The 56,851-nt window shown below is 73.7% G+C and carries 47 protein-coding genes and 1 pseudogene (2 of these 48 only partly in view); 23 read left to right on the forward strand and 25 right to left on the reverse strand.

Annotation, left to right across the window (positions count from 1 at the left end):
* Both NLX94_RS00250 and NLX94_RS00255 read left to right on the forward strand, forming a co-directional pair.
* A protein-coding gene (locus NLX94_RS00250) for a GNAT family N-acetyltransferase (protein WP_254380434.1) crosses the window boundary here: on the forward strand, positions 1–274 show its 3' portion. Its footprint begins 392 nt before the window's first position; 274 of the gene's 666 nt are visible here — the last part of the coding sequence; its start codon lies beyond the left edge, outside the window; it ends in the stop codon at positions 272–274.
* 39 nt (positions 275–313) lie between these two features.
* Positions 314–1,546 (forward strand): hypothetical protein, encoded by a 1,233-nt coding sequence (locus NLX94_RS00255; protein WP_254380435.1) that lies wholly within the window; start codon positions 314–316, stop codon positions 1,544–1,546.
* On the opposite strand, the gene NLX94_RS00260 is transcribed toward NLX94_RS00255, so the two are convergent.
* Positions 1,534–3,687 (reverse strand): AMP-binding protein, encoded by a 2,154-nt coding sequence (locus NLX94_RS00260; protein WP_254380437.1) that lies wholly within the window; start codon positions 3,685–3,687, stop codon positions 1,534–1,536. The genes NLX94_RS00255 and NLX94_RS00260 overlap by 13 nt on opposite strands.
* Positions 3,688–3,853: 166 nt before the next feature.
* Between NLX94_RS00260 and NLX94_RS00265 the strand changes: the two genes are divergently transcribed.
* From NLX94_RS00265 to NLX94_RS00280, 4 genes are all read left to right on the forward strand, one after another.
* Positions 3,854–4,240: a VOC family protein gene (locus tag NLX94_RS00265; protein WP_254380438.1), complete on the forward strand. Its 387-nt coding sequence runs from the start codon at positions 3,854–3,856 to the stop codon at positions 4,238–4,240.
* A gap of 130 nt (positions 4,241–4,370) precedes the next feature.
* Positions 4,371–6,299 (forward strand): ABC transporter ATP-binding protein, encoded by a 1,929-nt coding sequence (locus NLX94_RS00270; RefSeq protein ID WP_254380439.1) that lies wholly within the window; start codon positions 4,371–4,373, stop codon positions 6,297–6,299.
* A 96-nt stretch (positions 6,300–6,395) separates the two neighbouring features.
* A complete protein-coding gene (locus NLX94_RS00275; protein ID WP_254380440.1) occupies positions 6,396–6,776 on the forward strand; it encodes a VOC family protein in 381 nt (126 codons plus the stop codon).
* A gap of 120 nt (positions 6,777–6,896) precedes the next feature.
* Positions 6,897–7,922: a phytase gene (locus NLX94_RS00280; RefSeq protein WP_254380441.1), complete on the forward strand. Its 1,026-nt coding sequence runs from the start codon at positions 6,897–6,899 to the stop codon at positions 7,920–7,922.
* On the opposite strand, the gene NLX94_RS00285 is transcribed toward NLX94_RS00280, so the two are convergent.
* The 3 genes from NLX94_RS00285 to NLX94_RS00295 form a co-directional block, all read right to left on the reverse strand.
* On the reverse strand, positions 7,903–9,981 hold the full coding sequence (locus NLX94_RS00285) for an NB-ARC domain-containing protein (protein WP_254380442.1): 2,079 nt from the start codon (positions 9,979–9,981) through the stop codon (positions 7,903–7,905). The genes NLX94_RS00280 and NLX94_RS00285 overlap by 20 nt on opposite strands.
* A 31-nt stretch (positions 9,982–10,012) precedes the next feature.
* Positions 10,013–10,243: a hypothetical protein gene (locus NLX94_RS00290; RefSeq protein ID WP_254380443.1), complete on the reverse strand. Its 231-nt coding sequence runs from the start codon at positions 10,241–10,243 to the stop codon at positions 10,013–10,015.
* Between the two features lie 373 nt (positions 10,244–10,616).
* Entirely contained in the window at positions 10,617–11,204 is a 588-nt protein-coding gene (locus NLX94_RS00295) for a hypothetical protein (RefSeq protein ID WP_254380444.1), read from the reverse strand.
* Positions 11,205–11,414: 210 nt separating this feature from the next.
* Here NLX94_RS00295 and NLX94_RS00300 point away from each other — a divergent pair, with 210 nt between their 5' ends.
* Positions 11,415–11,834: a lipocalin/fatty-acid binding family protein gene (locus NLX94_RS00300; RefSeq protein WP_254380445.1), complete on the forward strand. Its 420-nt coding sequence runs from the start codon at positions 11,415–11,417 to the stop codon at positions 11,832–11,834.
* A 959-nt stretch (positions 11,835–12,793) separates the two neighbouring features.
* Here NLX94_RS00300 and NLX94_RS00310 read toward each other — a convergent pair.
* Positions 12,794–13,570: an NAD(P)H-dependent oxidoreductase gene (locus tag NLX94_RS00310; RefSeq protein ID WP_254380446.1), complete on the reverse strand. Its 777-nt coding sequence runs from the start codon at positions 13,568–13,570 to the stop codon at positions 12,794–12,796.
* A 154-nt stretch (positions 13,571–13,724) separates the two neighbouring features.
* Between NLX94_RS00310 and NLX94_RS00315 the strand changes: the two genes are divergently transcribed.
* A complete protein-coding gene (locus NLX94_RS00315) occupies positions 13,725–14,606 on the forward strand; it encodes a helix-turn-helix transcriptional regulator (protein ID WP_254380448.1) in 882 nt (293 codons plus the stop codon).
* A 29-nt stretch (positions 14,607–14,635) separates the two neighbouring features.
* Here the strand turns inward: NLX94_RS00315 and NLX94_RS00320 are convergent, their stop codons facing one another.
* On the reverse strand, positions 14,636–15,373 hold the full coding sequence (locus tag NLX94_RS00320; protein WP_254380449.1) for a FadR/GntR family transcriptional regulator: 738 nt from the start codon (positions 15,371–15,373) through the stop codon (positions 14,636–14,638).
* Between the two features lie 150 nt (positions 15,374–15,523).
* On the opposite strand from NLX94_RS00320, the gene NLX94_RS00325 reads away from it, so the two are divergent.
* Positions 15,524–16,090, forward strand: a complete 567-nt coding sequence (locus tag NLX94_RS00325; RefSeq protein WP_254380451.1) for a gluconokinase — start codon at positions 15,524–15,526, stop codon at positions 16,088–16,090.
* 62 nt (positions 16,091–16,152) lie between these two features.
* On the forward strand, positions 16,153–17,553 hold the full coding sequence (locus NLX94_RS00330; protein ID WP_254380452.1) for a gluconate:H+ symporter: 1,401 nt from the start codon (positions 16,153–16,155) through the stop codon (positions 17,551–17,553).
* 50 nt (positions 17,554–17,603) lie between these two features.
* Here the strand turns inward: NLX94_RS00330 and NLX94_RS00335 are convergent, their stop codons facing one another.
* The 7 genes from NLX94_RS00335 to NLX94_RS00365 form a co-directional block, all read right to left on the reverse strand.
* The gene (locus NLX94_RS00335; RefSeq protein ID WP_254380453.1) at positions 17,604–17,894 is read right to left on the reverse strand and encodes a hypothetical protein; all 291 of its coding nucleotides are present in this window, start codon (positions 17,892–17,894) and stop codon (positions 17,604–17,606) included.
* Positions 17,891–19,111, reverse strand: coding sequence for a hypothetical protein (locus NLX94_RS00340; protein WP_254380454.1), 1,221 nt, complete (start codon positions 19,109–19,111; stop codon positions 17,891–17,893). The genes NLX94_RS00335 and NLX94_RS00340 overlap by 4 nt, the downstream gene beginning before the upstream one ends.
* Positions 19,112–19,228: 117 nt before the next feature.
* The gene (locus NLX94_RS00345; RefSeq protein WP_254380455.1) at positions 19,229–20,464 is read right to left on the reverse strand and encodes a cytochrome P450; all 1,236 of its coding nucleotides are present in this window, start codon (positions 20,462–20,464) and stop codon (positions 19,229–19,231) included.
* Positions 20,465–20,676: 212 nt separating this feature from the next.
* Positions 20,677–21,192, reverse strand: a complete 516-nt coding sequence (locus tag NLX94_RS00350) for a protein phosphatase (protein ID WP_254380456.1) — start codon at positions 21,190–21,192, stop codon at positions 20,677–20,679.
* A 40-nt stretch (positions 21,193–21,232) separates the two neighbouring features.
* Positions 21,233–22,012, reverse strand: coding sequence for a hypothetical protein (locus NLX94_RS00355; RefSeq protein WP_254380457.1), 780 nt, complete (start codon positions 22,010–22,012; stop codon positions 21,233–21,235).
* A 91-nt stretch (positions 22,013–22,103) separates the two neighbouring features.
* Entirely contained in the window at positions 22,104–23,015 is a 912-nt protein-coding gene (locus NLX94_RS00360; RefSeq protein WP_254380458.1) for a DUF4436 family protein, read from the reverse strand.
* Positions 23,012–24,178: an agmatine deiminase family protein gene (locus NLX94_RS00365; protein ID WP_254380459.1), complete on the reverse strand. Its 1,167-nt coding sequence runs from the start codon at positions 24,176–24,178 to the stop codon at positions 23,012–23,014. The genes NLX94_RS00360 and NLX94_RS00365 overlap by 4 nt, the downstream gene beginning before the upstream one ends.
* A gap of 254 nt (positions 24,179–24,432) precedes the next feature.
* Between NLX94_RS00365 and NLX94_RS00370 the strand changes: the two genes are divergently transcribed.
* A complete protein-coding gene (locus NLX94_RS00370) occupies positions 24,433–26,277 on the forward strand; it encodes a serine/threonine-protein kinase (RefSeq protein WP_254380460.1) in 1,845 nt (614 codons plus the stop codon).
* A 64-nt stretch (positions 26,278–26,341) separates the two neighbouring features.
* Here the strand turns inward: NLX94_RS00370 and NLX94_RS00375 are convergent, their stop codons facing one another.
* Positions 26,342–29,935 (reverse strand): S8 family serine peptidase, encoded by a 3,594-nt coding sequence (locus tag NLX94_RS00375; protein ID WP_254380461.1) that lies wholly within the window; start codon positions 29,933–29,935, stop codon positions 26,342–26,344.
* A 162-nt stretch (positions 29,936–30,097) separates the two neighbouring features.
* On the opposite strand from NLX94_RS00375, the gene NLX94_RS00380 reads away from it, so the two are divergent.
* On the forward strand, positions 30,098–31,585 hold the full coding sequence (locus NLX94_RS00380) for an MFS transporter (RefSeq protein ID WP_254380463.1): 1,488 nt from the start codon (positions 30,098–30,100) through the stop codon (positions 31,583–31,585).
* Between the two features lie 11 nt (positions 31,586–31,596).
* On the opposite strand, the gene NLX94_RS00385 is transcribed toward NLX94_RS00380, so the two are convergent.
* A complete protein-coding gene (locus tag NLX94_RS00385) occupies positions 31,597–33,663 on the reverse strand; it encodes a glycosyl hydrolase family 28-related protein (protein WP_254380465.1) in 2,067 nt (688 codons plus the stop codon).
* Positions 33,664–33,800: 137 nt separating this feature from the next.
* Here NLX94_RS00385 and NLX94_RS00390 point away from each other — a divergent pair, with 137 nt between their 5' ends.
* Positions 33,801–34,457: a DUF6629 family protein gene (locus NLX94_RS00390; RefSeq protein WP_254380467.1), complete on the forward strand. Its 657-nt coding sequence runs from the start codon at positions 33,801–33,803 to the stop codon at positions 34,455–34,457.
* Between the two features lie 450 nt (positions 34,458–34,907).
* On the forward strand, positions 34,908–36,563 hold the full coding sequence (locus tag NLX94_RS00395; protein WP_254380468.1) for a GMC oxidoreductase: 1,656 nt from the start codon (positions 34,908–34,910) through the stop codon (positions 36,561–36,563).
* An 82-nt stretch (positions 36,564–36,645) separates the two neighbouring features.
* Here the strand turns inward: NLX94_RS00395 and NLX94_RS00400 are convergent, their stop codons facing one another.
* From NLX94_RS00400 to NLX94_RS00420, 5 genes are all read right to left on the reverse strand, one after another.
* Complete coding sequence (locus tag NLX94_RS00400; RefSeq protein ID WP_254380470.1) at positions 36,646–37,125, reverse strand: carboxymuconolactone decarboxylase family protein; 480 nt, start codon at positions 37,123–37,125, stop codon at positions 36,646–36,648.
* Positions 37,122–38,204 (reverse strand): dihydrodipicolinate reductase, encoded by a 1,083-nt coding sequence (locus NLX94_RS00405; RefSeq protein ID WP_254380472.1) that lies wholly within the window; start codon positions 38,202–38,204, stop codon positions 37,122–37,124. Before NLX94_RS00405 ends, NLX94_RS00400 begins: the two co-directional genes overlap by 4 nt.
* 93 nt (positions 38,205–38,297) lie before the next feature.
* Entirely contained in the window at positions 38,298–38,435 is a 138-nt protein-coding gene (locus NLX94_RS00410) for a DUF6126 family protein (RefSeq protein ID WP_254380474.1), read from the reverse strand.
* A gap of 17 nt (positions 38,436–38,452) precedes the next feature.
* The gene (locus NLX94_RS00415) at positions 38,453–39,130 is read right to left on the reverse strand and encodes a helix-turn-helix domain-containing protein (RefSeq protein ID WP_254380475.1); all 678 of its coding nucleotides are present in this window, start codon (positions 39,128–39,130) and stop codon (positions 38,453–38,455) included.
* 62 nt (positions 39,131–39,192) lie between these two features.
* The gene (locus tag NLX94_RS00420) at positions 39,193–40,731 is read right to left on the reverse strand and encodes an ATP-dependent DNA ligase (RefSeq protein WP_254380476.1); all 1,539 of its coding nucleotides are present in this window, start codon (positions 40,729–40,731) and stop codon (positions 39,193–39,195) included.
* A gap of 350 nt (positions 40,732–41,081) precedes the next feature.
* Between NLX94_RS00420 and NLX94_RS00425 the strand changes: the two genes are divergently transcribed.
* The 3 genes from NLX94_RS00425 (at position 41,082) to NLX94_RS00435 (ending at position 45,739) form a co-directional block, all read left to right on the forward strand.
* Entirely contained in the window at positions 41,082–43,799 is a 2,718-nt protein-coding gene (locus NLX94_RS00425; RefSeq protein ID WP_254380477.1) for an alpha/beta fold hydrolase, read from the forward strand.
* On the forward strand, positions 43,796–44,728 hold the full coding sequence (locus tag NLX94_RS00430) for an ABC transporter permease (protein WP_254380478.1): 933 nt from the start codon (positions 43,796–43,798) through the stop codon (positions 44,726–44,728). The genes NLX94_RS00425 and NLX94_RS00430 overlap by 4 nt, the downstream gene beginning before the upstream one ends.
* A gap of 165 nt (positions 44,729–44,893) precedes the next feature.
* Positions 44,894–45,739 (forward strand): carbonic anhydrase, encoded by an 846-nt coding sequence (locus tag NLX94_RS00435; RefSeq protein ID WP_254380479.1) that lies wholly within the window; start codon positions 44,894–44,896, stop codon positions 45,737–45,739.
* A 14-nt stretch (positions 45,740–45,753) separates the two neighbouring features.
* Here the strand turns inward: NLX94_RS00435 and NLX94_RS00440 are convergent, their stop codons facing one another.
* The 3 genes and pseudogenes from NLX94_RS00440 to NLX94_RS39555 form a co-directional block, all read right to left on the reverse strand.
* A complete protein-coding gene (locus NLX94_RS00440) occupies positions 45,754–46,704 on the reverse strand; it encodes an aldo/keto reductase (RefSeq protein WP_254380480.1) in 951 nt (316 codons plus the stop codon).
* A gap of 91 nt (positions 46,705–46,795) precedes the next feature.
* A complete protein-coding gene (gene merB, locus NLX94_RS00445) occupies positions 46,796–47,245 on the reverse strand; it encodes an organomercurial lyase (RefSeq protein WP_374683893.1) in 450 nt (149 codons plus the stop codon).
* A pseudogene (locus tag NLX94_RS39555) lies at positions 47,139–47,411 on the reverse strand (beta-galactosidase); the annotation flags it as partial. The pseudogene NLX94_RS39555 and the gene merB, both read right to left, overlap by 107 nt.
* Here NLX94_RS39555 and NLX94_RS00455 point away from each other — a divergent pair.
* Complete coding sequence (locus NLX94_RS00455; protein WP_254380482.1) at positions 47,345–48,523, forward strand: substrate-binding domain-containing protein; 1,179 nt, start codon at positions 47,345–47,347, stop codon at positions 48,521–48,523. The pseudogene NLX94_RS39555 and the gene NLX94_RS00455 overlap by 67 nt on opposite strands.
* A 296-nt stretch (positions 48,524–48,819) precedes the next feature.
* Positions 48,820–49,812 carry a hydroxyacid dehydrogenase gene (locus NLX94_RS00460; RefSeq protein ID WP_254380484.1) on the forward strand — a complete coding sequence of 331 codons (993 nt, stop codon included), beginning with the start codon at positions 48,820–48,822 and terminating at the stop codon, positions 49,810–49,812.
* On the opposite strand, the gene NLX94_RS00465 is transcribed toward NLX94_RS00460, so the two are convergent.
* Together NLX94_RS00465 and NLX94_RS00470 are read right to left on the reverse strand one after the other, a co-directional pair.
* Entirely contained in the window at positions 49,800–50,600 is an 801-nt protein-coding gene (locus tag NLX94_RS00465) for a sugar phosphate isomerase/epimerase family protein (protein WP_254380486.1), read from the reverse strand. The two genes, NLX94_RS00460 and NLX94_RS00465, sit on opposite strands and share 13 nt — an antisense overlap.
* Entirely contained in the window at positions 50,597–51,694 is a 1,098-nt protein-coding gene (locus NLX94_RS00470) for a LacI family DNA-binding transcriptional regulator (RefSeq protein ID WP_254380487.1), read from the reverse strand. Before NLX94_RS00470 ends, NLX94_RS00465 begins: the two co-directional genes overlap by 4 nt.
* A 218-nt stretch (positions 51,695–51,912) precedes the next feature.
* Here NLX94_RS00470 and NLX94_RS00475 point away from each other — a divergent pair, with 218 nt between their 5' ends.
* From NLX94_RS00475 to NLX94_RS00490, 4 genes are all read left to right on the forward strand, one after another.
* Positions 51,913–53,037 carry a Gfo/Idh/MocA family protein gene (locus NLX94_RS00475; protein ID WP_302168663.1) on the forward strand — a complete coding sequence of 375 codons (1,125 nt, stop codon included), beginning with the start codon at positions 51,913–51,915 and terminating at the stop codon, positions 53,035–53,037.
* Complete coding sequence (locus NLX94_RS00480; RefSeq protein ID WP_254380490.1) at positions 53,034–54,191, forward strand: dihydrodipicolinate synthase family protein; 1,158 nt, start codon at positions 53,034–53,036, stop codon at positions 54,189–54,191. Before NLX94_RS00475 ends, NLX94_RS00480 begins: the two co-directional genes overlap by 4 nt.
* The gene (locus NLX94_RS00485; protein ID WP_254380491.1) at positions 54,188–55,039 is read left to right on the forward strand and encodes a sugar phosphate isomerase/epimerase; all 852 of its coding nucleotides are present in this window, start codon (positions 54,188–54,190) and stop codon (positions 55,037–55,039) included. The genes NLX94_RS00480 and NLX94_RS00485 overlap by 4 nt, the downstream gene beginning before the upstream one ends.
* Positions 55,040–55,147: 108 nt before the next feature.
* A protein-coding gene (locus NLX94_RS00490; protein WP_254380492.1) for a polysaccharide lyase 8 family protein crosses the window boundary here: on the forward strand, positions 55,148–56,851 show its 5' portion. 690 nt of this gene lie beyond the right edge of the window; the window shows 1,704 of its 2,394 coding nt (coding positions 1–1,704); its start codon is at positions 55,148–55,150; the stop codon falls past the right edge of the window.

Here is a 56,851-nt window from a genome sequence, read left to right on the forward strand (position 1 = left end):
GGTGCAGGGACCCGGGCCGGAGTCCGGCGCGGAGGCCTCCGGCGGGCTGGTGCCCTTCGAGGTGGCGCCCGTTCCCCTGGCCGGCTGGGCGCGGGCCTGGACGGGCGGCGGGGCGGCCGTGCACATCGGCAACGTCGCCGAGTACAACGCGCAGTTCGCGGACGCCTCCCTGGACCGGGAGCAGCGGGCCGCCCACCACTACGCCTGCCTGGCCGCCTTCTACAGTCCGCGGCCGGCCGCGCTGGTGCTGCCGCGCCCGGTGCCGGCCGACTGAGTCTCCCTGCTCGGCCGCCAGCTGGACTGGCCCGCCGGGGTGGAGGTCTACGACGGACTCTCGGAGCGGGATCCGGGCCTGTCGGACGCCGTACGGGCCCGGCCGGCGCTGGCCGCGCGGCTGACCGGGACCGGGACCCGGACCGGAAGCGGGGCGCCCCTCGTGCCGTGGGGCCCGACCGAGCCCTTCGCGCGGCTGGCGCGGCGGCCCTGGCGGCCGGAGGAGCTGCGGTACGAGTCGAAGTCCGCGGCGCACGGGCTGTTCGCCCGGATCCTCGCGGCGGGCGGGCACCCCGCGATCACGCTGCCCGCACAGTGGCGGGCCGGCACCCGGCGGGCCGCGGTCCGGCTGCTGGCGTCCCGCACCAGGGCGGGCGAGAGCACCGTTCTCAAATCGGAGCACGGCGTCGGCGGCTCGGGCACCACCGTGCTCACCCCCGAGCGGGTGCGCGCGGCGGGCGGGGCCCGGGCGGTGGTCCGGGCCCTGCCGCGCGGGCCGCTGCTGGTGGAGGAGTACGTACGCGGACCGGCGGATCCGACCGAGCCGCGCGACCTCACCTACGACGGGTTCGTGGACGCGGACGGCCGGGTCCACGAGGTCGGCGGGGCGGTGATGGACGTGGCGGACGGCGGGTACCGCGGTGCGACGGTGGGGCCGGGCGTGGTCCCCGGGTGGGCGCAGGAGCCGCTGCTGGCCTTCGGCCGGGCGGTGGGCCGGGAGCTGTCGGCGGCGGGCTACCGGGGCTGGTTCGACGTGGACTTCGTCGCCGACGGCGCGGGCCGGCTGGCCCCGACGGAGACCAACCTGCGCCTGACCGGGCCGTCCGTGGCCTTCGTGGTGGCGGCCCGGCTCGACGAACTGCGGGGCGCGGGGCACTTCGTACGGATCGCCGACCGGGTGGAGCTGGGGGCCCGGCTGCCGGAGGCGGCCTTCGGCGAGCTGTGCGAGCGGCTGGCCCGCCGGTGCGCCGCGATCGGCGCGGTGTTCCTCCCCGCCATCCCCACCGGCGCCTTCGAACCGGCGCCCTGGATGGGCGCCCTGGTGGCCGCGACCGGCAGGGAGCTGCTGGACGCGGCCGAGCGGCTGGTGCGGGCGGAGGCGCTGTCCGTCGGTGCGATGTTCGCGCAGCCGGACGGCGCCCGCCCGGCCGAAGCCGGCCTGCCGGAGTCGGACCGACCGGAGCCGGAGCCGGACCGGCCGGAGTCGGAGCCGGACCGGCCGGAGTCGGAGCCGGAGCCGGAGCCCGGCCGGCCGCGCGCTCAGCCCGCCTGATCGGTGGCCGGGGCCGCGTCCCGGCCCGGCGCCTGCGCCTGCGCCGGAACCGATGCCGACCCCGCGCCCGCGCCCGCTGCCGGCCTGGAGGCCGCCTCCGGTGCCACGTCGAAGGCGCTGACCTGCGGACGGGAGACGTAGACCGCCACGATCCCGGCGGCGATCATCAGCGGAATGTTGAAGGCGTAGACGAGCACGGCCTGCTGGGGCCAGTCCTGCTTGGCCGCGAGCCGGTAGAAGTTGTCCTGCGGCCACCACGCGGCCAGCAGGTAGACGATCGCCAGGTGGGCCGCCGCGGTGATGCCGGGCCCGCGGCGCCCGTGGCGGCGCATCAGGGGGCGGCCGACGCACAGGAACAGCACACCGGCCGCGAACGCCCAGGACTCGGCCAGGTAGAGGAAGAAGAAGAGGGTCGCGTACGGGTTCGGGACGCCGGAGAGGTCCGTGGAGCCGGGCCAGAAGATCTTGGTGAGGATCATGGCGAAGCCCCCCAGCAGGAGCAGCCCGAGCCCGCCGAAGAAGGCCAGGCCGCCCCACCCCCCGGCGCCGGCCCCCGAGGACGCCCGCGCGTACTTGCCCCCGCTCCTGCTCCCGCCGCCGCCCTCCCCGTCCCCGTCCTTCCCCGGGGGCAGCGGGACCGCGCCGCGCTGCTCGCGGCCGGCCCGGTCCCGGGGGATCCGGGGCAGCCGGACCACGGCGCTCGGCATCACGGCTCCCGGGAGCCTGCCCGCCAGGTGGCGGCGGAGCTCCGCGGCGCCGGGGAGGTCGGAGCCCGGAGGCCAGGCCTCGTCCTCCGGGGATGGCGCGAGGAAGGCGACGAGCGCCGGCCGCGCGTTGACGCCCGTACCGGCTCCCCTGACCTCGGCCAGGAGCGCGGCGCCGACCGCCGCGTGGCCGCGGATCGCGGACTCGACGGGATGCGGGTCGAGGGGTTCCCCGTCCACGGTGAGCCGGTCGCGGATCCGGCCGCGGAACTCCAGCAGTCCGTCGGGGCGCAGCGCCCCGAGGTCCCCGGTCGGGACCGGTTCGCCGCCGCCGGGCACGGTGAGGTGGATCTCCCCGTCGCGCAGGTCCAGTGCGCAGCCGGGGAAGGCGGTTCCGATCAGCGAGAGCTCCTCGGCCCCGTCCAAGGGGCCTGCGAGCTGCGGGAGTTCGAACCGGGCGGCGACGCCGGCCGCTTCGGTGGGCCCGTAGACGTTGAGCAGCCGGGCTCCGGGGCGCAGCCGGGCGAGCAGGGCGGCCTGCTCGTCGAGGTAGAGGCGGTCACCGGCGACCGTGACCATGCGCAGCGAGCGGAGCCCCTCGTCGGGGCGGCGCAGGGTCCAGGCCAGGGAGGCCTCCCGGTCGCGCACGAGGAGTTGGGTGGCGGTGCCCGGGTCGGTGTGCAGGACGGTGACCCGCTCGGCGTCGACGGCGCGGCGCAGTGACTCCGGTGTCCAGCGCGGGCCTTCGGGCAGGACGAGGGCGCCGCCCTCGCACAGGGCCCGTGTCCATCCGGCGGCGAAGCCGGTGAGGTCCGGGGCGGCGGTGATCAGGTGCCGGTCCTCGGGTACGGGCCCGGCGACCCGGGCCCAGCCGTCGTGGGCGGCGAGGAGCCGGTCGTGGGAGAGGAGGACGGCCCTCCGGTCCGCGCCCCCGGTGAACAGTACGGCGGCCGTGTCCCCGCCCGCGGCCCGGTCGGGCGGGAAGGCGGCCGGCCCGCCCGCCTCGACCGCCTGGTGGCCGTCGGCCCGGATCACCCGCAGGTCGCCGCCGTCGTCGAGGCGGGCCTGTTCCGCGGCGTCCGCGAGCAGCGCGAAGGGCCGGGCGGCGGCGAGCTGGCGCTGCCCGGTGCGCGGGTTGTCGACGTCGACGAGGCTGTAGGCGGCGCCGGCCTTGAGGATGCCGAGGAGCTGGACGACGGTCTCGGCCCGCGGGGTGGCCGCCAGGGCGACGACGGCCCGCCCGGGCAGCCCCGAGCCGATCAGGTGGTGGGCCGACTGGTTCGCCAGTGCGTCGAGCTGTCCGTAGGTGAGGCTGCCGGTGCCCGCGGAAACGGCCTGGGCTCCCGGCGTGTCGCGCACCCAGCGCTCGAACCGCGAGAGAACGGTGTCGCCGGCGCGGCGGCCGGCGTGCGTGAAGGACTCTGGTCCCTGCGTCATGGACCGATTCTGGCATCGGGCACCGACAAGCACGAGAGCGGCGAAATCCCCTCGAACGAGCGATGATTGATCCACCCTCGTCCGTACGGGCAACGATTCATCCACTATCGTCCTGGGCTGGTGCCGGCTGATACCGGCGGACAGGTTTCAAGTGGTCGGAGGCTACATGGCCAAGGAATTCCAGGTGACGTACGACTGCGCCGATCCGGGCGCGCAGGCTGCGTTCTGGGCGCAGGTGCTGGGCTATCGCGTCCAGCTGCCGTCCGACGGCGCGGACGACTGGGCGGCCGTCTCGGATCCGGACGGCAAGGGGCCGCGGCTCTACTTCCAGCGGGTTCCGGAGAGCAGGGCGGGGGCGAAGAACCGTATGCACCTGGACGTGCGCTCGGCGACGGGTCTGGAGGGGGACGAGAGAATGGCCGTCCTGGAGGTGGAGGCGGCCCGGCTGGAGACGCTGGGCGCGAAGCGGCTGTACCGCCTGGAGTCCGACGGGGAAAACGAAGGGATCATCGTGATGAACGATCCCGAGGAGAACATCTTCTGCCTCGACTGACCGGCCTCGGCTGACCGGCCTCGACCGACCGGCCGAAGGCATCGACTGACCGGTCGAACCGGTTTCCGGGTCGTCCAGGGGCCGTCCGCGCCTTGACCTCAAGTTTGGTCGAGGTTCTACCGTTCGGCTCATGGACATGGAAGTCACCGCCTGGACCTCGCTCCACAGTGCGATCAACGCCCAGCGGGACCGGCGCCCGCTCTCACGGGCCGGACTGCGCCGGATCGCCGCCTTCGCCCGCCCGCACCGGCGCGGGCTGACCTTCTTCCTGCTGCTCAGTGTGGTGACCGCGCTGCTCGCGGTGGCCACCCCGGTGCTCGCGAGCCGCGTGGTCACCGCGATCGTCGACGGCCGCGAAGACGGTACGGTCACCCGCCTCGCCCTGCTGATCGCGCTGATCGCGGTCGCGGAGGCGGGGCTGGGGCTGGTCCTGCGCCGGCTGTCGTCCACCCTCGGCGAGGGGCTGATCCTGGATCTGCGGACGGCCGTCTTCGACCACGTGCAGCGGATGCCGGTGGCGTTCTTCACCCGGACCCGCACCGGAGCGCTGGTCAGCCGGCTCAACAACGACGTGATCGGCGCGCAGCGGGCCTTCAGCAACACCCTGTCGGGGGTGGTGTCCAATACCGTGACGCTGCTCCTGACCCTGACCGTGATGCTGGGCATCTCCTGGCAGATCACGCTGCTGGCCCTCGTGCTCCTGCCGGTGTTCGTGCTGCCGGCCCGCCGGATGGGGGTGCGGATGGCGGCGCTGCAGCGGGAGGCCTCCACGCTCAACGCCTCGATGGGCACCCAGATGACCGAGCGCTTCTCCGCGCCGGGCGCCACGCTCGTGAAACTGTTCGGGCGGCCGGACGAGGAGTCGGCGGAGTTCGCGGCGCGCGCCGCCCGGGTGCGTGACATCGGAATCCGGACGGCGATGGCCCAGTCGGCCTTCATCACCGCCCTCACCCTGGTCTCCGCGCTGGCCCTGGCGCTCGTCTACGGGCTCGGCGGCCACTACGCGCTCGCCGGCACCCTGGACGCGGGCTCGGTCGTCGCGCTGGCCCTGCTCCTGACCCGGCTGTACGCGCCGCTGACCGCGCTCGCCGGGGCACGGGTGGAGGTGATGAGCGCGATGGTCAGCTTCGAGCGGGTCTTCGAGATCCTCGACCTGAAGCCGCTGATCGCCCAGAAGCCGGACGCCCGCCGGGTGCCCGAGGGACCGGTGGCGGTCGAGTTCGACCGGGTCTCCTTCGGCTACCCCTCCCCCGACAAGGTGTCCCTCGCCTCCCTGGAGGAGGTCGCGACCCTCGACGCGCGCGGCGGCACCCAGGTGCTGCACGAGGTGTCCTTCCGCGCCGAGCCCGGGCAGATGATCGCCCTGGTCGGCTCCTCGGGCGCCGGCAAGTCGACGATCGCGCAACTGCTGCCCCGGCTGTACGACACGGACGAGGGCGCGGTCCGCGTCGGCGGGATCGACGTACGGGACCTCACGGCGGACTCGCTGCGCGCCACGCTGGGCATGGTCACGCAGGACGGCCACCTCTTCCACGAGTCGGTACGGGCCAACCTGCTGCTGGCCCGCCCGGAGGCGGGGGAGGACGAGATCTGGGAGGCGCTGCGCCGCGCCCGGCTGGACGGGCTGGTGGCCTCGCTCCCGGACGGGCTGGACACGGTCGTCGGCGAGCGCGGCTACCGGCTCTCGGGCGGGGAGCGCCAGCGGCTGACCATCGCCCGGCTGCTGCTGGCCGGCCAGCGGGTGGTGATCCTGGACGAGGCCACGGCCCATCTGGACTCCACCTCGGAGGCGGCCGTCCAGGAGGCCCTGGCCGAGGCCCTGTCGGGCCGGACCGCCGTGGTGATCGCGCACCGGCTGTCGACGGTGCAGGCGGCCGACCTGATCCTGGTGGTGGAGGAGGGCCGGATCGTGGAACGCGGCACCCACGCGGAGCTGCTGGCGGTGGGCGGACGGTACGAGGAGCTGTACCGGACCCAGTTCGCGGCGGCGGGCCCGGACGGGGACACGCCGGCGGCAGCGGCCGTCCCGGGCGGCGCGGCGGCGGTCTCCGGCGGATGATGGCCAACGGGGCGGCCGCACGCGGCCCCCCGGAAGCACGGAAGCACGGAGTCACCGAGTCACCGAGTCACCGAGTCACCGAGTCAGGAGAAGCCGATGGACATCAAGCTGGAACTGGTCGCCGTACCGGTCACCGACATCGACCGGGCCAAGGCCTTCTACGAACGGATCGGCTTCCACGCCGACCACGACATCACGGTCAGCGAGGAGATCCGCTTCGTCCAGCTCACCCCGCCGGGCTCGGCCTGTTCGATCGCCATCGGCAAGGGCCTGACCCGGATGACACCGGGTTCGCTGGACAACATGCAGGTCGTGGTCGCGGACATCGAGGAGGCCTTCGCCGACCTCAAGGGCCGGGGCATCGAGGTGACGGAGATCGAGGACATGCCCTGGGGCTCCTTCGTCTACTTCTCCGACCCCGACGGCAACGGCTGGGCCGTCCAGCAGACCACCCCGCGCACGGCTCCGAAGGGCTAGGGGGTGTCGGCTGCGTGTACGGTCCGGGCTTCGCCGCCCCCGGTTCAGGTGCCGTTCACGCCGGGCTCCCCCGGCCTGTCTAGCCTCCGTCTGTCCCTCCCCCGACCTGAAGGGAATCCGGTGTCCTTCGCCGTCTCCGCCCGTCGAGCAGTGCTTCCCGCCGCCGTCCTGGCCACCCTGGCCATCCCGGCCGCGCCCGCGCACGCGGCCTCCTTCTCCGTCACCGCTTCGGTGGAGACCGCCCCCGTCTCGCACAGCGGCGACGCCGCAGACGATCCGGCGATCTGGGTCCACCCCACGGATCCGGCCAAGTCCGTCGTCGTGGGCACCGACAAGAAGGGCGCACTGGAGGTCTACGACATGGCCGGTGCCCGGATCCAGCGGATCAGCGGCGACTACGGCAACAACGTCGACCTGCGCGGCAACATCGTCGTCACCGCCGACGACGAGGCCGCCGGCGGCAATGGCGCGATGCACATCTACCGCATCGACCCCGCGACCCGGCAGCTGAAGCGCCTGAAGGACGTGCCCACCGAGGTCACCGCCCACGGCATCTGCCTCTACACCTCCCCGGCCTCGGGGAAGCTGTACGCCTTCCCCAACTCGACCTCCGGCCGCGTCGAGCAGTGGGAACTCGCCGTCAGCGGCGACTCGGTGACCGCGACCTCCGTGCGCCTGTGGGACGCGGGCTCCGCCGTCGAGGGCTGCTACGCCGACGACACCACCGGCAAGCTCTATCTCGGCGAGGAGGACGTCGGCGTCTGGATCTACGGCGCCGAGCCCACCGCCGGAACCACCCGCACCAAGCTCGACTCCACCGGCTCCGCCGGTCACATCACCGCCGACACCGAGGGCATCACCGCCGCCGGCAACCGGATCTACGTCTCCTCGCAGGGCAGCAACGACTTCACCGTCTACGACCGAACCACCCACGCCTACCTGGGCCGCTTCTCCGTCGTGGGCGGCGCAGCGGCGGACGACTGCGAGGACACCGACGGCATCGACGCCTCGGCGGCCAACCTCGGCCCGGCCTTCCCGCAGGGCGTCTTCGTCTGCCAGGACGGCTCCAACGGCACCCCGGGCACCAGCGGCAACCAGAACTTCAAGTTCGTCCCGCTCCAGCGCATCACGGCGAACTTCGCCTGACCCCGGAACGCAGGGCGTGGCCGTGCCGCACGCCCTCCCGGAAGGCCGCCTCGTAGGCCTGGTCGCCCAGGGCTCGACGCGCCGTACGCTCGAACTCCTCCCGTATGGAGGCTAGTTCGGGCGTGCCGCGCTGCGGGTGGCCGACCGCCTGCCAGTAGGCGTGGCCCGTGCCGTACGCACGGGCCGCGCCGGCCCCGTCCCCGGTGGCCGCGCGGGCCGCCGCGAGCAGGTCGAGGCCCAGGGCCGTGCCGAAGCTGTCGCCCAGTTCGCGTTTGCCCTCCAGCATGGCGCGGGCGTGCACGGCGGACTCGGCGGGGCGGCCCTCGAAGAGGCAGATCAGGGCCAGTTGGTAGTCGGCGTAGGCCCGGGTCCAGTGTTCGCCCCGCTCGGCGCAGCCGGCGCGCAGCAGTTCCGCCTCCTCCCGGGCATCGGTGAAGAGTCCCGTTCCGGTGAGCGCGAAGACCCGTACGAGGTGGCAGCGGATCCGGGACGCCGAGTCGAAGGGCGTGCCGGGGAAGGCCTCCAGGGCGTTGTCGGAGACGATCCGCGCGGCCAGCGGCCGCCCGGCCAGCAGATGGCTCAGGCCCAGCAGGTACGCGGCGTCCAGCGCCGGGCCCCCGTTCCCGTCCGGGCCCTCGCCGAGCCCGGCGGCCAGGGCCTCGCAGCCGACGGCGATCCGGTGGGCCTGCTCCTGTTCCCCCTGGAGCAGGAGGGTCACTCCGAGGGCCCACAGGGCGCGCACCCGGACCCGCGCGTCCACCTCCTCGGGCCGCGCGACGGCGAGCGCCCGCTCCAAGTAGCCGCGTGCGGCGTGCAGGTGGCCGCAGCAGGCCCAGTAGAAGCCGGCCCGGGCGGCCAGGTCCAGGGCCCGCACCGGGGCGGTGGCGAGGTGGTGGTCGAGGGCCGCGCACAGGTCCGCGTGCACCGCTTCCACGCGCTGGTACCCGATCCGCTGGGCGGGCCCGAGCCAGTCCCGCTCGGCGGCGCGCACGAGCTCGGTGAAGTACCGGGCGTGCGCCTCGCGCAGGGCCGCGCGCTCCCCGGCCTCGTCGCGCCACATGGCCCCGTACTCCCGGATCGTGTCCAGCATCCGGTACGAGCCGTCCGCGCCCCGGCGTACGACGGACTTGGCGACCAGCGCGTCGAGCAGCGGCGGGACCTCCGCCCCGGTGAGCGGGGCGGCGGAGCAGACGGCGCGTGCGGCCTCCAGGTCGAAGGCTCCCCCGAACACGGACAGCCGCAGCCACAGCAGCCGTTCGCGCGGCGTGCACCACTCGTGGCTCCAGCCGATGGCGGTGCGCAGCGCGCCGTGGCGGTGCGGCAGGCCGGGGCCGGGTGCGGACAGCGGGCCGATCCGGCGGGTGAGCCGCACGGCCAGCTCCTCGACGGTGTGGTCGCTCAGCTGCGCGGCGGCCAGTTCCAGCGCGAGGGGGATCCCCTCGAGGCGGGCGCACACGGAGCGGGCCGCCGCGAGCCGGGCCTCGGTCCAGGGCGGAGCCTGCCCGGGGGCGGCAGCGGCGGCCCGCAGGGTGAACAGGGCGAGGGCCTCCTCGGCGCCGGACGGGTCCGGGGCGTGCGGCAACGGGCCGATGTCCAGGACCCGTTCGTCCGCGAGCCCGAGCGGCTGCCTGCTGGTGAGCAGCAGGACCAGGTGCGGGGCGGCGTCGAGCAGCTCCCGTACGAGGTCCCGTACGGCGGTCACCAGGTGCTCGCAGCAGTCCAGTACGAGGAGCAGCCGGCGCTCGCCGATCCACTGCCGCACGGCTGCGGCCGGGGTGCGGGCGGTGTGGTCGGCGAGGTCCAGGGCGTCGGCCACGGTGGCCACGAGGAGCCGCTCGTCGGGCAGCGGGGAGAGGTCGGCCCAGTGGACCCCGTCGGGAAAGGGGCCCGCCCCGCTGGCCCCTTCCCTGGCCAGGCGGGTCTTGCCGACACCGCCCGGCCCGGTCAGGGTGATCAGCCGATCCTCGCGCAAAGCCCGCTCGATCGAGGCCAGTTCGGCGCTCCGCCCCACGAAGGGGACCGAGCCCCCTGCCTCGTACCCGTCACCATGTCCCAGCACCCGCCCAGTGTGGCGCACGGGGCCCCGGGGGCTACGCCGCTCCGGGCTGCGGATGCACGGCTGCCCAGGGCACGTCGCAGCTGACGGCGCGCCCGTTGGCCCCGCAGCGGGTGTGGCAGAGCGTGCCCGTCTTGGTGACGGCCTCGACCTTCACGCCGTTGCCGTGGACGGCCAGGACGACCGTGCAGACGCCGGCAGGACAGCCGGCGACCGGTGCCGCGGCAAAGCCGGTCCAGTCGAAGTCGCCCCACTGGCCCGCCATATCGCGGGTGCGACGACCGAGGCAGGTCGACGACCAACCGGCGACGTCGGTTGCGAGGGGGTAGCCGGGGCTGTCGTAGGGGAGCTCCTTGCGCCGGTTGTGGCGCTGCGTGGTGCGGGAGTCGCTGTGGTCGGCCCGGCGCTGGACCTTGTCCGTGGTGCGCGACGAGGGGTGAGCAGCGGGCAGTGTTCCTCACGGGGCGCCTCAGGAGGTCACGCAGCCGCCAGACGAGGCGTTGGCGGAGCGGGGTGCTGCTTGCGTACGTGACACGGCCGGTGTGCTCGGCATCGGCTCCGGCCGTGGTGCCGGAGCCGAGCCGCCGGCCTTCACGCGGTAGCGTTGACCCGCGGCGATCTGGCGTTGGTACGGGTGGTCAGGAGTCGTCGTTGGCAGGGCCGTAGCGGAGTTCGCCCGCGACGGGGAGGAGGGAGCCGATGCGGCGGGATTCCGGCAGCTCGCCGCCCAGTGTTGCGGCGTCGCTGCATCCGGAGGTCTCGAATCCGATGAACCCGGCGCGGAAGGCCACGGCGCCATGGACCGCGGTGCCGATGGCAGCGAGCCAGTGGTCCAGAACCGGGGAGCGGTACGACTGCGGACGTTCGATGTCGAGGCCCGCTCCTTCCAGGGCCCCGATGGGCAGGTAGAAGTCCAGCCAGTCGACGGGGGTGTCGCCTTCCTCCCGGATCGTCATGCAGCCGCAGGCCACGATGTGCCCGGTCGGCAGCCGGACCTGCCCGAGCACGTGCCCGAACTCTGTCAGCGACTCGACGGTGCAGCCCACGGGGTCCTGCTCTTCGGGCGGACGCCGCATGTCGCCGTAGCAGCCCTGGACGTCGGCCGCGGACCACACAGCCGTCAATGCCCGCTGGAGCCTCCCGTCGTCACGGGGGCCCACCTCGATCGCCAGCTCGTAGTAGCCACCGTGCCACGTGGACTCGCCGAAGGTTCCCCGATCACCCATGACACGATCATGAAGGACCTGTACCGCAATCCGGTTCGAAGACCCGCCCCCGTCGCACAACCGAAGCTCCCTGGCCGCGGCCTACTGGCCCCCTGCCGCACTTGGGCCCGATTCCTTCTGTTCCCGCCCGGCCCGCAACCCGGATCATGACGAACACGGCACCGGCCACGGCGCCACGCACATGACGAACACGTTGGAGGGGGCCCCCGCATGGGACTCGGAGCGTTCACCGACTTCACCGGCACCTACGAAGTGGCCAGCAGCGAAGGATACGAGGAGGACCTCGAAGCGATCGGTTTCGGACCGGACGCCCGCAAGGACATGGCATCGCCCGAGCAGACCCTGACGGTCACACAGGAGGGCGACCACTACACCCTCAAGACCACCGACCCCGCCCGCACCATCGTCTCGCAGTTCACCCTCGGCCAGGAATTCGTCGAGAGCCCCTACGGCGACCCGGTCAAAGGAATAGCCCGCCGCGACGGGAACTGCATCATCCTCCAGCAACGGAACACCGCCGCGAAGCTCGACAACACGGTCGTGTTCGAAGCCGACGAGGAAGGCTTCGACGTGCACTTCACCGGCCCCGGCAACACCGTCGCCAAACGACGCTACAAGCGCCGCACCTGACAGTCGGCCAGCCTGGCCGACACCCGATGAGGAGGTCCTTGTGGTGATCAGGCTGGGTCAGTCTCAGCTTCGGCCGAGGAACTCGCCGACTCCACTGAGCCGAGTGCTCAGGTGTTGTTGTGTGACCCGGCAGTCGAGGCGCACGTCTAGGGCTCCGAGGAGCCGGGTGTCCGCCCGGCGGCCGGCAGGCAGCAGCGAGTGGTCGAGGCCGTCACGCCGCGCGGCGAGCACACCGAGCTCGTATCGGATGATGGCCTCGGATCCGGCGACCTGGCTGTTGCCAGGAGCCGCTCAGGTCGGTGTCCAGGGTGCATCGAGAATCGAACGGTCGGGTCCCGTTCCTCTGTGGGTCATGCGGGGTCGAAGGCGAAGCATGCGACCTCGTCGGCGCAACTGACGAGGAATCCCTGGTCTGTCGCTGCCGCGGCTTCCGGCGGGCCCTTCAGGTGGCAGCAGGCGAGCCCGTGTCCGGTGGCCACGTCCCAGACGATGGCGGTTGTGATCGGCGCTGGGGGAGACAGCCAGCGGGGCGCCAGCCCGGTCAGTGATGGTGGCGACGTCCTTGAGCGCGGTGTCGTGGCCGATGAGTAAGTGCAGTTACCAGGCCCTCCGCCAGCCGGGGTCCGAACTCCTCCGCCTTCAAGGCCGCTGCCCGCGCGGGATCAACCCCGCGGACGTGGTTGAAGACCCCGTGCACCATCACGACCTGCGCCATGATTCGCCTCCTCCCCGGACCGGCACCCCCGCCGGTCACGAACGCTCCTGCCTACCGCCTCCGGCCGGACTGACAGGTCCGGCGGCCTCTTCCATGGCCGGCACTGCGCCGGCGGACCGACCGGCCTCGGGCCGACACCCCGACGAGGAGATCGCCGAGGACGGGAGCGGGGGTGGGACCCGGGGGCCGGAGGCGTGCAGCCCCGGGGCCTTGGGGGCCAACCGGGCCCTCGCGGCGGGCGGCGTCAGCGTACGTGGAGGCCGAAGCTCGTGCGGCCCGGGGGCTCCAGGCCCGGCTTCAGGTGGAGGGAGGGGATCTCGTAGTCGCCGAAGTTCTGCCGCCGGAAGGCGATGGGCTCGGTCGACTCCAGGGTGAGGAGGCGTTCCTGCCAGGCCTTCGCGGCGTCCGCGTAGTCCTCCGGGCTCATCCGGTCGGTGCCGTACAGCACGAACGGCGGGAGCGGCTCGAGGCCCGGGTAGTAGAGGATGCCGTGGTGGATCGGGAACAGCAGGTCCTCGATGGGGCCGTTGATCCCGCGCGCGGCGTAGTGCGACTCCGGACCGCCGGCGGTCACCGACAGCAACGCCCTGCGGCCCGCGAGGGTGCCTTCGCCGAAGCGCTCCCCGTACTTCGTGTCGCTGTGCTCCCCGACGCCGTACGCGAATCGGTAGGTGAACACCCGGTCCACCCACCCCTTGAGGATCGCGGGCATCGAGTACCACCACAGCGGGAACTGGAGGATGACCGTGTCGGCCCACAGCAGCTTCTCCTGCTCGGCGAGCACGTCCGGGGTGAGCGCCCCGGCCTCGAAGGCCCGGCCCGAGTCCAGGGCCACCTTCAGCGGGCTCGACGCGTGGGGGCCGTAGTCCCCGGCGTCCGCGGCCGCCTTCCATTTCATCGCGTACAGATCACTCACCCGCACCTCGTGCCCGGCGCCCTCCAGCGTGTTCACCGCCAGGTCCTTCAGTGAGCCGTTGAGCGAGTCGGGCTCGGGGTGGGCGTGGACGATCAGCGTCTTCACGGGAACTCCCTCGGGATCTTGGAATCTCGGGATCGGATGCTTCGATCCTGGCGGCCGCGGCGCCCCGTGTTCAGGGGCGCGCCTTCCGTCGGACCGGGGTTCCTGGTACTGGCAGGGCCACCTTCGCGCGCGCCGCCGCGGCGATACTGGGCCCATGGACGATCTCGCGGGCTTCCTGCGGACCCGGCGCGCACGGGTCGACCCGGCGACCGCCGCCATCCCCACCGACAGCCGCCGCCGGGTCGCGGGCCTGCGCCGCGAGGAGGTCGCGCACCTGTCGGGCGTCAGCGTCGACTACTACGTGCGCCTGGAGCAGGGCCGCGCGACCCAGCCCTCCGAGCAGGTCCTCGACGCACTGGCCCGCGTGCTCGGCCTCGACGAGACCGAGCGGGAACACCTCTACCGGCTCTCCCGGCAGCGCCGCCGCCGGGCCAAGGCGCCCGGCGGGAGGATCCGCCCGGAGGTGCTGCGCGTCCTCGAACTCGTCGTCGGAGCACCCGCGCTGATCATGGATCACCGCCTGGACGTCCTCGCCGGGAACCGTCTGGCCGGGCTCCTCTTCGGCCGGCCGCTGCCGGGGCTGAACATCGCCCGGCACCTCTTTCTGGAGGAGGGCGAGCACGGCCTCTACGCGGACTGGGAGCAGTGCACCCTCGACGTGGTCGGGCATCTGCGCCTGTCGGCCGGCAAGTACCCCGAGGACCCCGGGCTGGCCCCGCTCATCGGCGAACTGGCCATGGGCAGCGAGCGGTTCCGCCGCCTGTGGGCCCGCGCGGACGTGCGCGCCCGCACCCACGGCCGCAAGGCGTACCGCCACCCGCTGGTCGGCCCGCTGGACCTGCATCAGGAGAACTTCGCGCTGCCGGGCGAATCCGGCATGGAGCTGCTGGTCCTGTCCGCCGCCCCCGGCACCCCCGCCGAGGACGGACTGCGCCTGCTCGCGGGCCTGGGCGCGGACGGCGCCGGCAGCGCCCACGACGCCGACGGCGCGGAGGCTCGTACCGCGGCGAACGACCCGGAACGCGTACAGGGCTAGACGGTCCAGGCCCGGACCGGACCGGCCGGCTACGGCGCGAGGACGTCCAGTTCCTCCAGCGCGCCCGTGGCGATCTGCCGGGTCAGCGCTTCCGCGCCGGCCGCGTCGCCCTCGCGCACGGCCTCGGCCACCCGTACGTGCAGGGTGACGGCCGCCGGGTCGGGGTCGTGGAACATCACCGCGTGCCGGGTGCGTCCGGCCAGGACCTCGGCGACCACGTCGCCGAGCCGCGCGAACATCTCGTTGCCGGAGGCGTTGAGCACCACCCGGTGGAAGGCGATGTCGTGGTGGAGGTACCCGTCGAGCTGGTGGCCGCGCGAGGTGCGGACCATGCCCAGGGCCGCCTCGGTGAGTTCGGCGCACTGCTCCGGGGTGGCCCGGACCGCCGCGAGGCCGGCCGCGACCGGTTCGATGGCCGAGCGCAGCACGGTGAGGGAGCGCAACTGCCGTGGGCGGTCCGTCCCGGCGAGGCGCCAGCGGATGACGCGCGGGTCGTAGACGTTCCACTCCCCGGTGGGACGGACGGTGACGCCGACCCGGCGGCGGGACTCCACCAGCTGCATCGATTCCAGTACGCGGACCACTTCGCGGACCACGGTCCGCGAGGCGCCGAAGCGCTCCGCGATCTCGTCGGTGCGCAGCACGCTGCCGGGCGGGTGCTCCCCCGCCGTGATCGCCAGACCGAGTGTGTCCAGTACGCGGGAGTGGAGCCCCTGGCCGCCCGGCCCGTCCAGCCCGTCCGGTCCGCCCGGCCCTTCAGTGGTCATGGCGTAAGCGTACGGTGACCCCCGGAGGGATAAAAGATGTGATGTTTTACCGTCGACCTCTTGAATAAGTACTACGTAATCGGCTTCAGTGGTGCCCAGGCCGCACGAGCACGGGCCGATGTCGACGAGGACAGCGAAACGAGGTGCGCGATGACGCGCGTCATTGTGGTGATGGGCGTGGCCGGGACGGGAAAGACGACCGTGGGCCGGCTGCTCGCCGACGCGCTCGCCCTCCACTACGCGGAGGGCGACGCCTTCCACCCGGCGGCCAACGTCGCCAAGATGTCCGCCGGCGTCCCGCTGGAGGACGCGGACCGCTGGCCCTGGCTGGACTCGATCGGCGAGTGGATGCGCAACCGGGCCCGGATCGGCGGCGGGGTCATCGCCGCCTCCTCCCTCAAGCGGGCCTACCGGGACCGGCTCCGGGCCATCGCGCCGGACACCGTCTTCGTCCACCTCACCGGCGACCGGCCGCTGATCGAGGAGCGCATGGCCGCGCGCAAGGGGCATTTCATGCCCACCACCCTGCTGGAATCGCAGTTCGCCACCCTGGAGCCGCTCCAGCCGGACGAACTCGGCGTCCTCGTCGACGTGTGCGGCTCCCCGGAGGAGATCACCGCCCGGGCCCTGACCGCCCTGCGCCGCCTCCCCGCACCGGTCGCCTCCCCTCACCGGTCGCCTGACCACACCGGACGCCTGACCACACCGGACGCCTGACCACACCGGACGCCTGACCACACCGGTCGCCTGACCGCCCCCAGAACGAAGGATCCGTCACCGTGACCACCAGTCTCAGCGTCGAGACTCTGGCAGCGGCCGCCACCGAGCCGATCACCTCGGCCGGCAACACCCAGCTGGGCATAGCCGTCCTCGCGGGCATCGCCGTCATCGTCCTGCTCATCACCCGCCTCAAGCTGCACGCCTTCCTGGCGCTGACGCTCGGCTCGCTCGCCCTCGGCGTGTTCGCCGGCGCCCCCCTGGCCAAGACCGTCTCCAGCTTCACCGGCGGTCTCGGCTCCACCGTCGCGGGCGTCGGCGTCCTCATCGCGCTCGGTGCCATCCTCGGGAAGCTGCTCGCCGACTCGGGCGGCGCGGACCAGATCGTGGACACCATCCTGGCCCGCGCCAAGGGCCGGGCCATGCCGTGGGCGATGGTGCTGATCGCCTCGGTGATCGGCCTCCCGCTCTTCTTCGAGGTCGGCATCGTGCTGCTGATCCCGGTGGTCCTGCTGGTGGCCAAGCGGGGCAACTACTCGCTCATGCGGATCGGCATCCCCGCGCTGGCCGGCCTGTCCGTGATGCACGGGCTGATCCCGCCGCACCCCGGCCCGCTGGTCGCCATCGACGCGCTCCACGCCAACCTCGGCCTCACCCTCGCGCTCGGCGTGCTCGTGGCCGTCCCGACCGTCGTCATCGCGGGGCCGGTGTTCTCCCGGTACGCGGCCCGGTGGGTGGACATCCCGGCGCCCGAGCACATGGTCCCGCAGCGGCCCTCGGAGGAACTGGAGCGCCGGCCGGGCTTCGGGGCCACGGTCTTCACCGTGCTGCTGCCGGTGGCCCTGATGCTGATGAAGGCCCTGGTCGACATCGTGGTCAACGACCCGGCCAACGGCGTCCAAAGGGTCACCGACGTGGCGGGTTCCCCCCTGATCGCGCTGCTCGCCGCCGTACTCGTGGGCATGTTCACCCTCGGCCGCGCGGCCGGCTTCACCCGGGCCCGGCTGTCCGTGACCGTGGAGAAGTCGCTGGCCCCGATCGCGGGAATCCTGCTGATCGTGGGTGCGGGCGGCGGCTTCAAGGCGACGCTGATCGACGTGGGCGTCGGGCAGATGATCATGGACCTGTCCGAGAACTGGGCGATACCGACCCTGCTGCTGGCCTGGCTCATCGCCGTGGCCATCCGCCTCGCGACGGGCTCGGCCACGGTCGCCACCATCTCCGCGGCCGGCCTCGTCGCCCCGCTCGCAGCCGGCATGCCGTCCCCGGAGACCGCCCTGCTGGTCCTCGCCATCGGGGCGGGCTCGCTGTTCTTCAGCCACGTCAACGACGCCGGGTTCTGGCTGGTCAAGGAGTACTTCGGCATGACGGTCGGCCAGACCCTCAAGACCTGGTCGGTGATGGAGACCATCATCTCGGTGGTCGGCCTGGGCTTCGTCCTGCTGCTGTCGCTGGTCCTCTGACCCCTCGCCTGCTCCCACCAGCCGGTCTGCGGATCCACCCGGTCGGCCCGTCAGCCCGTCCGCCGGCGCCTGCCCCGCGCCCCCGCCCGGGGCCCGGGGCGCGCCAGTTGGGCCGCCGCCAGGTCGAGGCCGCCCGCCGCAGTGGCGCACCGGTCGGCCAGGGAGGCGACCTCGGCGCGGAAGGCGTCGCCGCCCGGGCCCTGCCAGCGCAGGTCTCCGGCGGCGCGGCGGAGCCGCTCGGCGTGCGAACGCAGGGCGGCCGAGTGGGCGCGCAGTCCCTCGGGCGGGGCAGGGGCCGGACAGGGCTCGTCCCGGGGTGCGGGCCCGGCGGCGCCGGTCACTGGGGCCGCCCCGGAACGTAGACGTCGGGGTGGCCGGGCAGCCGCACGAGGTGGCTGCCCGTGACCCGGCCCCCGAAGGCGGCGAGGGCCGCCGCCGGCCCGGGCTCGGGTCCGGAACCCACCCAGGTGACCCGGTAGACCGAGGTGAACTCCCGGCTCGCGGCCAGCCGTCCGGCCGTCCGGGCACCCGGACCGTGGCCGAGCAGGGCCAGTTCGGTCCCGGACGGCACGAGGCGGCGTACGGTCGCGGCCACATGGCGTACGTGCGCGGCCGCCGGCTCCTCGTACGGCCTCTCGTACGGCCTCTCGCGCGGATCGTTGTACGGGTTTTCGTACGGCTCCTCGTACGGGTCGTCGGCGCGGCCGGACCGCGCCGGTGGGCCCGCGAGTTGGAGCACGCACCGCTCGACCCCGTCCGGGCCGGCGACCTGCTGGAGCAGGACCGCGCCCGGGGCCCCGCCGATCCGGTCGGCGTTGCCCCGGAACCCGGCCGGGGTGCCGGTGGTGTCCAGCTCGGCCAGGAGGCGGCTCCCCGGCTCGGAGCAGGCGGGTCCGCGGTCGAAGAAGGCCCGCAGGGCGGCGCCGATCCCGAGGAGGGGGTCGGCGGCATCGGCCCGGCCGGTGGCGATCTGCCAGCCGGCGTGGTCGTTGAAGGGGTTGTCGTCGGTCAGCGCGTTCCAGGCCAGGATGTCGGCGAAGGAGGGGTTCAGCAGGGTGAAGGCGGGCCCTTCGCCGCGTCGGCGCACGAGCTCGCGGAACGCCCGGGCGGCGTCCGCCTGCCGGCCCTCCTCCACCGCGAGGAACACCGCGGCGGCAGCCGGGTCGGCCGTGCGGGCCGGATTACGGGTGCCCTCGGCCAGGATCCGGCCCCTGAGGCCGCACACCGCGAGGCTGACGGCCAGGTTCTCCCGGCCGGTGAGGACCCCGGCGAGCCACCCGGCCCGCGCCACGCCCCGGCCCCTGGCGGCCCAGCCGAGCCCCCGCGGGTCGGTGAGGGTGCGCAGCAGGGTGCGCCAGGCCGCGCGGCGGCGGCTGCCGAGGCCCAGGGCGGTGACCGGCAGCCGGGAGCCGAGGGCCAGCCGGGAGGCGTAGCGGGCGGCTTCGCCGACGGCGTCGGCCGCCTCGGCCAGTTCCCGGCACAGGGCGCCCAGTTGGTCGGCGTCCGGGTCGGTGGGCGCGGAGGTCGCTGAGGTCCCGGGGGTCGCGGCGTCGGACATGGATTCCTCGTCGGGTCGGATGAGCGTCGGGCAGGATCGGCGTCGGGTCGGCGTCGAATCAAATGCAGGTCAACTCACCTGCGGGGCACGTCACATACGGGGCAACTCACATGCGGCTCAACGGCGGGCCAGCCGCAGGCGGATGCCCTGCGGGTCCAGGGACTCGGGAAGCGGGCCGAGGGGGTCGAGCAGGGGGCGGACGGACCGGACCCGGTGTCCGCGCAGGATCTCCGCGCAGAGCGCGGCGGTGACCAGCAGTCCCAGCTGTTCGCCGGGGCAGCGTCCGCCGGCATGGCTGAACGGGGCCATCCGGACGTCTAGGTCCGCTTCGCGCGAGGCCCACCGGCCCGGGACGAAGACGTGCGCGGCGGGCACGTGCTCGGGGTCGCGCTGGTGGAACAGCACGGGCAGCACCACGCGGGTCCCGGCGGGGTGGCGCACGCCCCGCCATTCGGTCTCGGCCCGGGTGATCCGTATCAGGTCGGGCACCGCCGGATACAGCCGCAGCGATTCCCGGACGCAGGCCCGCAGCCGGGGCAGGGCTCCCTGGGCGCTGCCCCGCGCGCATCCGGCGGCCCGGGCCTCGGCGGCGACGGCGTCCTGTTCGGCCGGGTGCGCGCCGAGCAGCAGCAGGGTGCGCAGCAGGATGCCGGGGACGAGGTCGAAGGCCGCCAGCCACTGGCGGACCTGCCCGACCGGGTCCGGTCCGGAGAAGGGTTCCGCGTGGCGGCGGGCCCGCCCGATGAGGGTGTGCGGCTCCGCGAGGTCGGCGTACGCGGCGATCCGCGCGCCGGCCTTGTCGGGCGAACGCCCCGGCCGGCGGCCGAGTTCCGTGTCCCCGGCGGCCGCGTCGCCGAGGACGATGCGCCGGGCCGCGCGGGCCACGGAGTGCCGGACGCGGGCGAGTTCGAGGGAACCTCCGGCCGTCAGGCGCCGGGCCTCGTCGGTGAGGACCGAGAGGAACGCCCCGCACGAGGGGTGCACCGTCAGCCCCGCGGCGAGCACGGAGTCGTCGAGCGCCCGCCGCTCGGCGCGGGGCCCGGCGTGGGCGCAGCCGTCCGTTCCCGCGGCGGGACGGCCGGGTGCGCCGACGGGTTCCGCGTAGAACTGCCGGATGTCCCGCGGGTCGAGGATGAGCAGGACGCTGCCGCTCAGCCCCCGTACGAGCAGGGGCGCCCCGCCGTGCCGGTCGCGCAGGGCCCGCAGGGTGGCGGCGGACCAGCGGGGCCGGTCCGGTCCCGCGTGCCCGCGCGCCGCCGGGGGGCGGGCGTTCACGAAGCCCCGTACCAGGGCGGGCAGGGTGTGGGCGGCGGCGAACCGGGCGTGCTCGCCGCGCCCCGCCCGCGCCGTCATGCGGGGGCCTCCGCGGCCGGGGCCGGTGGCTTGCACGCAGCGCGGGCGGTCTCGTGGGCCGTACGCATCCGTGTACCTCCGCGCAGCCTGGACTCGACGGTCGGTGATCTCGCGCTCACCGTACGTCGACCGTCCCGGGTCCGCGCTCCGAGGACCGCGCGGGGGCACCGGGCGGGACGGCGCTCCCCGGTTCGGACCGGGGCCCGGACGGCTCAGCGGCCGGGGTCCAGGTCGACGAGCAGCGCGGCGACCTCCGGACCGGCGGCGAGGTACTCCGTGAAGGTCTCGTTGTGCAGGGCCCAGGGGGAGCGTCCGAGGCGGACGAGGCCGATGGCGGCGGCCGGCGCCAGGCCGCCGTCGACCAGGCACTGGGCCACGACCAGCCCGGAGCGGTTGTAACCGGAATGGCAGCGCACCAGGATCCGCCGTCCGGAGTCGAGCGAAGCGCGGGCGGCTCGGGCGAGGCGGAGGACCGTACGCAGCTGCGCGCCCGTGAGCGGGGCGTCGGGCATCTCGCCGACCAGGTGTTCCACCTGCGGGTCGGGGCCGTGGCCCGGGCGGGTGAAGAGGCTGATGACGAGGTCGAACTCGCCTCCGACGACGACCGGCCGCAGCTCCCCCGCCGGGTCGGTCCAGAAGTGGCCGCCCATCCACAGGCCGGGGGTGATCTCGTCCCAGGGACTCTGCGGACCGGGCACGTCACGGTCCTTCTGGCGGGTCTTCTTCATCGGACACCGAAGATACAACGGGGCTGCGTGACAACGGAGTTCAGGCGAAGGCCGCCTCGCGGAAGGCGGTACGGAGCCGGGCCGACGGGCTGGTGGGGAGGAGGGCCGCCCAGCGCCGCCCGCGCGGGGAGACCCACACCGTCGGCCCCTCGCCGTGGGACCAGGCTCCGTGCGCGGCGGGCTGCCACAGAAGGCCGCGGGCGGGCAGGAGTTCGCCGGTGCGGATGCGGAGCGACTGGGCCGTCCAGGCCCGGCTGACGGGGCCGCCGCCCGCCGGGGCCAGGAGGTGGCTCAGGAACCGGCCGAGGTCGGCGGCGGGCGCGTACAGGGTGCCGTCGGCGGCGAAGCCCGTACGGGTCATGCCGAGCGGGCCCCAGATCCGGTCGGCGGCGACCCCGGCGAGGGGCCCGCCGCACAGCCGCTCGGCGAGCCCGACGAGCGCGGGCGACGCCCCGGAGCCGTGGGTGAGCAGCTGGTGCGCGGTGGTCCCGGCGGGCAGCCCGCCGCCCGCCCCGTAGACGGAGAGCGGAGTGTGCAGGGCCAGCTCCCCCGCGTCCACGAGCACCCCGATGACGGGCCAGACGGCCAGCACCCCGACCAGCCCGCCCGCATCGGCAGCGCCGGTCTGGCCGCCGGGTCCGGCCCCGGCCCCGGCCTCGACCACCGCGTACGGCCCCTCGGGGCCTCCGATCGCCCAGCTGGCCCCCGGGTCCGCGTCCCGTAGCAGGGCCCCGATCCGGTCGGCACAGCCGTCCGGCGTGTGCTGCGTGAGCGGCTCGGGCCGCTCGGCCTGCTCGGCCCGGTCGCTCTGGAGCGTCATGGTCAGCCACGGTACGGCGCCCGCCGCGGCCGGCCCCGCGCGTCGCGCGCTCCGGCCGCGGCGGGCCACCCGAATGCCCGGTCGGGCCAGGTCAGGCCCGGGCCGGCGCGGCCACCCCCTCCGGACCCTCCGCCCCCTCCGCCGGAGGCTCCCGCTCTGCGCGGATGCCCGTGACGACCACGGTGATCAGGCAGAACGCGATGAGGATCTCCGCCCAGAGGAAGGCGAGGTAGTCCAGCAGGCAGCCGATCGGCGGCGTGCCCGGGGCGGTGTTGCGGAAGGCGGCCAGGGCGAACAGGGTGGCGGCCATCCAGCCGAGGGCGGGCCAGGTGAGCCCCTTGCGGCGGGTGACGAGGTACCAGCCGCCGATCAGGACGGACACGGCGAGCGCCCACATCGCGATCATCATGAACACCGCGAAGACGAGCACGCTGTTGGAGCGGGCCAGCCCGATGTCGAGGACGGTGGCGCCGTCGTTCGCCGTCGAGGCCTCCACCGTGGACGCGAACAGCACGTAGTTGTTGGAGAACAGGACCCGTACCGGAACCTTCTCCTGGCCCAGTACGGCCGCGAACTCCACGTCCGCCCCGTAGGCGTCGAACGGGTAGTCCGTGATCGAGCCGCCCGTCAGGGCCACCGGCACGTCCAGGGTGGAGATGCGCTGGTGGGCCTTGAAGGTCAGGTCCCCGCGGGTGGCCGTCGAGGTCTGGAGGGTGAGGTCGTCGGCCGGTGCGATCCCGCCGGCCTCGGCCAGCGCCCCGCGGGGCGTGACCAGGACCCGCAGCACCAGTTCGCGCCCGGCGGCGTCGACGCGCTGGATCGTCGCCTCGACGTCCACCCGGTCCGGATCGGCCCGCCCCGCGGTGTGGACGGTGTCCTGGGCCTGGCGCTCACCGAACTGCAGCCAGGCCCCCACGCCGACCGCCGCCGCGATCGCGAGCAGGAGCAGGCCCGGGAGCAGCGGGAAGCGCCGCCCGGACGGGCGCCGTCGTACTGCGCTCACGCGGCGGGCTTGCCGGGCTCGTCGTGGGTCGCGCAGTGGATGCCGCCGCCGCCCGAGGCGATGGTGTCGATCGAGAGGGGCACGATGTCGCGCTTGGGGAAGTGCTCCTGGAGGATCGCGCGGGCCCGGTCGTCGGCCTGGCGGTCCCCGAACTTCGGCATGAAGACGGAGTCGTTGGCGATGTAGAAGTTGGCGTAGGTCGACACGAAGTCGTCGCCCTCGCCCGTGATCCTGTCCAGGTCGGGCTGCGGCAGGTCGATGATCTCGAACTTCCGGCCGCGGGCGTCCGTCGCCTTCGAGAGCACCGACTTCGCCTGGTCGGCGGAGCGGGACCAGGAGTCCTTCGGGGTGTTCGGGTGGGCGCGGTCCAGCAGGACGACACCGGGCGCGACGAACCGTACGAGGCTGTCCACGTGGGCGTCGGTGATGTCCTCGCCCCGTACGCCGGCCAGCCAGACCACCTTCTCGACGCCCAGGCTCTGCTTGAGCTCGGCCTCGATCGTGTCCCGGCTCTTGCCGCGGTTGCGGTTGTCGTTGACGATCGAGCTCTCGGTGATCAGCAGGGTGCCCTCGCCGTCGGTCTCGAAGGAGCCTCCCTCGGCCACCAGCGGAGCCTGGACCCGGGGGATCCCGTACTTCGGGAGCAGGAGGCGGCCGACCTGGGCGTCGTTCTTGTGCTCCTGCTTGTTGCCCCAGCCGTTGAAGTTGAAGTCGACGCCGATGACCTTGCCCTCCTCCTCGACGAAGACGGGGACGGTGTCGCGCACCCAGAAGTCGTCCACGGCCAGCGGGATCACCTCGACCTCGTTGCCGCAGGCCTTCTGCGCCGCGTCCACCTGCTCGGGCCGGGCCATCATGACGACCGCCTCGTAGCCCCCGACCGCGCGGGCGATCCGCGCGATGTCCTCGCGCACGTACTTCAGGTCCTCCATCCAGACCGCGTCCAGGGCGGGCCAGGCCATGAAGGTGCGGGTGTGGCTCTCCCACTCGGCGCCGAACCGGCGCTTGGGACCGGCGGCCGGGGCGGGCTGGGAGGTGCCGGGGGCGGCGTTGGCCTTCGGGGCGCTCTGCGAGGGGCCGCAGGCGGCGGCTCCGAAGGCGAGGGCGCCGAGGCCGGCGAAGGTGCGGAGGGCGGTCCGGCGCGTGGGGGGCAGGTGGGACACGGGAGGGCTCCGATCAAGGGCTGGCAGGACGAGCGCATCCGGCCGGGAAGGGCGCGGGAGGCACGGCACGGGCCGACCGTCCCGGGCCCCTGTGACAAGGGTGCGCCCTCCGTCCGCGAAGGGCCGTCACGCCGGGCGGGCGGTGCGGGCACGTGTCGCCCACTCTGGCACTGACTGAAAATTCAGTCAATTCATGGCACGATGCGCGCAGGCCCCTGCCGCATCTCGCCTCGCATCGTTGAAAGAGCCACCGCATGTCCGAGCAGCATTCCGGCGCACAGCCGGCCCGTACGGCACTGTCCGCAGACGATCCGCACGAGATCGGCGGCTACCGCCTGCACGCCCGGCTCGGCTCCGGCGGCATGGGCGTGGTCTACCTGGCCCATACGCCCGGCGGCCGCCCCATCGCGCTGAAGGCCGTCCGCCGGGAGCTCGCCTCCGATCCCGAGTTCCGGCGGCGGTTCGCCCAGGAGGTGGCCAGCGCGCAGCGGATCCACGGCCTCTTCACGGCCCAGGTGATCGACTCCGGGGTCGAGGACCCCACACCGTGGCTCGCCACCGCGTACGTGTCCGGCCCCTCGCTCCACGAGGCCGTACGGCGGCACGGGCCGCTCCCGGCCCGCACGGTGCTGCTGCTCCTCGCGGGCATAGCGGAGGCGCTCCAGGCCATCCACGGGGCGGGCGTGGTCCACCGCGACCTGAAGCCGGCCAACGTCCTGCTCGCGGAGGACGGCCCCCGGGTGATCGACTTCGGCATCGCGCGGGCGGCCGACGCCTCCGCGCTCACCGGTACGGGGCTGCGGATCGGCACGGCGGCGTTCATGGCGCCGGAGCAGGCGCTCGGCCGTCCGGCGACGCCGGCCACCGACGTCTTCGCGCTGGGGACGCTGGCCGCGTACGTCGCGTGCGGGATCGCACCCTTCGGGAACGGGCCCGAGTCCAGCGCCCTGTACCGGGTCGTCCACGAGCATCCCGACCTCACTCAGGTGCCCCACGAGCTGTACGGCCTCGTCTCGTGGTGCCTGGCGAAGCAGCCCGAGGAGCGTCCGCGGCCGGCCGAGCTGATCGCCTCGGTCCGGGCGCACCCCCTGGTGTGCGGGCAGCCGGAGTTCACCGAAGGCTGGCTGCCGCGGCCCGTCAGGGAGGAGCTGGGGGGCGTGGGCGTGGGCGTGGGCGTCGGCGTCGGGGGCGACACCGCCTGGCCGGCCCCGCCGCCGTTCCAGGCCACCAGGACGGCCACCGCACACCCCGGCCCGGCGCTCGCCGCCCCGCCCTCCCCCGGGCCGGGCACGCACCCCGGAACCCGGCCCGGCGGCAGGACACCCGTACCGGCCCGGGCGCCGGGACCGGCACAGACACCCATGCCGGGCCAGACACCGATACCGGCCCAGACACCGCCCCCCGCGCCCTACCCCGCCCCAGCGCCCGGGCCCGCATCCGGGTCCGCGCCGGAGTCCATCCCTGGGCCCGGGTCCGCGTATGGGCCCGCATCCGGGTCCGCGCCGGGGTCCGCCCCCGGGCCGGGTCGCGGCAGGACCGGCCGCGGCCGCCGGCTTCCGGTGCTGCCCGCCCTCCTGGCGGCCTGCGCGCTGCTGGCCACCGCCGGAGCCGTGTACTACCTGGACGCCCCCGCGGACGGCGGCCCCGCGACCGCTCCCTCCGGCCCCCCGGCCTCCGCACCCGCCACGGCCCCGACCGCGCCCACCACCCCGCCCGACGCGGCCGCCTCGTACCTCCCCGGCTATGCGAAGGCCGAGCTCACCGCCCCCGACTCCGGATACGAGTTCGACCTGAAGGCCGGGAAGGTGGCGCCCGTGGAGACGGCCGCCTGGTACCTGGCGCGCGACGGCCAGGCCCTGGTTCCCTCCGAGGAGTCGGACTCCTTCGTGTCCGACTCCGGGGAGCTGACGGTGGCCGCCTGCCTCCACGGCATCGAAACCCGCCCGGCCGCCGCCCTGCCCCTCTCCGCACTCGCGAAGGCCCGCCCGTTCTGCGTCCGCAGCCCGGACCGGAGCGAGATCGCGATCGTGAGGCTGGTCGAGGCAGCCCCGGACGAGGACTCCGCCACGATCCTGGTGGACCAGTACCGCCGGAACTGACGCCCCGGCACGCCGAAGGGCGGGGCGCCCGCAGGCACCCCGCCCGTCGTGCTGCCGCCGGGGGTCAGTTCTTGTCGGGGCGGTCCGTTACGCGGAGGGAGTTCAGCAGGGGTTTGCCGAAGCCGGTGTGGGTGACGAAGCGGACGTTCAGGGTGCCGTCCGTGACCGTGACCGTGTAGGTGCGGGTCAGGGCCGTGTACGGGCCCGCCTCCAGGGAGATGTCCAGGGAGGGCAGCACCTGCGTGCCTTCCGCCAGGACGTCGAAGACGCGCTTGTTCGGCTTCGTGGAGGAGAGCTCGGCGAAGCCGAGTTCCACGGTGTAGGTGCCGTTGGGGACGTTGTCGAAGCGGTATTCGTACATGCCCTCACGGGCGTTGCGGAAGAGCTTCTGGTCCTGCGTGCCCGCGATCGTACGGCTGGTGGACGGCGACGAGGCGTTGCCCTGGTAGCCGTACGAGCCCGTCGTGTACTTGCGGTCCGGGGACCAGCCGTCGCCCAGCGAGTCGGTGCTCGCGCTCGTGGAGCCGGCGTCCAGGGCGACCTGGTAGCGCGGGACGACGAGCTTGACGGGGACGCTGAGGACCGGGGTCCGGCCGCTGGCCGAGGTGATCCTCAGGTCGGCCGTGAGGACGGTGCCCGGGGCCAGGCCCGTGGTGTCCACCGCCAGGGCGAGCGAGGCCCGGCCGCCCGTGGGGAGGTCCCCCGAGCCCGGGGTCACCGTCAGCCAGGCCGCTTCCTCGGCCGCCGTGAAGGCCGTACCGAGACCGGGGTTGGCGAGGTCGAGGGTCCGCGTCCGCTTCTGGCCGGGCGGCAGGACGATCTCCACCGCCTGCTTCGCCGGGGTCACCTTGCCGGTGCGCAGGGACCGGGTCACCTGGGTGACGTCGGCCGCCTTGACGTCCACGGTGGCCGTCACCGGCTCGTACTGGGCTGCGGTCAGCGCGAGTTCGCGCGCTCCCGAGGGGCTCTGGACCACGTATCCGCCGTCGGCCGCCGTGGTGGCGGAGACCGCGGTGGCGCCCGTGCCGACCGTCACGGTGGCTCCGGCGACGCCGTTGCCGTCGTTCGCGTCGAGCACCCGGCCCGCGACGACCCCGCTCTTGGTGGTGCGGAAGGAGACGGACAGGCCGTCGGTGATCACGGGCGTGTTGAAGGAGTACCGGTAGGCGTCGGTGCCGGTGGCGTTCTCCACGCCGACGGTGGCGGTGGAGCCGCCCTTGATGCCGGTGCCGCCGGTCCCCTTGTAGGAGTAGCGGACGGTGCCGTCCTCGCCGATCGCCGCCGAGAAGGAGAACTTGTCGGACTGGGCCGACCAGTGCGAGACCTGGCGCCACTCGATCACGTAACTGCGGTGCGGCGCGGTGCCGGTGACCGCGGTGAAGACGCCGGACCCGCTGCCGGCGGCGCCGACGACCAGGTCGTCCCAGAACGGGTAGAGCGCCGCGTTGGGCGTGGCCGCGCTCGGGATGTCCCCGTTGATGTCGCCGGTGTTGTTGCCGCCGAGGCTGATGGTGCCGTTCGTGCCGATCCAGGCCTGCCCGTACGTCTTTCCGTACAGCGGCAGCGGGAAGGGCAGGTCGACGCGCTCGGTGGTGTTGTCGCCGGTCAGGGCGAGCTGGCGGTCGCCCGGCTGGTACGGGGTGTCGTTCGAGGCCGCGCAGGCGTAGCCGTAGGTGTCGGTGCGTTCGGGGAGGTTCACCGCGACGGTGGCGTCCCCGGCCAGGGTGACCTTGGCCGTGCCGCCGGTGAGGCAGCGCGAGGAGTGGGTGGCGTTCACGTCGTAGGTGCCGTGCGGCAGGGTGACCTCGAAGCGGCCCTGGGCGTCGGTGGTCGCGGTCACCGGGGTGTCCGCGACGCTCACGGCGGCGCCGGCCACGGGGCCCGCGGGCGAGGAGACGGTGCCGGTGAGCTTCCCGGAGGCCGCCTGGACGAGGTCGATGTCGCCCGTGGCGGTGGCGTTCTCGGTCACCGACACGGTCGCGCCCTGCTGTCCGTAGCCGAACTTCGAGGCGGTCAGCGCGTAGTCGCCCACGGACAGGGCGGTGAAGCGGTACGTGCCGTCGGCCGCGGTGGTCGTCGTACGGTCGATCGGGCCGTCGGCGACGATCTGCACGCCGGCGACGGGCTGCCCGCCGGAGCGGACGGTGCCGGCGAGCGCGCCGATGGCTCCGCGCGGGGCGGCGGTGACGGCGGCGAGGACGTCGAGCTTGCCCTCGCCGAAGACGTTGTTGTCGGCGGCGGTGCCGCCGCACTGGCTGCTGTCGGTGTCCAGGGCGGTGCCGTCCAGCAGGGCAGAGGTCTGGGCGATGTCGCCTTCGAGGGCGGGCGCGGCGGACCAGAGCAGGGCCACGGCCGCGGCGGTGTGGGGCGAGGCCATGGAGGTGCCGGAGAAGGAGGCGTAGCCGCCGGGGACGGAGGAGCGCACGTTCACCCCGGGGGCCGCGATGTTCGGCTTGAGGATCCCGCCGGGGCCCGCGCCGCGCGAGGAGAACGAGGCGATCGCGCCGTTGATGTCGAAGGCGCCGGAGCTGTAGGAGGCGGCGTAGTCGCCGGGCGAGCCGCTGGTGGTGCAGCCCGGGCCGGAGTTGCCGTTGGAGAAGGCCGGGAAGATGCCGGCGGCCCGCCAGGTGTCGACGATCTGCTGGTACCAGCTGTCCCCGCCGGGGCCGCCCCAGGAGTTGTTGACGATGTGCGGGGCCAGGTCGGGTCGCGGGTTCTGGCCGTTCAGGTCGGTCGGGGCGACGATCCACTGGCCGGCGGCGAGCAGGGAGGCCTCGGAGCAGGAGGTGGTCTCGCAGCCCTTGGCGGCGATCCACTTCGCGCCCGGGGCGACGCCGATCCTGTTGGCGCCTCCGTCGTCGCCGACCATGGTGCCCATGGTGTGGGTGCCGTGGTCGTTGTTGTCGCAGGGGGCCGCGGTGGAGCAGACCCCGGCCGGGTCGAACCAGTTGTAGTTGTGGTCGTAGGTCCCGTCGGCGGCCCTGCCGCGGTACTGGTTGGCCACGGCCGGGTGGGTGTGGTCCACGCCGCTGTCGATGTTGGCGACGACGATGCCCTCGCCGCGCACGCCGAGCTGGTCCCAGACCTGCGGCGCCTTGATCCGGTCGATGTTCCACTCGACGGCGTCGGCCACGGCCTTCTCGCGCGTGCCTTCCGCGGGCTTCGGCAGGTCCACCTTGTCGTCGGCGTCGATCCGGGAGACCTCGGGGCGCTGGGCCAGGGCCCCGGCGAGCTTCTCGGTGCCGACGACGCGGACCGCGTTCACGATCCAGTACGAGGTGTACTCGGCCTTCGCGCCGTCGAGGGCTTTGATCACCTCGGTCTGGCTGCGCTCGGCATGGTCCTTCTTCAGCCGCAGGACCGTTTCGGCCTTGGCGGTCCGGCTCTGCTGCCCGGCCGCGGCGGTGAGGTCGGCGGCGCTGTCGAGGTAGACCCAGAAGACGGCCTTGGCCGAATCGTCGAGCTGGGCCCGCAGACTCGGCTCGATCTTGCGCTCGGCCGCGCCGGGGGTGGGCCCGGGTTCCGGTGCGGCGGCGGCGACCCCCGCGCCGACGGGCAGGAGCAGGGCCGCCGCGAAGGCGGTCAGTGCGGCCCGTACGGGTCGTAATCGCGAGCGTGTGCGTGCTGGTGCGGTGCCTCGGCTGTCGCGTTGTGCCACGTGTGGTCTCCTCGTACGCCGTGTGCAGGTCGTGCGGAAAGGGTGTGCGTGACGTGCGCGGGCCATGGTGCGGGAGATGTCATGCACCGTACAAGAGGGCCTATTGAGCCGTACCGCCGCCGCCGGGTGGCTGTTCCCGGCCGTGCGGGCCAGCCTGGGGGGATGACGGATCCGCTCTCCCCGCCGAACTCCCCCGGGGTGCGGCTGGGGACCGCGCAGGGCCGGTGGATCGTGCTGACCACCGTGCTCGGGTCCGCCATGGCGCTGCTCGACTCGACCGTGGTCAATGTGGCCCTCCCCGCCATCGGCCGGGACCTCGGCGCCGATCTGGCGGTGCTCCAGTGGACGGTCAACGCCTATCTGCTGACCCTCGCGGGCCTGATCCTGGTCGGCGGAGCCCTCGGCGACCGGTTCGGGCGGCGCCGGATCTTCGTGCTCGGGGTGGTGTGGTTCGCGGTCGGCTCCCTGCTGTGCGGGATCGCGCCGAACGCCGGGGTGCTCATCGCGGCCCGCGCCCTGCAGGGCATCGGCGGGGCGCTGCTGACGCCCGGTTCCCTCGCGCTGATCCAGGGCTCGGTCCACCCCGACGACCGGGCCCGCGCGGTGGGCCTGTGGTCGGGGTTCGGCGGGGTGGGCGCCGCCGTGGGGCCGTTCCTGGGCGGCTGGCTGGTGGACGGGCCGGGCTGGCGCTGGGTGTTCCTGCTGAACGTGCCGGTGGCCGCGCTCTGCGTGCCGGTCGCGCTGCGGCACGTACCGGAATCGCGGGATCCGGCGGCGCACGGGCGGTTCGACGTGGCCGGGGCGGTCCTCGGCGCGGCCTCGCTCGCACTGCTGACCTACGCGCTCATCGAGGCCCGGTCGGGCACCGCGCTCGTGGCGGGCGCCGCCGTGGGCGGTGTGCTGCTGGCCGGGGTCTTCGTGGCGGTCGAGCGGCGGCGGACCGATCCGATGGTGCCGCCGGACATCTTCTCCTCGCGCCAGTTCACCGCCGTCAACCTGGTCACCCTGTGCGTGTACGCGGCCTTCGGCGGCTTCTTCTTCCTCGTCGTGCTCCAGCTCCAGGTGGTGTCCGGGTACTCCGCCCTCGGCGCCGGGGCCGCCCTGCTGCCCACCACGGCCCTGATGCTGCTCCTGTCGGCCCGGTCGGCGCAGCTCGGGGAGCGGATCGGCCCGCGGATCCCGCTGACCGCGGGGCCGCTGCTGTGCGCGGCGGGGATGCTGCTGATGCTGCGGGTGGGCCCGCAGGCCTCCTACGTACGGGACGTGCTGCCGGCACTGCTCGTGATGGGCCTGGGCATGGCGGCCCTGGTGGCTCCGCTGACGGCGACCGTCCTGTCCTCGGTGGACCCCGGCCGGGCGGGCCTGGCCAGCGGCATCAACAACGCGGCCGCGCGCGCCGCCGGGCTCCTCGCGGTGGCCGCGCTGCCGCTGCTGGCCGGGATGGGACCGGACGCGTACCTCTCGGCCGGGGCCTTCGACGCGGCCTTCGGGCGGGCGATGCTCTGGTGCGCGGGGGTGCTGGTGGCCGGGGCCGCCCTGGCCTGGGCCACCGTACGCTCCCCCGTGACCGGGGCCTGTCATCCGCAGTGCCGTACGAACTGCGCGGTGACCGCTCCGCCGCTCGAACCTCCGGGAGCGGCGGAGCGGTGATCAACCGATGCCTACCAGCGGCTCGGCGCCGGCGGCGGCACCACCGGCGGACGGTCGTCGCAGGTGATGGTGTTGGGCAGTTCCCAGCCGGCGAACCACGGGCCGGTCGTACCGCCGCCGTCGTTCCCTCCGCGGTCGACGAGGGTGAACTCCGATCCGGTGGCGGGGAAGTTGAAGGAGCCGCAGTTGTTGACGCCGACGGCCCCGACGTTCCGGGCGTCGACGTTCTCGAAGCTCGCCGAGCCGGCCACCCGGGCGCTGACCACGGAGGTGCCCGTGCCGTCGACCCGGACGTCCTTGAAGTGGACGTTCTCGATGCGGACCTTGTCCTTCACCGGCCAGTCGCTGACCAGCATGATCGCGTTGTAGGTGCTGTCCAGGAAGGAGTTGCCGGTGACCTGGATGTCTGCCTGGTCGATGCTGCGGTCCAGGGCGTAGAACCAGATCGCGCCGAGCCCGATGTTCCAGTTCAGCTCGTACGTTCCGGCGCGCACGGTGGTGTTGCCGTCGATCCGCAGGCCGCCGGTGAAGGGTTCGGCTCCGAAGCGGGAGCCGACGTGCAGGGCGCTGCCCTCGCGGACCGGGTCGGCGACGAGGTTGGAGCTGACGGTGGTGTCGGCGCCTCCGTAGATCGCGATGCCGTTGGCCAGGGTGGGGCTCTGCACGGTGTTGTGGTCGAAGGTGTTGCGGGCGTTCGTGGTCTTCTCCGCCCACATGGCGAGGCCGTCGTCGCCGGTGTTGCGGACGAAGTTGTCCTGGACGAGGGAGTCGGTCACCCCGGTGTGGAAGTTCAGACCGTCGGCGATCTGGTCGGTGATGACGTTGCGGGTGACCTTCACGTTGCTCATCGGGCCGTCGAACCAGAGGCCGACCTTGGTGTGGTGGATGTAGAGGGAGTCGATGGTGGAGTCGCTCATCGCGCCGCCGACCCCGTTGACCTGGTCGGTGTCCACGCGTTCGCGGACGTCTCCCTCGATGGCGAAGCGGGAGAGGTGGACGTCCCGGCTGCCGCCGTCCGCGGCCTCCTTGCCGTAGAAGCCGACCCCCTTGCCCTTGACGGTGGTGTACCAGCTGCCCGCGCCGGTGATGGTGACTCCGTCCACGATGATGTGGCGGTTGACCTGGTAGGTGCCCGGCGGCAGGTAGACCGGGAGCCGGTGGCGCTTGGCGAAGGCGATGGCCCGGTCGATGGCGTCGGCGGAGTCCCGGCGGCCCGTCGGATCGGCGCCGAAGAGGAGCGCGTTGGCGGCGGCCGCCTCCACGTGCGGGGCGCCGACGCGCTGCGAGTCGAGCAGGTCGATCACCGTCCAGGCGGCCGGGCTGCCGGCCGGGACGGTGAGCCGGACGGTGTCGCCCGCCCGGTGGGTGCGGCCCAGGAGCAGGCGCTGCTCGTCGTACATGTGGGTGGGCCGGAAGGGCTTGGTGATGACCGGGGCCGGGGTGGTGGCGGCCGGGACGCAGCCGCACTCGGTGATCCACCAGTCGGGGTGCAGGAGGTCTGCCTGGGGGTCGTTGGTGAAGGGGTACTGGTTGTACAGCCAGGAGTACTGCGAGGTCAGCGTCATGGAGCGGCGGTTCTTGCCGTTGACGGTGACGTCGAGCGGGGCGGTGATCCCGCCGCCGCCCGGGGCGTCGGGGAGGCTGTAGCGGACGGTGACGGCATCGGCCGCCGCGGGCAGGGTGAACTCCACGTACTGGCCCGGCGTCAGCTTCACCGCCTTGCGGCCGGAGGCCTCGGAGGGCAGCGAGTAGGCGGTGCGGTCGGGGCCGATGAGCGTGCCGGTGGTGGTGGCGTTCTCCGCCTCCTGCTCGGCGAAGTCCACCCGGGCGCCGCGACCCTCGGCCAGTGCGGGGTCGAGGGCGGCGCGGGTGACGGCCGCGGGCGCCGCGGGGCCCGGGGCGGCGGGCCGGGCCTCGGCCGCGCCGGCGCTCAGGGCGCCGAAGCCGAGGGCGGACGCGGTGAGCGCCGCCAGGACGGCGGCGGCCCGTGCGGGGACGGCTCGTGCGGGGACGGCTCTTCTGCTCGCTGGGCCGGCGGCTGCGGCTGCGGCCCGGCGTGCGGCTCTTCTTGGGGGCATGGCCCGGACAGTAGGACTCCGCACACAAACACAGCAAGGGTCGTGCAGGATTCTTCTCCATCCTGTCGAGTTTTTCCATTGATCCGTGGTGTGGCAGACGTCTGCGCCCCCGTCCTACCGTGGGACGGGGAGGCCCCATGTGCTGGAGCGCGACGGCCGATCTGGCGGCGGGCACGGTCATCACCGCCGTCGGGATCGCCTGCCTGGCCCGGACCCGGCGCGCCCGGGACCTGCCCGTCGCGGCGCTCCCGCTGATCCTGGGCGTGCACCAGCTGACCGAAGCCGCCGTCTGGCGCGCCGGCGGCGGATGCGGTCCGGCCACCACCGCCTGGGCGGTGACCGCCCTCCCGCTGCTGCCCGTATGGGTGCCGCTCGGGGCGCTCCTCGCCGCCGCACCCGAGGTCAGGCCCCGACTGCGACTGCCGGCCGCGGCCGGAGTCGCCACCGGCGTGTACCTCGCGTACTGCCTGGCGACCCGCCCGGTGAGCGCCGAGATGCGGGGCCACACCCTCGGGTACGCGGTGAACGTCCCCTGGATGCCGCTGGTCCTCGCGGGCTACCTGTTCGCCACGCTCGGCGCCCTGCTCCTCTCGGGGGACCGCCGGCTGCGGCTCCTCGGCCTCCTGCTGGCGGCCGGGGCGCTCGTCTGCGCCGCGCTGTGGAGGCTGGAGTTCGCTTCCACCTGGTGCGCCTTCGCGGCGGCCGCCTCGACGCTGATCCTGGTCTGGACCGGCGACCGCGCGCGTTCCCCTTGTGTACGCGAGGGCGCCGGACGGGGTGCGCCGAGCCTGTAACACCGGCCCGGGCGCGGAACAGGATCATCCGGCAAAGGTAAAAAGATTCGGGATCCGATCACGGGCCCACCTTGCGGTTTGCCGCTTTTCGGCCGCGGCGCCCGCGGGATGCAGCCATGGCGGAGTGGCTGGGTGCGGCAAGATCCCCGGCGCCCCGGCGCGGCGCGGCCTCCCGCCCCGCGTTCGACTTCTGACGTGGTGGATTCGACCGAACGCACCCCAGCCGCGAGCCGGGTCCGCCGGGGCGTTCCGGTCACTCCGGGATCACCGGCCATCCACAGCGGGTCGTCGTTCCCAGCGTCCGATGGGACCTTCAACCCCCTCTCACCAGGGGCGAGTTGACCATGTTCGCAGCCGCCGCCGACGAAAGAGGCCTTGACGTATCTAGTGACTTCGCAAGCACTCGGCAGTAGAACTCGTTCTCATTCCGCCTAGAGTGAGGAAGCTCACATGAGCGACAAAGGCCTGCACAAAACGAACCAGAACGGCGTCTCCCGCCGAGGATTTCTCGGTAGAACGGGTTCCATCCTGGGCGCAATGGCCCTTGCCGGTCAGATCGCCCCGTCCCAGGCCCAGGCCGCCACGGCCGGCGCGGCCGCCGCCGGCCCGATCGACAACGGAGCGCACGTACCGGCCCTCGTGATCGGTACCGGGTACGGCGGCTCCGTCGCCGCCCTGCGGCTCGCCCAGGCCGGTGTCGACGTCCACATGATCGAAATGGGCATGGCCTGGGACACCCCGGGCTCGGACGGCAAGATCTTCTGCAACACGACCACCCCGGACTACCGCGCCTACTGGCTCCGGACCAAGACCAAGGCGCCGCTGAGCAACTTCCTGGGCTTCCCCATCGACAAGGCGGTCCCGCGCTACACCGGCATCCTCGACGCCGAGGAGATGGGCGGGATCATCGTCTACCAGGGCCGCGGCGTCGGCGGCGGCTCGCTGGTCAACGGCGGCATGGCGGTCACCCCGAAGCGCTCGAACTTCAGCAGCGTCCTGCCGACCGTGAACGCGGACGAGATGTACGACACCTACTACCCGCGCGCCAACGCGGGTCTCGGTGTCAGCCTGATCGACCCGGCCTGGTTCGAGACGGTCGACTGTTACCAGTTCTCCCGCGTCGGCCGCAAGCACGCCCAGCGCGCCGGGTTCCCCTTCGTGTTCGTCCCGGACGTCTACGACTGGGACTACATGAAGCAGGAGGCGGCCGGGACCGTCCCCAAGTCCGCCGTCGCCGGCGAGATCCTCTACGGCAACAACGCCGGCAAGAAGTCCCTCCAGCAGACCTACATCGCCCAGGCCAAGGCCACCGGCAAGGTCACCATCTCGCCCCTGCACAAGGTCACCTCCGTCTCCCCCGCCTCCGGCGGCGGGTACACGGTCGTCATCGACCAGATCAACACCACCGGCGACACCGTCGGCACCAAGACGGTCGTCGCGGACAAGGTGTTCTTCGCGGCCGGCAGCGTCGGCACCAGCAAGCTGCTCGTCCGCCTGAAGGCCACCGGCGCCCTGCCCAACCTCAACAACGAGGTCGGCAAGGGCTGGGGCGACAACGGCAACGTCATGTGCGGCCGCGCCAACCACATGTGGGACGCGACCGGCAAGGTGCAGGCCTCCATCCCCTGCGGCGGCATCGACAACTGGGACGCGGGCGGCGCCTTCGCCGAGGTGGCGCCGCTGCCGACCGGCATCGAGACGTACGCCTCGTTCTACCTGTCGATCACGAAGAACCCGAACCGCGCGGAGTTCACGTACAACGCCTCGACGGGCGGGGTCGAGCTGAACTGGCAGACGGCCTGGAAGGCGCCGTCCATCGCCATGGCCAAGACCATCTTCGACAAGATCAACTCGAAGGAGGGGACGATCTACCGGACCGACCTCTTCGGCACCAACAAGATCTGGGGCGACCACCTCACCTACCACCCCCTCGGCGGCGCGGTCCTGGGCAAGGCCACCGACAACTACGGCCGTCTGCACGGCTACACCGGCCTGTACGTCATCGACGGGGCGCTGATCCCCGGCAACACCAGCGTCAACCCGTTCGTCACGATCACGGCGCTCGCCGAGCGCAACATCGAGAAGATCATCGCCACCGACATGTAAGGGCGGCGGACAGCACGAAGGCCGGGGCCGTCGGATTCTCCGACGGCCCCGGACCCGTGTGCCCGCGGCACGCACTCCGCGCTCAGTGGCCCGGCAGCACGCAGACGCTGTCGAGGCCCAGCACGTGGTTGAGCCGACCGAAGGCCAGCCAGGAGCCGATGCTCATCGTCAGCTCCACGATCTCCACCTGGCTGTAACGGGCCGTCATCCGGTCCCAGAACTCCTCGTCCAGGCCGTGGTGGTCCAGGCAGTACCGCTCCGCGTACTCCGCCGCGAGCCGGGTGCGCTCGTCGAAGCGGTCCGTGGTGCGCCAGTCGGTGACGGCCTCGGGGAACTCGTCCTCGACCTTCTCCCCGTCCCGGTCGGTGCGCCAGTCCAGGCAGAAGATGCAGCCGTTGATCTGCGCGACGCGCAGCCGTGCCGCCTCGAACTCCCGCAGTCCCAGGGTGGTGTGGGCGTACACCGACAGGGAGAAGTTGGCGGCGGCCATCCCGATGCCGGGCACCAGGTCGCCCCACACGTACTCGATGGGGTGCTGGCCTTCGGGGATGTCGATCCTCATGACAGTTTCCTTCCGAGTTTGCCGACGGCGGGGCGCAGCGGGACGTCCAGGGCGTCGTAGAGCCCCGGTTCGGCCTCCACCAGCCAGTCGATGGCCCCTACGAGGCGTCCGACCGCGGTGGCGTTGCCGCCGGCGGAGCGGTTCTCGCCCTCGTCGGTGGCCTCGATGGTGACCTCGATGTGCGGGCGGCCCTCGATGATCACCCGGTGGGCGCCGTCGCCGCCGTCGGGCGGGGTCGGCCAGTCGGGGGCGCAGGAGGCGTGGATGCGGGTGACGTGCTCGATGACGATGCGGGGTTCGCCCTCGACGATCCCCTGCACCTCGAAGCGGATGGCTCCCTGGGTGCCGCCCTCGAACTCCCCCATGGTGCGCGTGGTGACGGTGGTGTCGAGGGCGCGGCGCTCCACGGTCTCGCGGATGTCGTCGAGTTCGACGCCCAGCGCGCGGGCCATCATCCGTATCTGCCCGCCCCACACCATGGTCGGGATGGACGGCATGATCATCATCGGCTCGTAGTCCATGGGCTGGCCCATGCCGATGATGTAGCGGACGGAGTCCTGCTGGTCGTAGGTGGTGTAGTCGAAGATCTCCTGGCAGCGGATCACGTCGATCCGGGTGCCGAGCCCGCTGAGCAGCAGCGGGAGTACGTCGTTGCCCCAGCCGGGGTCGACGCCGGAGGCGAAGAGCGAACCGCCGCCCTCCGCGACCGCGGCGGTCACCGGATCGAGGAACTCCGGCGGGGCGTTGCGGTAGTCGTAGAGCGGATAGAGGGCGGGGCTCACGACGACGGCCCCGGAGCGGATCGCCCGGGTGATGTCGGCGAGCGCGTCGTCGGGGCGGATGTCGCCGGACGCCGCGTAGACGACCGCCTGCGGACGGGCCGCGAGGACCGCCTCGATGTCGTCGGTGGCGGCGACGCCCGTCTCGTAGTCGAGTTCGCCGAGTTCACCGGCGTCGCGGCCGACCTTTTCTGGATTGTGGACGATGACGGCGGCCAACTTCAGCGCCGGATGGGCCTCTACGGCACGGATGGCCAAACGGCCGACGTTGCCGGTACCCCAGACAACCGTGGAAATCATGCGCGGAGGGTAGCTTCAGGACCTGTAGGTTCCTAGAGCCGTGTACGGAAATTCCGGCCCGCTGTCACTGGTTTTGCAGTCGCCGCTTCCGCGTCACTGGTTCTCCGCGCCCAGCACGAAGAGCAGGTAGACGAAGAAGGCGAAGAGGTGGCCCACGAACAGGTAGGCGATGAGCCGGATGATCAGGCCGCGCGGGAACTTGGACTGCTGCTTCTGCTGCGTTTCGGGCATGCCGTACGGCTCCTCGCCTATCGGTGGTGGGTGGTCGTCGTGCCGGCGCCGCCGCCCAGGCACAGGCCCGCGAGGCTGCTCTGCAGCAGGGTGTGGACGAAGAGCAGCTCCGCCCCGGCGGCCGAGGCCGCGCCGATGCGGTGCGCGGTGAGCGAGTCGAAGTGGGCGCTGTCCCCTGGCTCCAGCAGGTACTCCGTCTCCCCGAGGTGCAGCCGCAGCCGCCCCTGCAGCACGTACAGCCACTCCTCCCCGGGATGTACGCGGACCAGCTCGCCCTGGCTGCGGCCGTGGACGTGCACGCGCAGCGCCTGCATGCCGCGGCCGGAGCCGCCGGCCTGCCAGTACGTCCAGCCGTCCGCCTCGCGGGCGCCCGGACCGCCGGCCCGTACGATGGGATCGGCTACGGCCGGGGTCTCCCCCAGCAGCTCCGAGACCGTCGTACCGTAGGTGCGGGCGAGCCCGAGCAGCAGCGGCAGCGAGGGCTGGCGGCGGCCGGTCTCCAGTCGCGACAGGTGCGCCGGCGAGAGCCGGGCCCGGGCGGCGGCGGCCTCCAGGGTGAGTCCGGCCCGGCGGCGCAGATCGCGCAGCTGCGGGGCCACGGTGGGCAGCTCGGCATCGGGGGCGGGGTCGCCGGGCACGGGGTCGCCGGGGACTTCTCCGGGGGCGATGTCGCCGGGGGCAGGACCGGTTGTCATGCCCCGATTGAGCCAGATCCTTACCTCCCTGGCAAACCTCCTTGCCTCTGAGGTAAATCACCTCATGGATCGGTGGGACCGCCGAGCACCGTCTCCACCGTGTCCGCGTCCTGCGCCCGCTTGTCGGGGCGGTGGCGCAGGACCCGCGCGAAGCGCAGGGCGACCCCGGCCGGGTAGCGCGGGGAGCGCTGCAGGCCGTCGTAGGCGATCTCCACCACCAGCTCGGGGCGCACCCGCACGGTGTGGCCGTCGTCCTCGACCGCGAGCCCGCCGAGCCGCTCGGTCTGCCAGCGCAACATCTCGTCGGTGAGCCCCTTGAAGGTCTTGCCGAGCATTGCGTAGCCGCCGTCGGCGGTCCGGGCGCCGAGGTGCAGATTGGACAGCAGGCCGGTGCGGCGGCCGTGGCCCCGCTCCACGGCGAGCACGACCAGGTCCAGGGTGTGCACCGGTTTCACCTTGAGCCAGTGTTTGCCGCGCCGGCCGGCCGCGTAGGCAGAGTCGAGGGCCTTGACCATCACGCCCTCGTGCCCCCGGCGAAGCGTCCGCGTCCAGAACTCCTCCGCCTCGGCCGCCTGCGCGGCCGGGTCCTCGACCACCAGCCGGCCGACCCGGAACTCCTCGGGCACCAGCTCGGTGAGGGCCGCGTACCGTTCGCGCACCGGCAGGTCGAGGAGCACGCGGTCCCCCGCCACCAGTACGTCGAAGAAATAGGGGACGACCGGCAGGGTCCGCCGGGCGGCCTCAACATCGGCGCGGGAGCCGACCCGGCTCGCCACCTCCTGGAAGGGGACCGGCCGCCCGTCGGCCGCGGACCGTCCGATGACCTCCCCGTCGAGGATGAAGCGGTCCCCCGGAAAGGACCGGGCCAGCTCGGCCACCTCCGGCAGCCGGCCGGTGATCTCGTCGAGGGAGCGCGTGTACACCCGTACGTCGTCCCCCTCGCGGTGCACCTGCACCCGGATCCCGTCGAGCTTCTCCTCCACCGCGCACGGCCCGAGGACGGCCAGGGCCTCGGCCACCGACTTGGCGGTGTTCGCCAGCATCGGCTGTACGGGCTGCCCCACGCGCAGGGTGACCCCGCGCAGGGCCGCCGCCCCGTCGGCGAGCACGGCCGCCGCCACCCGGGGCAGGGAGCCGTCGAGCATCGCGGCCCGGCGCAGGGCGGCGGCGGGCACGCCTGCCGCGGCGGCCACCCCCTCCAGCGCCACGGCGTCGAGCGCGCCCTGGCGCACCTCCCCGCCGAGCAGCCCGCGCAGGAACCGCTGCTCCTCCTCGGTGGCGGCGCCGAGCAGGGCGTCCAGGATCCGCCGGCGTTCTGCCTGGGCCCCGGCTCCGGACACTGCGGCGAACCGGGTCACGGCCTCGTCGACGGCGGTCACGGTCAGGCTCGGCCCGGCGGCCGGCGGCGTCTCCTGCGACAGCGCACGCCAGCCGATCCCGGGACGCCCTTGCGGAAGCCTCCCGGCGAGGTAGGAGACCACCACCGCAGCCTCCCCGGCGGGCGCGGCGGCGAACAGCTCCGCGAGCAGAGCAACCTTCCCGGACCGCGCGGAGGTCTCCCCCACCTCCCGCGACACCCGCGCGACCTCGGCCAGCAACATGCGCCCATCCTCCCGCCGCCCACCCGGCACCGCAGCCCGGCACCCCCTCCAGCCCGTCCGGCGTTTGAGGACCGGGGTCTGGGGCGGAGCCCCAGGGGGGTCCGGGCAGCGCCCGGGGAACGGTGGAAGGGCGGGTAGGGGACCAGCCCCGCAGGGCAGCACCCGCGGCGCGGATCGCACGCCGCGCCCCAGAGCCCCCGGGCCGGCCCGGGTTCCGGCCACCGCGGCCGGAGACCGCCCCCGCATACCGCAGCCGCGGTACACACCGCGGCCCGCGTACTCCCTGAGGACGTCGCCGGTTCACCCTGCGGGATCGCGGCCCCCGCCGCCCCTGCGCTTAGGGTTCCCATATGAAGCTCCGACTGCCACGGCGCCGCCGAAGCCGCCTCCTCGCGGGCGCGGCCGCGCTCGCCGTCGTCGCGGGGGCGGGCACCCTCACGGCCGCCGCCGCGGCCGACGACGCCCCGTCCGTGCGCCGCGAGGACCACGTCCTCGACATGCCCGGCGCCGGGATCGACATCTCCTACTTCACGGCCGGGGAGCCCGGCGGGGGCAACCGCCCCGCCGTCCTCCTCGGCCACGGTTTCGGCGGCAGCAAGGATGACGTGCGGCCGCAGGCCGAACGCCTCGCCCGCGACGGCTACGCCGTCCTGACCTGGTCGGCCCGCGGATTCGGCCGCTCCGGCGGCAAGATCGGGCTGAACGACCCCGCCTACGAGGTCAAGGACGTCTCCCGGCTGATCGACTGGATCGCCGCCCGCCCCGGGGTGCGGCTCGACGCCGCGGGAGACCCGCGCGTGGGCATCGCCGGCGGCTCCTACGGCGGGGCGATCTCGCTGCTCGCGGCGGGCAGCGACCCGCGCGTGGACGCCATCGCCCCCTCGATCACGTACTGGAACCTCGCGGACTCCCTCTTCCCGAACGGCGTCTTCAAGAAGCTGTGGGCCGGCCTCTTCTTCACCACCGGTTCCGCGGGCGGTCTGCAGCCGGCCGCCCCCGGCCCGGGCGCCGCCCCGCAGGCGGCCCCGGCCGCGCCCGGCTGCGGACGCTTCCAGCCCGAGCTGTGCGCCATGTACGAACGCGTCGCGGTGGCCGGCAAGCCGGACCCCGAGGCCCGCGCGCTGCTCGAGCAGCGCAGCCCGTCGGCGGTCGGCGGCGCCATCAAGGTGCCGACCCTGATCACGCAGGGCCAGGACGACTCCCTCTTCCCTCTGGACCAGGCCGACGCGATGGCCCGGACGATCGCCGCCAACGGCGCGCCCGTCTCCGTGGACTGGGCGGCCGGCGGTCACGACGGGGGCATGCGCGAGGCGGACCGCGTCGAGGACCGGGTGAAGACCTGGTTCGACCGCTACCTCAAGGACGACACGTCCGTGGACACCGGCTCCGCCTTCCGCGTCTCGCGCTCCGGCGGCATCGACTCCACCGACGGCCAGGTCACCCTGCGCGGAGCGAGCGGCTCCACCTACCCCGGGCTGCTGTCCGGACCGCGCGAGTTCGCCCTGACCGGCCGGGAGCAGACCTTCGCCAATCCGGCGGGCGGAGCGCCGCCCGCGCTGTCCGCGCTGCCCGGCATCGGCGGGCAGCTCGCCGCCTTCGGCGGCGGCCTCTCGCTGGACTTCCCCGGGCAGAACGCCCGGTTCGAGTCGGAGCCGCTGACCGCGGAGACGCGGATCACCGGGACCCCGACCGTCACCCTAAAGGTGAGGTCTACAGCTGCGGACGGTTCGGCCGTGCTGTTCGGCAAGGTGTACGACGTCAGCCCCGACGGCCGTCAGCAGGTGCTGCCGAGTCAGCTGGTGGCCCCGGTGCGGGTGGAGGACGCGCAGCAGGACAAGACCGTCGAGCTGCGGCTGCCCGCCATCGACCACGCGGTCGAGGCCGGGCACCGGCTGCGGCTGGTGGTCGCCGCCACCGACCTCGGCTACGCCTCCCCGGCCGCGCCCGCGACCTACACCGTCTCGGTGCAGGGCCCCCTGGCGGTGCCCGTCGCGGACGGCGTGCGCACGGCGGCCTCCGGGCTGCCCGCCTGGACCTGGTGGATGCCGCTCGGCGCCGTGCTGCTCGCCGCGGGGCTGGTGGGGATCCGGAGGACAGGTCGAGGGCCGGGCGGGATCCGGGCGGGCGCACCGCAGCCCGACCCCGCGCTGGCCGACGTACCACTGGAGATCACCGGACTGACCAAGCGGTATGCCAAGGCGCAGGACCGCTACGCCGTACGGGACCTCTCCTTCCGGGTGGAGAAGGGCCAGGTGCTCGGCCTGCTCGGACCCAACGGCGCGGGCAAGACCACGACCCTGCGGATGCTGATGGGCCTGATCACTCCGGACGCCGGGGAGATCCGGGTCTTCGGGCATCCGGTACGGGCCGGCGCGCCGGTGCTCTCGCGGGTCGGGGCCTTCGTGGAGGGGGCCGGCTTCCTGCCGCACCTGACGGGGCGCGCCAACCTGGAGCTGTACTGGCAGGCCACGGGCCGCCCCACCGCCGACTCCCACATGGAGGAGGCCTTGGAGATCGCCGGGCTCGGCGACGCGCTGGAGCGGGCGGTGCGCACGTACTCGCAGGGCATGCGCCAGCGCCTCGCGATCGCGCAGGCGATGCTCGGCATGCCGGACCTGCTGATCCTCGACGAGCCGACCAACGGGCTGGACCCGCCGCAGATCCGCGAGATGCGCGACGTGATGATCCGGTACGCGGCCGGCGGGCGGACGGTCATCGTCTCCAGCCACCTGCTGTCGGAGGTCGAGCAGTCCTGCACGCACCTGGTGGTCATGGACCGCGGCCGGCTGGTGCAGGCGGGCGAGGTCGCCGAGATCACCGGCGGCGGGGACGTCCTGCTGGTGTCCCTGGCCGAGCCGGTGGACGAGGCGGTCGTCGGGAAGATCGCCGCACTGGAGGGAGTGGAGTCCGTGGCGCGCGCCGAGGACGGACTGCTCGTACGGCTGGACGGCGCGAGCGCCGCCGAGCTGATCGCCGAACTCGTACGGCTGGAGGTGCCGGTGTCGGGAGTGGGACCGCACCACCGGCTGGAGGACGCGTTCCTCACCCTGATCGGAGGCGCGGCATGAAGACCGCGACGGATGTGAACGCGGACTCGTCCGCCGCCGGCGGTGGCGACGTGACGCCGGCCGGCACCGGCCCCGGCCGCGAGGTCGCCCACGGCTACCGGGCGAACCGTACGCTGCCGCTGCGCGTGGAGGCGCTGCGGCAGTGGCGCCGGCGGCGGACCCTGGTGATGGGCGGGATCCTCGCCGCGCTGCCCTTCATCCTGATGATCGCCTTCGCCGTCGGCGGCGGTCCGGGCAGCCGCGGCGGCGACGAGGGCCGGATCACCCTCATCGACACGGCGACGGCCTCGGGCGCGAACTTCGCGGCCACCTGCCTGTTCGTGTCGGCCGGGTTCCTGCTGGTGGTGCCGGTGGCGCTGTTCTGCGGGGACACGGTGGCCTCGGAGGCCAGCTGGTCCTCGCTGCGCTACCTGCTGGCCTCGCCCGTGCCCCGGGCCCGGCTGCTGTGGAGCAAGCTGGTGGTGGCGCTCGGGTTCAGCCTGGCGGCGATGGTGCTGCTGCCGGTGGTGGCGCTCGCGGCCGGTACGGCGGCCTACGGGTGGGGCCCGCTGGAGCTCCCCGCGGGCGGCTCGCTGCCGGCCGGGGACACGATCGGGCGGCTCGCCATCGCCGTGGCCTTCGTGTTCGTGTCGCAGCTGGTCACGGCCGGGCTGGCGTTCTGGCTCTCGACGCGGACGGACGCGCCGCTGGGCGCGGTGGGCGGGGCGGTCGGGCTGACGATCGTCGGCAACGTGCTGGACGCGGTGACGGCGCTGGGGTCCTGGCGGGAGTTCCTGCCGGCGCACTGGCAGTTCGCCTGGGCCGACGCCCTGCAGCCGCAGCTCGAATGGGGCGGCATGATCAAGGGCACGGTGGTGTCGGTCTCGTACGCGGTGGTGCTGTTCGCGCTCGCGTTCCGCGGGTTCGCCCGCAAGGACATCGTGTCGTAGGGCCCGCCCGCGGGGCCGTGCACCGATGCACGGCCCCGTTCGGCCGTCGGGGGGCAACCCGGGCGCACCCGCGTGTGCCTGCCGCCCCGGCGGTCCGCGCCGCCCAAGAATCGCCCTCGGTCCGGACGTACGGAAGCGTCCGAACGGCACCGAGGGGTACGGCCGATGGACACAGCAGGACTTCCACCGCGCAGGTTCGTGCTGACGGGGGGCCTCACGGCCGCCGCGGCCCTGCTCACGGGATGCTCGGCGAAGAGCACGCCGAAGCCCGCGACGGCTGCGCCGGAGCCCCGGCCGAGCACCCCTGAGGGTGCGTACAGCCGCCTGCTGGAGGGCAACCGGCGCTGGGTGAGCGGCAGTCTCAACCACCCCGACCGGGATCCGGACCGTCGCGGGCTGGTGGCGCAGGCGCAGGATCCCTTCGGCGTGGTCCTGGCGTGCATCGACTCCCGGGTGCCGCCGGAACTGCTCTTCGACACCGGGCTCGGCGACCTGTTCGTGCTGCGCACGGGCGGGCAGGCGGTCGGCCCGGTGGTGATCGGGTCGGTGGAGTTCGGGCCGATGACGGCGGGCACCCCGCTGATCCTGGTGCTCGGGCACCAGCGCTGCGGGGCCATCGACGCCTCGTACAAGGCGCTGCGGGACGGGGTCCCGCTGCCCGGAAACCTGCAGGCGATCGCCAAGGCGCTGGTGCCGGCGTACGAGCTGACGGTCAAGGACCCGGGCTCCGACCCGGTCGACACGATGATCCGCAATCAGATCAAGGTGACGGCCGACGCGCTGCGGGGCAACGCGGATCTGGCGCCCCTGGTGCGGAAGGGTTCGCTGGCCGTGACCGGCGCCTACTACTCGCTGGACACCGGCGAGGTGGAGGTGCTGACCGGAGCACCGACGGGCACGGCGTCCCCGTCGGCGTCCCCGTCGGTGTCCCCGTCGCCGTCGGTGTCCCCGTCGCCGTCGGTGTCCCCGTCGGTGTCCGCTTCCGTCAGCCCGTCGCCCCGGGCCTCCTGAGGGCGGGGCTCCGGTCAGCCGGCGGCGGCTCCCGCGACGGCGTCGACCTCCGCCAGGAGTTCGGCGTCGAGCGGCCGGTCGGCGACGGCCGCGTTGGCCCGTACCTGCTCGGCGGAGGTGGCGCCCGCGATGACGGAGGCGCAGCCGGGCTGGGCGGAGAGCCAGCCGACGGCGAGTTCGAGGACGGTGCGCCCGTGCTTGTCGGCGAGCGCGGCCAGCGCCTCCACGATGTCGAGGCGTTCGTCGGTGAGGTAGCCGTCGCGGCCTTCGAGGCGGGAGCCCGCGGGGACGGGGGCGCCCCGGCGGATCTTTCCGGTCAGCAGTCCGTTGGCCAGCGGGAAGTACGGCAGCACGCCGACCCCGTAGTGGAGGGCGGCCGGGACGAGCTCGCGCTCCGCCGACCGCTGGAGCAGCGACCATTCGTTCTGGGCCGATACGAAGGGTGCCGCGCCGGTCTCGCGGGCCACGTGGGCGGCTTCGGCGAGCTGCCAGCCGCTGAAGTTGGAGTGGCCGATGTAGCGGATCTTGCCTTCGGCGACGAGTTCGGTGAGCGCGGCGAGGGTCTCCGCCACGGGAACGGCCGGGTCGGGGCTGTGGAGTTGGTAGAGGTCGATGTGGTCGGTCTGCAGGCGGGTCAGGGAGGCTTCGACGGCGCGCCGGATGTAGGCGCGGCCGGCGCGGGAGCCGGCGGCGGGCCCGTAGCCCATGTCCACGCCGTCGTAGCCGAACTTGGTGGCGAGGACCACCTGGTCCCGGCGGCCCTTGAGGGCCTCGCCGAGGTGGGTTTCGGAGCCGCCGGTGCCTCCGTAGATGTCGGCGGTGTCGAGGAGGGTGATGCCCGCATCGAGGGCGGCGTCGACGACGGTGCGGGTGGCGCGGGCGTCGAGGCGGCCGCCGAAGTTGTTGCAGCCGAGCCCGATCGCCGAGACCTGAAGACCTGAGCTGCCCAGGGGGAGATGGCGCATTCTTTCGTTCCTCCGCACTCGTCCGGCACATGATCGGCAGGACGGCAGTGTAGATCGGCGGGACGGCGGCGCGGATCGCCCCCGGGCCCTCTCAGAAGAGGTCGGCGAGCCGCTTTCCGATGGCCCAGCCCTCCTCCACCGAGCAGACCGCGAGGTCGGGGTCGGCCGCCGCGGCCGCCGCGGCCAGTTCGGGGGTGGCGTAGAAGTTCACACGATCGCAAAAGACTTCACGGATGTCGGCGCCGGTGGCCGGCGCCAGGGTGAGCGCGGCGGTCGCGGGGGTGAGACCGCGGACTCCGCCGGGGGTGACGGTGAGGGAGATCGGGGCACCGGTCGTGGCGCAGCGGCCGGTAACCCGACTGGCCTCCTCCTTGAAGACCGCGGGAAACATGAGGACGTCCATGACGCACCAGCCGGTGACCCGCGCCCATGGAGCGCAGCCGGGTGAGGCGGTCCTCCCACAGGTCGGGGTGGACCCGGAAGTAGTGCAGTGCCCCCGAGACGATGCGGTCGGGGCGGCCTGCGCGCCGGAAGCTGTGATCGGATTCGATCGAGTCGGTCACTTCGATCGTTTTGGCATTCTGTGGTGGAATCGAGCGGCACGCAGGCGCCACGCACCAGGCAGACCGCAGGGGGATCCTTGAGACCACATGTCGACCAGCGCCAGGCCCGGGTGCTCGCCCTCGTCCGGGCGCGGGGCAGCGCACGTGTCGCGGACCTGGCCCGGGAGCTGGGCATCTCCCCCGTGACCCTGCGGCGGGACGTCGAGGCGATGGCGGCGCGGGGCGAGATCCGGCGGATGCACGGGGTGATCAGCCGGCTGGAGTCCGGCCCCGCGGGCACGGAGGCGGGCAGGGGCGCGGACTCGGGCAGGGGCGCCGGCGCGGGCCGGGGCGGCGGCCTGGTGGTCGGGATGGTCGTGCCGACCACCGAGTACTACTACGCGGACGTCGTGCGGGGGGCCCGCGAGGTGGTCGAGGCACGGGGTGCGCGGCTCACCGTGGGCCTGACCCGGTACCTGGCGGGCGAGGACCGCACGCAGGCGGACCGGTTGCTCTCCACGGGGGCCGACGGACTGCTTCTGACCCCGAACTGGGAGGCCGGAGCGCCGGGACCCGGCGAAGGGGCGTGGACGGCCGGACTGCCGGTGCCGACCGTCCTGGTGGAGCGGTGGGCCCCGCCGGGGCATCCCGCGGCCTCCCTGGACCGGGTGGCCTCCGACCACGCGGAGGGCGCGGCGCAGGCCGTACGGCACCTGGCGGAACTGGGGCACGAGCGGATCGCGCTGGCCAGCCGGGAGACCCCGACGTCGGGGCGGCTGCGGACCGGCTTCGCGGCGGCCGTGGCCGCCCTCGGGCTGGAGCCGGCTCCGGCCTGGCCCGCGGCCGGGGCGGGCACCGCGGACAGTGCGAGTTCGGCGGCCGGGGCGGGCACCGCGGGCGGAGCAGGCACGGCGGGCGGAGCGGCCTCGCTCGCCGAGGCGGAGGCCTTCGCGCGGACCCTGGACTACCTGTGCGACGCGGTGACCGAGGGGGGCGTGACCGCGGCCCTGATCCACAGCGACACGGACGCGATCATGCTGATCCCGCGGCTCCAGGCGCGCGGGGTGCGGGTGCCGGAGGACCTGGCGGTGATCACGTACGACGACGAGGTGGCCGGGCTGGCCGACGTACCGCTGTCGGCGGTGGCTCCCGCCAAGCGCGAGGTGGGTGCCCGGGCGGCCGGCATGCTGCTGGACCGGCTGGAGGACCGCGGGGCGGGGCGCGAGGGGCCGCGGCAGCACCTGGACCTGCTTCCCCGGCTGACCGTCCGCCCGTAGCCCGTAGCCCCTGCGACATGCATACTGCGCGTGCGCGTGTGCGTGGCGTGTGTGCGTTTTGATCGAATCCCGTATGTGCCCTTGACGACATGATCGTCCGCGCAAAAGGATGAGGATCGCGAACGGCTCCGGGGCCGCCTCTTTGGGGAGGGGCGGCCCCGGGTGTCCCCCGTGTCGGTCCCGGCGCCCCGGCCGGGGTTTGTGACCATCGGGACTTCTGATCCCACCGCAGGAGCCGTCCAGTGACCCACCCCGCCTCCGCCCCTTCCCCCCGCCGTCCGGTCACCGTGCTCGCCATGAGCGCCGGAACCCGCGCCGCCGTCCTCGGCGAGCGGATCCTTCCCGAGCTGCTCCGGGTCGCCGACGTGGACCCCGGACTGCTCGTCACCGACTTCGGCCCGGCCCGCTCGGAGGAGCTCCTGCGGGAGCGGCTGGCCGTGGCCGAGGTGCTGTTCACCGGGTGGGGCTGCCCGCCCCTGGACGCGCGGGCGCTGGAGCTGATGCCGGAGCTCCGGGCGGTCGTGCACGCCGCCGGAAGCGTCAAACACCATGTCACCCCGGCCTGCTGGGAGCGGGGGCTGCTCGTCTCGAGCCAGGCCGCCGTGAACGCCCTGCCGGTCGCGGAGTACACGCTCGCCGCCATCCTGTTCGCCAACAAGCGGGTGCTGGACTCCGCGCACGCCTACCGGGCGGCCCGCGGCCACGTCGACCCGCTGCGGCACTACCCCGCCGTCGGCAACTACCGCCGTACCGTCGGCCTGGTCGGCGCCTCCCTCATCGGGCGCCGCGTCCTGGAGCTGCTGCGCCCCTTCGACCTGCGGGTGCTCGTGCACGATCCGTACGCCGATCCGGCCGGGCTCGCCGCCCTCGGCGCCGAGGCCGTCGCCCTGGACGAACTGCTCTCCCGCAGCGACGTGGTGAGCCTGCACGCCCCCGAACTGCCGGGGACCCGCCGCCTGCTGGACGCGTCCCGGCTGGCCCTGATGCAGGACGGAGCCACCCTCGTGAACACCGCGCGGGGCTCGCTCGTCGACACCGAGGCGCTGACCGGGGAGCTGGTCTCGGGGCGGCTGCACGCCGTGCTCGACCACACCGAGCCGGAGGTGCTGCCCGCCGGCTCCCCGCTGTACGACCTGCCCAACGTGCTGCTCACCCCGCACGTGGCCGGCTCCCTGGGCGGGGAACTGGACCGGCTGGCGGCGTCCGCCGTCGAGGAGGTCGAGCGGTACGCCCGGGGGCTCGGCTTCCGCCATGCCGTCGACCGGGCCCGGCTCGGCTACTCGGCCTGACGGCCCGCCGCGCGGACCAGCCCCTCCAAGTACTCCCGGCCCGGCCCGAGGCGCTCGGGCAGTGCGCCGGCGCCGGGGTACCAGCGCTTCTCGTACTCCCAGCAGAGCCAGCCCCCCGGCGGTGCGAGGGCCACCGCCTCGGCGAGCGGCAGCACTCCCCCGCCTAGCCCGAGCGGGGTCAGCTCCCGCGCGGATGCCACGTCCTTGACCTGGAGGTACCCCAGGTGCCCGGCGAGCGCCCGGCGCGACTCGGCCGGCGACTCGCCCCCGAGCCAGGTGTGCAGTACGTCCCACAGCGCGACCGCGCCCGGATGCGCGACCCGGTCGAGGACCCGGGCCGTGGCCGACGCGGCGCGGTGCGAGTCGTGGGTCTCCAGCAGGATCCGCACCCCGTGCCGCTCGGCGAAGGGTGCGGCGGCCCGGAGCCGGCGGACCGCGTGGTCGTCGGCTTCGGCCGGGGACTGGTCACCGCCGCCGGGGAAGACCCGTACATGGGGGGCTTCGAGGTCGGCGGCGAGCCGCACCAGGGCCTGGATCTCGGCGAGGACCGGTTCGTCGGGACCGGGCGCCGCCACCCGGGCGTAGCCCGCGACTCCGAGGACGGTGACGCCCGCGGCGGTCAGGGTGCGCAGGCCGGCCGCGCGGTCGCCGGCGGAACTGGCGGGATGCAGGGGCTCTTCGGGGTGGGCCCGCAGTTCGAGGCCTTGATAGCCGTGCGCGGCGGCGAGCTCCGCGCTGCGCTCCAACGGGGTGCCGGGCAGGCCGAGGGTGGAGAAGGCGTACCTCACGCACGGCCCCCTTCGGTGGCGACCGACGGCGTGGCGGCGGGCGGCGGCCCCGTGGAGGCGCGCACCGTCAGCTCGGCCGGCAGCGTGGTGATGCCGCCCGGGGGCAGTGCTCTGCGGCCGGTGACGAGCTGGGCCGCCAGCACCCCCGCCTCGCGCAGCGGCAGCCGGACGGTGGTGAGGGACGGGGCCGTGTCGACGCAGACGGGCAGGTCGTCGAAGCCGGCGACGGATACGTCCTCGGGTATCCGCAGGCCGGCCTCGCGCAGGGCCGCGGCGACCCCGGTGGCGACGGTGTCGTTGGCGGCGGCCACGGCGGTGAAGGGCACTCCGCGGCGAAGCAGTTCACGGGTGGCGTCGTATCCGGCGGAGCGCTCGAACCCCGCGTGCACGGTGAGGCCGGCGCAGTGCGCGGGCAGTGCGGGGTCCTGGTCGCGCAGGGCGTCCTGGTGTCCGGCGAGGCGCTCGCGGGTGGTGCTCAGCCCGGGCGGGCCGGCCACGTAGGCGATGTGCCGGTGGCCGAGCGTCAGCAGGTGCTCGGTGAGCCGGAAGGCGCCGCCCCGGTCGTCGAACATGACGGTGGCGACGGGGAGTCCGGCGGGCAGGGGCAGCGGGGGGCGGCCGCACAGCACCACCGGGGCGCCGGTGGCCGCGATGCGGGCGAGGCGGGCGGCGAGGGCCCGGGTGTGCTCCGGTTCCTCCACGGCGCCGCCGGTCAGGACGACCCCGCCGGCCCGCTGGCCCTCCAGGAGGGCGAGGTAGTCGAGCTCGGCGGCCGGGGCGCCCTCGGTGTTGCAGACGACGGCGAGCCGGCGCGCGCCGCCCTGTCCGCCGGGGGCCAGGGCGCTCTGCAGGGATCCGGCGAGGATCCCGAAGAAGCTGTCTGCGACGTCGTGGACGAGCACGCCGACCAGGTCCGAGGTCGCGGCGGCGAGGGCCCGCGCGGGGCCGTTGGCGATGTAGCCGAGGTCCTCGACGGCCTGCTCCACGCGGGTCCTGGTGTTGCCCGCCACCGGGTACCCGCCGTTCAGTACGCGCGAGACCGTGGCCGGCGATACGCCCGCGTGCGCCGCCACTTCGGCGAGTGTGACCGCCATCTTCCCCTCCTTCCGATCCGTCCCGGGCCATCGTCTCACCCGGTGTGCGGATCTCCATAGTCGCCGATGAGGAAAGCGCTTTCTATCACCCGTAAGAGTCTTGCACCGCGATGGTGGACGGACCTAGCCTGATCGAAGAGAAAGCGCTTTCTATCTCGTTTCCAAGATTCCAAGACGAAGGAGGGGACATCGTGCGACGCAGGACGATCAAGATCGCCATGAACGGCGTCACCGGCCGGATGGGATACCGCCAGCACCTGGTCCGCTCCCTGCTCGCACTGCGCGAGCAGGGCGGGCTCGACCTCGGCGACGGCACGGTGCTGTGGCCGGAGCCGGTGCTGGTCGGCCGCCGCGAGGAGGCCCTGCGGGCCATCGCGGAGCGGCACGGCCTCGAGCACGTGAGCACGGACCTGGCCGCGGTGCTGGCCGATCCCGAGGTCGAGATCTACTTCGACGCCCAGGTCACCAGCGCCCGCGAGGCGGCCGTGCGGCAGGCCGTCGCGGCCGGCAAGCACGTGTACTGCGAGAAGCCCACCGCCCTCACCTTCGAGTCCTCGCTGGAGATCGCGCGCCTGGCCGACGCGGCCGGCGTCAAGCACGGGGTGGTGCAGGACAAGCTGTTCCTGCCGGGCCTGCTGAAGCTCAAGCGGCTCATCGACGGCGGCTTCTTCGGCGAGATCCTGTCCGTGCGCGGGGAGTTCGGCTACTGGGTCTTCGAGGGCGACTGGCAGTCCGCCCAGCGCCCGTCGTGGAACTACCGCTCCCAGGACGGCGGCGGCATCGTCGCCGACATGTTCCCGCACTGGGAGTACCTGCTGCACGAACTGTTCGGCCGGGTCCGCACGGTGCAGGCGCTGACCCGCACCCACATCGGCCGCCGCTGGGACGAGGAGGGCAAGCCGTACGAGGCCACCGCGGACGACGCGGCGTACGGGATCTTCGAACTGGAGGGGGGCGCCGTCGCGCAGATCAACTCCTCCTGGGCGGTCCGGGTCCACCGTGACGAGCTCGTGGAGTTCCAGGTGGACGGCACGCACGGATCGGCCGTCGCCGGGCTGCGCGGCTGCCGGGTCCAGCACCGCGCGACGACCCCGAAGCCGGTGTGGAATCCGGACCTGCCCCAGACCGAGGCCTTCCGCGACCAGTGGCAGGAGGTCCCGGACAACGACCCCGCCGACAACGGCTTCAAGACCCAGTGGGAGCTCTTCCTGCGCCATGTCGTACGGGACGAGCCCTGGCAGTGGGACCTGCTGGCCGGGGCCCGCGGGGTGCAGCTCGCCGACCTCGGGCTGCGCTCCTCGGCGGAGGGCCGGCGGCTCGTGGTCCCGGAGGTGACGCTGTGAGCATCCGGCTCCCCTCGGCGGACGGCGGCCTGCGCCTCCACACGCCGGGCACGACTCCGCTGGCGCCGTTCACCGGCGGCCCGGCCCGCAGCCGTACCTTCTACTCGGCGGCGCACGTGGTGGCCGATCCCCTCGCGGCTTCGGCCGAGTCCGGCCCGGTGATCGACTGGGAGACCACGCTGGCCTTCCGGCACACGCTGTGGGCGCAGGGACTCGGGGTCGCGGAGGCCATGGACACCGCGCAGCGCGGGATGGGCCTGGACTGGCCGGCGGCGGCAGAGCTGATCCGCCGTTCGGCCGCCGAGGCCCGGTCGGTGGGCGGCCGGATCGTCTGCGGCGCGGGCACCGACCAGCTCGCTGCGGACACCCCGCATTCCCTGGCCGCCGTCACCGCGGCGTACGAGGAGCAGCTGGCGCACGTGGAGGAGTGCGGGGCGACGGCCGTACTGATGGCCTCCCGCGCCCTGGCCGCGGCGGCGAACGGCCCGGAGGACTACCTGGAGGTGTACGGAAGGCTGCTGCGGCAGAGTGCGCGGCCGGTGGTCCTGCACTGGCTGGGGCCGATGTTCGACCCGGCGCTGGAGGGGTACTGGGGGCACACGGACCTGGACGGGGCCACGGATGTCTTCCTGAAGATCATTTCGGAGTCTCCGGAGAAGGTCGACGGCATCAAGGTCTCGCTGCTCGATGCGGAGCGCGAGGTGGACATCCGGCGGCGGCTGCCGGAGGGCGTGCGCTGCTACACGGGCGACGACTACCACTACCCGGAACTGATCGCCGGGGACGGCGAGCTGGCCAGCGACGCCCTTCTGGGGATCTTCGACCCGATCGCCCCGATCGCGGCGCGGGCGGCGCTCGCTCTCGACCAGGGCGACGAGGCCGGGTTCCGGGAACTGCTGGATCCGACGGTGGCACTGTCCCGGCACCTGTTCGCTCCGCCCACCCGGTACTACAAGACGGGCGTCGTGCTCCTGGCCTGGCTCGCGGGCCACCAGGACCACTTCGCGATGGTGGGCGGGCTGCACTCGGCCCGCTCGCTCCCCCACCTGGCCACCGCCTACGAACTGGCCGACGGACTCGGCCTGTTCCCGGACCCGGAGCTCGCCGAGGACCGGATGCGGCAGTTGCTCGCGCTGCACGGGGTGGCGTCATGAGCCCGGCGACGAGCCATCCGCCGGCGCCGGCCCGGTTCAGCCTGAACCAGGAGACGATCCGCCAGTGGTCGCTTCCGGAGCTGGTGGCCGGGTGCACCGCGGCCGGGGTCGGCGCGGTCGGGCTGTGGCGCGATCCCGTCCAGCGGTTCGGGGTGCGGGAGACCGCGAAGCTGGTCGCGGGGGCGGGGCTCCGGGTCAGCTCGCTGTGCCGGGGCGGCTTCTTCACCGCCGCCGATCCGACGGGGCGTGCGGCGGCCCTCGAGGACAACCGCCGCGCCGTGGAGGAGGCCGCCGAACTGGGCGCCGACACCCTGGTCCTGGTCTCGGGCGGCCTGCCGGACGGCGACCGCGACCTGGCGGGAGCCAGGCGGCGGATCACCGACATCCTGGGCGAACTGGTCCCGTACGCCGCAGGTCACGGGGTGCGGCTGGGGATCGAGCCGCTGCACCCGATGTACGCGGCGGACCGCTGCGTGGTCTCCACCCTCGGTCAGGCCCTGGACATCGCCGAGGAGTTCCCGGCGTCGCGGGTGGGGGTGGTCGTCGACTCCTACCACCTGTGGTGGGACGAGCGGCTGCCCTCCGAGGTCCGGCGGGCCGGGGAGGCCGGGCGGATCGTGTCCGTCCAGGTCGCCGACTGGGTGACCCCGCTCCCGGAGGGCGTGCTGCTGGGGCGGGGACAGCTGGGCGACGGCTCGATCGACCTGAGGGCATTCCGGGAACTGACCGACTCCGCCGGGTACCTGGGGCCGGTCGAAGTGGAGATCTTCCATCCCGGGCTGTGGGCCCGCGACGGCGAAGAGGTGCTGCGGGAGGTGATCGACCGCTACCGCGAGCACGTCGCATGAGTCGCACGGGCTGAGGGGGGTGCACGAGCCGAGAACACCGGGGGGCCACAGCATTTCGGGCCGATCAGCATTTCGGGCCGATCAGCGTTCCAGTCAAAGGAGACTGTGATGACAGATGTGTGGAGCCGTCGTGCCTTCCTCACGGCGGTGGGCGGCAGCGTGGTGCTGCTCGGTACGCCCGCCTTCCCCGCCGCCGCGGGGACGGTGACCTCCGTCCACGCCGCCATGCGCGCGGTGTGGCAGGGCCTGGTCCTCGGGACCGTGTCCTCCCCCACCGCGGAGCCGTTCCGCACCCGGCTGGCCGCGCTCGGTACGCAGGCCGGCGAGTGGCGGTCCTCGATGGCCCCGGCGACCGGTTCGCTCTGGCCCGACCATGTCTTCACCACCAACCCCGAGTTCATGGCGCAGAGCTACTACCGGCTGCGGAGCATGGCGGAGGCCTACGTCAGGCCGGGCACCGGGCTCACCGGCGACGCCGGGCTGCGCACCGCCGTGCTGACCGGGCTGGACCACCTCCACGCCCAGGTCTACAACGCGGGCCAGGCGCGGTACGGAAACTGGTGGTGCTGGCAGATCGGCGCCCCGCAGGCGCTGCTCGACACCGTCGTCCTCATGTACGGCCAGCTGTCCGCGGCCCAGCTCGCCGGCTACTGCGCCGCCGTGGACCACTTCGTGCCGGACTCCTCCGTCGGCGCGTACACCGGGACGAGCACCGGTGCGAACCGGGTGGACCTGTGCCGGGTCCTCGCGCTGCGCGGTGTGGTCGGCGGGGACGACGCGAAGATCGCCCTGGCCCGGGACGCGCTCACGCCGGTGTTCCCGTACGTCACCTCCGGCGACGGGCTCTACCGGGACGGCTCCTTCATCCAGCACACCTGGGTGGCGTACACCGGCTCCTACGGTTCTGTGATGCTCGGCGGACTGGGCATGCTGTTCGGCCTGTTGAAGGGGACGGTGTGGGAGGTCACCGACCCCGGTGCGCAGATCGTCTTCGACGCGGTGGAGCACGCGTGGGCGCCGTTCCTCTACAACGGGCTGATGATGGACGCCGTATCGGGGCGGGCCCCCAGCCGGGGGGTCCAGCTGGCCGATCCCCTGCAGGCGCAGCTGGACGACCACACCCGGGGGCATTCGGTCCTCGCCGCGATCCTGCTCCTCGCCGAGGGCGCGAGCACCGCAGAACGGGCGCACTGGCGGGCCCTGGTGAAGGGCTGGGCGGCACGGGACTACTACAGCCCCCCGCCGGCGGACGCCACCCAGACGCTTTCGGCCCTGGCCCGCCTCGCCGAGGTCGCGGCGGACACCTCGGTCACGGCCGCGCCCGAGCCGGTGGGGCACCGGCTGTTCCCCTCCATGGACCGGGCCACGCACCGCAGACCGGCGTGGGCGGCCTCGCTGTCCATGGCCTCGAAGCGGATCACGCACTACGAGACGGGCAACGGCGAGAACCTGCGCGGCTGGCACACGGGCAGCGGCATGCTGTCCTGGTGGGGCTCCACCTACGGCAACGGCCAGTACGCGGACGCCTTCTGGCCCACGGTCGATCCCTATCGGCTGCCCGGGACCACCGCCTCCCGCAAGGCGCTGGCCGACGGAGCCGGGGGCGACTGGGGCGCCTCCCGGCCGGACGCCACCTGGGTGGGCGGCACCACTGACGGGGAGTTCGCCTCGGTGGGCCAGCACCTGAAGGGCCTGGGCAGCACCCTCTCGGCCCGCAAGTCATGGTTCTTCCTCCACGACACGGTGGTCTGCCTGGGCGCCGGGATCAGCTCCACCGACGGCGCCGCGGTCGACACCGTCATCGACAACCGG

This window comes from Streptomyces sp. TBY4, from assembly GCF_024213195.1.
Classification (GTDB): Bacteria; Actinomycetota; Actinomycetes; order Streptomycetales; family Streptomycetaceae; genus Streptomyces.

What these genes read in the sequence shown, in the direction of transcription:
- NLX94_RS00260 (WP_254380437.1), bottom strand. Translation starts at nt 3,687, where the DNA reads ATGACGCAGGGACCAGAGTCCTTCACGCACGCCGGCCGCCGCGCCGGC.
- NLX94_RS00265 (WP_254380438.1), top strand. Translation starts at nt 3,854, where the DNA reads ATGGCCAAGGAATTCCAGGTGACGTACGACTGCGCCGATCCGGGCGCG.
- NLX94_RS00270 (WP_254380439.1), top strand. Translation starts at nt 4,371, where the DNA reads ATGGACATGGAAGTCACCGCCTGGACCTCGCTCCACAGTGCGATCAAC.
- NLX94_RS00275 (WP_254380440.1), top strand. Translation starts at nt 6,396, where the DNA reads ATGGACATCAAGCTGGAACTGGTCGCCGTACCGGTCACCGACATCGAC.
- NLX94_RS00290 (WP_254380443.1), bottom strand. Translation starts at nt 10,243, where the DNA reads ATGGCGGGCCAGTGGGGCGACTTCGACTGGACCGGCTTTGCCGCGGCA.
- NLX94_RS00295 (WP_254380444.1), bottom strand. Translation starts at nt 11,204, where the DNA reads ATGGGTGATCGGGGAACCTTCGGCGAGTCCACGTGGCACGGTGGCTAC.
- NLX94_RS00300 (WP_254380445.1), top strand. Translation starts at nt 11,415, where the DNA reads ATGGGACTCGGAGCGTTCACCGACTTCACCGGCACCTACGAAGTGGCC.
- NLX94_RS00315 (WP_254380448.1), top strand. Translation starts at nt 13,725, where the DNA reads ATGGACGATCTCGCGGGCTTCCTGCGGACCCGGCGCGCACGGGTCGAC.
- NLX94_RS00320 (WP_254380449.1), bottom strand. Translation starts at nt 15,373, where the DNA reads ATGACCACTGAAGGGCCGGGCGGACCGGACGGGCTGGACGGGCCGGGC.
- NLX94_RS00325 (WP_254380451.1), top strand. Translation starts at nt 15,524, where the DNA reads ATGACGCGCGTCATTGTGGTGATGGGCGTGGCCGGGACGGGAAAGACG.
- NLX94_RS00340 (WP_254380454.1), bottom strand. Translation starts at nt 19,111, where the DNA reads ATGTCCGACGCCGCGACCCCCGGGACCTCAGCGACCTCCGCGCCCACC.
- NLX94_RS00345 (WP_254380455.1), bottom strand. Translation starts at nt 20,464, where the DNA reads ATGACGGCGCGGGCGGGGCGCGGCGAGCACGCCCGGTTCGCCGCCGCC.
- NLX94_RS00350 (WP_254380456.1), bottom strand. Translation starts at nt 21,192, where the DNA reads ATGAAGAAGACCCGCCAGAAGGACCGTGACGTGCCCGGTCCGCAGAGT.
- NLX94_RS00355 (WP_254380457.1), bottom strand. Translation starts at nt 22,012, where the DNA reads ATGACGCTCCAGAGCGACCGGGCCGAGCAGGCCGAGCGGCCCGAGCCG.
- NLX94_RS00370 (WP_254380460.1), top strand. Translation starts at nt 24,433, where the DNA reads ATGTCCGAGCAGCATTCCGGCGCACAGCCGGCCCGTACGGCACTGTCC.
- NLX94_RS00380 (WP_254380463.1), top strand. Translation starts at nt 30,098, where the DNA reads ATGACGGATCCGCTCTCCCCGCCGAACTCCCCCGGGGTGCGGCTGGGG.
- NLX94_RS00385 (WP_254380465.1), bottom strand. Translation starts at nt 33,663, where the DNA reads ATGCCCCCAAGAAGAGCCGCACGCCGGGCCGCAGCCGCAGCCGCCGGC.
- NLX94_RS00390 (WP_254380467.1), top strand. Translation starts at nt 33,801, where the DNA reads ATGTGCTGGAGCGCGACGGCCGATCTGGCGGCGGGCACGGTCATCACC.
- NLX94_RS00395 (WP_254380468.1), top strand. Translation starts at nt 34,908, where the DNA reads ATGAGCGACAAAGGCCTGCACAAAACGAACCAGAACGGCGTCTCCCGC.
- NLX94_RS00400 (WP_254380470.1), bottom strand. Translation starts at nt 37,125, where the DNA reads ATGAGGATCGACATCCCCGAAGGCCAGCACCCCATCGAGTACGTGTGG.
- NLX94_RS00405 (WP_254380472.1), bottom strand. Translation starts at nt 38,204, where the DNA reads ATGATTTCCACGGTTGTCTGGGGTACCGGCAACGTCGGCCGTTTGGCC.
- NLX94_RS00410 (WP_254380474.1), bottom strand. Translation starts at nt 38,435, where the DNA reads ATGCCCGAAACGCAGCAGAAGCAGCAGTCCAAGTTCCCGCGCGGCCTG.
- NLX94_RS00415 (WP_254380475.1), bottom strand. Translation starts at nt 39,130, where the DNA reads ATGACAACCGGTCCTGCCCCCGGCGACATCGCCCCCGGAGAAGTCCCC.
- NLX94_RS00420 (WP_254380476.1), bottom strand. Translation starts at nt 40,731, where the DNA reads ATGTTGCTGGCCGAGGTCGCGCGGGTGTCGCGGGAGGTGGGGGAGACC.
- NLX94_RS00425 (WP_254380477.1), top strand. Translation starts at nt 41,082, where the DNA reads ATGAAGCTCCGACTGCCACGGCGCCGCCGAAGCCGCCTCCTCGCGGGC.
- NLX94_RS00430 (WP_254380478.1), top strand. Translation starts at nt 43,796, where the DNA reads ATGAAGACCGCGACGGATGTGAACGCGGACTCGTCCGCCGCCGGCGGT.
- NLX94_RS00435 (WP_254380479.1), top strand. Translation starts at nt 44,894, where the DNA reads ATGGACACAGCAGGACTTCCACCGCGCAGGTTCGTGCTGACGGGGGGC.
- NLX94_RS00440 (WP_254380480.1), bottom strand. Translation starts at nt 46,704, where the DNA reads ATGCGCCATCTCCCCCTGGGCAGCTCAGGTCTTCAGGTCTCGGCGATC.
- NLX94_RS00460 (WP_254380484.1), top strand. Translation starts at nt 48,820, where the DNA reads ATGAGCGCCGGAACCCGCGCCGCCGTCCTCGGCGAGCGGATCCTTCCC.
- NLX94_RS00470 (WP_254380487.1), bottom strand. Translation starts at nt 51,694, where the DNA reads ATGGCGGTCACACTCGCCGAAGTGGCGGCGCACGCGGGCGTATCGCCG.
- NLX94_RS00475 (WP_302168663.1), top strand. Translation starts at nt 51,913, where the DNA reads ATGAACGGCGTCACCGGCCGGATGGGATACCGCCAGCACCTGGTCCGC.
- NLX94_RS00485 (WP_254380491.1), top strand. Translation starts at nt 54,188, where the DNA reads ATGAGCCCGGCGACGAGCCATCCGCCGGCGCCGGCCCGGTTCAGCCTG.